The 56,114-nt window shown below is 63.2% G+C and carries 53 protein-coding genes, 1 other RNA gene and 1 pseudogene (1 of these 55 running past the window's edge); 17 read left to right on the top strand and 38 right to left on the bottom strand.

Annotated features, from left to right (window positions below):
• The 4 genes and pseudogenes from RT028_RS04765 to RT028_RS04780 all read left to right on the top strand — a co-directional run.
• A pseudogene (locus RT028_RS04765) lies at positions 1–410 on the top strand (glycine dehydrogenase (aminomethyl-transferring)); the annotation flags it as partial.
• An 89-nt stretch (positions 411–499) separates the two neighbouring features.
• Positions 500–1,618, top strand: a complete 1,119-nt coding sequence (gcvT, locus tag RT028_RS04770) for a glycine cleavage system aminomethyltransferase GcvT (RefSeq protein WP_312933003.1) — start codon at positions 500–502, stop codon at positions 1,616–1,618.
• Between the two features lie 351 nt (positions 1,619–1,969).
• A complete protein-coding gene (locus RT028_RS04775; RefSeq protein ID WP_312933005.1) occupies positions 1,970–2,182 on the top strand; it encodes a cold-shock protein in 213 nt (70 codons plus the stop codon).
• Positions 2,183–2,266: 84 nt separating this feature from the next.
• The gene (locus RT028_RS04780) at positions 2,267–2,773 is read left to right on the top strand and encodes an RDD family protein (RefSeq protein WP_312933007.1); all 507 of its coding nucleotides are present in this window, start codon (positions 2,267–2,269) and stop codon (positions 2,771–2,773) included.
• Positions 2,774–2,818: 45 nt separating this feature from the next.
• Here the strand turns inward: RT028_RS04780 and lptG are convergent, their stop codons facing one another.
• Both lptG and lptF read right to left on the bottom strand, forming a co-directional pair.
• Complete coding sequence (lptG, locus tag RT028_RS04785; RefSeq protein ID WP_312933009.1) at positions 2,819–3,880, bottom strand: LPS export ABC transporter permease LptG; 1,062 nt, start codon at positions 3,878–3,880, stop codon at positions 2,819–2,821.
• The gene (gene lptF / locus RT028_RS04790; RefSeq protein WP_312933011.1) at positions 3,873–4,988 is read right to left on the bottom strand and encodes an LPS export ABC transporter permease LptF; all 1,116 of its coding nucleotides are present in this window, start codon (positions 4,986–4,988) and stop codon (positions 3,873–3,875) included. The genes lptG and lptF overlap by 8 nt, the downstream gene beginning before the upstream one ends.
• Positions 4,989–5,276: 288 nt before the next feature.
• Between lptF and RT028_RS04795 the strand changes: the two genes are divergently transcribed.
• The 3 genes from RT028_RS04795 to RT028_RS04805 all read left to right on the top strand — a co-directional run bounded on the left by RT028_RS04795 (position 5,277) and on the right by RT028_RS04805 (position 7,779).
• Positions 5,277–6,770, top strand: a complete 1,494-nt coding sequence (locus RT028_RS04795; protein ID WP_312933013.1) for a leucyl aminopeptidase — start codon at positions 5,277–5,279, stop codon at positions 6,768–6,770.
• 212 nt (positions 6,771–6,982) lie between these two features.
• Complete coding sequence (locus RT028_RS04800; protein ID WP_312933015.1) at positions 6,983–7,411, top strand: DNA polymerase III subunit chi; 429 nt, start codon at positions 6,983–6,985, stop codon at positions 7,409–7,411.
• 5 nt (positions 7,412–7,416) lie between these two features.
• Positions 7,417–7,779 carry a DNA polymerase III subunit chi gene (locus tag RT028_RS04805; protein ID WP_312933017.1) on the top strand — a complete coding sequence of 121 codons (363 nt, stop codon included), beginning with the start codon at positions 7,417–7,419 and terminating at the stop codon, positions 7,777–7,779.
• A gap of 60 nt (positions 7,780–7,839) precedes the next feature.
• On the opposite strand, the gene RT028_RS04810 is transcribed toward RT028_RS04805, so the two are convergent.
• The 9 genes from RT028_RS04810 to RT028_RS04850 all read right to left on the bottom strand — a co-directional run bounded on the left by RT028_RS04810 (position 7,840) and on the right by RT028_RS04850 (position 16,242).
• A complete protein-coding gene (locus RT028_RS04810; protein WP_312933019.1) occupies positions 7,840–8,073 on the bottom strand; it encodes a hypothetical protein in 234 nt (77 codons plus the stop codon).
• Entirely contained in the window at positions 8,073–8,771 is a 699-nt protein-coding gene (locus tag RT028_RS04815) for a lipopolysaccharide kinase InaA family protein (protein WP_312933021.1), read from the bottom strand. The genes RT028_RS04810 and RT028_RS04815 overlap by 1 nt, the downstream gene beginning before the upstream one ends.
• A gap of 582 nt (positions 8,772–9,353) precedes the next feature.
• The gene (locus tag RT028_RS04820) at positions 9,354–10,691 is read right to left on the bottom strand and encodes a HAMP domain-containing sensor histidine kinase (protein ID WP_312933023.1); all 1,338 of its coding nucleotides are present in this window, start codon (positions 10,689–10,691) and stop codon (positions 9,354–9,356) included.
• Positions 10,681–11,364, bottom strand: coding sequence for a two-component system response regulator ColR (gene colR, locus RT028_RS04825; RefSeq protein ID WP_312933025.1), 684 nt, complete (start codon positions 11,362–11,364; stop codon positions 10,681–10,683). The genes RT028_RS04820 and colR overlap by 11 nt, the downstream gene beginning before the upstream one ends.
• A gap of 187 nt (positions 11,365–11,551) precedes the next feature.
• Positions 11,552–13,201 (bottom strand): chaperonin GroEL, encoded by a 1,650-nt coding sequence (gene groL / locus RT028_RS04830; RefSeq protein WP_312933027.1) that lies wholly within the window; start codon positions 13,199–13,201, stop codon positions 11,552–11,554.
• Between the two features lie 48 nt (positions 13,202–13,249).
• A complete protein-coding gene (locus tag RT028_RS04835) occupies positions 13,250–13,543 on the bottom strand; it encodes a co-chaperone GroES (protein WP_028696642.1) in 294 nt (97 codons plus the stop codon).
• Positions 13,544–13,800: 257 nt separating this feature from the next.
• Entirely contained in the window at positions 13,801–14,262 is a 462-nt protein-coding gene (locus RT028_RS04840; RefSeq protein ID WP_312933030.1) for an FxsA family protein, read from the bottom strand.
• Positions 14,263–14,328: 66 nt separating this feature from the next.
• Positions 14,329–15,060 (bottom strand): HugZ family protein, encoded by a 732-nt coding sequence (locus tag RT028_RS04845; RefSeq protein ID WP_312933032.1) that lies wholly within the window; start codon positions 15,058–15,060, stop codon positions 14,329–14,331.
• A 174-nt stretch (positions 15,061–15,234) separates the two neighbouring features.
• A complete protein-coding gene (locus RT028_RS04850) occupies positions 15,235–16,242 on the bottom strand; it encodes a DUF481 domain-containing protein (RefSeq protein ID WP_312933034.1) in 1,008 nt (335 codons plus the stop codon).
• 153 nt (positions 16,243–16,395) lie between these two features.
• Here RT028_RS04850 and RT028_RS04855 point away from each other — a divergent pair, with 153 nt between their 5' ends.
• Both RT028_RS04855 and RT028_RS04860 read left to right on the top strand, forming a co-directional pair.
• Positions 16,396–16,749, top strand: coding sequence for an MGMT family protein (locus tag RT028_RS04855; RefSeq protein ID WP_312933035.1), 354 nt, complete (start codon positions 16,396–16,398; stop codon positions 16,747–16,749).
• A gap of 43 nt (positions 16,750–16,792) precedes the next feature.
• A complete protein-coding gene (locus tag RT028_RS04860) occupies positions 16,793–18,340 on the top strand; it encodes an AmpG family muropeptide MFS transporter (RefSeq protein ID WP_312933036.1) in 1,548 nt (515 codons plus the stop codon).
• 39 nt (positions 18,341–18,379) lie between these two features.
• Here RT028_RS04860 and RT028_RS04865 read toward each other — a convergent pair whose 3' ends face one another.
• From RT028_RS04865 to RT028_RS04875, 3 genes are all read right to left on the bottom strand, one after another.
• Positions 18,380–19,624 carry an MFS transporter gene (locus RT028_RS04865; RefSeq protein WP_312933038.1) on the bottom strand — a complete coding sequence of 415 codons (1,245 nt, stop codon included), beginning with the start codon at positions 19,622–19,624 and terminating at the stop codon, positions 18,380–18,382.
• A 146-nt stretch (positions 19,625–19,770) separates the two neighbouring features.
• Complete coding sequence (locus tag RT028_RS04870; protein WP_312933039.1) at positions 19,771–20,610, bottom strand: mechanosensitive ion channel family protein; 840 nt, start codon at positions 20,608–20,610, stop codon at positions 19,771–19,773.
• Between the two features lie 111 nt (positions 20,611–20,721).
• Positions 20,722–21,207, bottom strand: a complete 486-nt coding sequence (locus RT028_RS04875; protein WP_312933041.1) for a YajQ family cyclic di-GMP-binding protein — start codon at positions 21,205–21,207, stop codon at positions 20,722–20,724.
• A gap of 124 nt (positions 21,208–21,331) precedes the next feature.
• Here RT028_RS04875 and RT028_RS04880 point away from each other — a divergent pair, with 124 nt between their 5' ends.
• The 3 genes from RT028_RS04880 (at position 21,332) to RT028_RS04890 (ending at position 24,928) form a co-directional block, all read left to right on the top strand.
• Positions 21,332–22,249: a putative 2-dehydropantoate 2-reductase gene (locus tag RT028_RS04880; RefSeq protein ID WP_312933043.1), complete on the top strand. Its 918-nt coding sequence runs from the start codon at positions 21,332–21,334 to the stop codon at positions 22,247–22,249.
• An 85-nt stretch (positions 22,250–22,334) separates the two neighbouring features.
• Positions 22,335–24,362: an ATP-binding protein gene (locus RT028_RS04885; protein WP_312933044.1), complete on the top strand. Its 2,028-nt coding sequence runs from the start codon at positions 22,335–22,337 to the stop codon at positions 24,360–24,362.
• A 2-nt stretch (positions 24,363–24,364) separates the two neighbouring features.
• Positions 24,365–24,928 (top strand): cob(I)yrinic acid a,c-diamide adenosyltransferase, encoded by a 564-nt coding sequence (locus RT028_RS04890; protein ID WP_312933046.1) that lies wholly within the window; start codon positions 24,365–24,367, stop codon positions 24,926–24,928.
• A gap of 303 nt (positions 24,929–25,231) precedes the next feature.
• Here RT028_RS04890 and RT028_RS04895 read toward each other — a convergent pair whose 3' ends face one another.
• The 4 genes from RT028_RS04895 to secA form a co-directional block, all read right to left on the bottom strand.
• A complete protein-coding gene (locus RT028_RS04895) occupies positions 25,232–26,179 on the bottom strand; it encodes a Nudix family hydrolase (RefSeq protein WP_312933048.1) in 948 nt (315 codons plus the stop codon).
• Entirely contained in the window at positions 26,176–26,808 is a 633-nt protein-coding gene (locus tag RT028_RS04900; RefSeq protein ID WP_312933049.1) for a glutathione S-transferase, read from the bottom strand. Before RT028_RS04900 ends, RT028_RS04895 begins: the two co-directional genes overlap by 4 nt.
• 109 nt (positions 26,809–26,917) lie before the next feature.
• Complete coding sequence (argJ, locus tag RT028_RS04905; RefSeq protein WP_312933050.1) at positions 26,918–28,135, bottom strand: bifunctional glutamate N-acetyltransferase/amino-acid acetyltransferase ArgJ; 1,218 nt, start codon at positions 28,133–28,135, stop codon at positions 26,918–26,920.
• Between the two features lie 148 nt (positions 28,136–28,283).
• A complete protein-coding gene (secA, locus tag RT028_RS04910; RefSeq protein ID WP_312933052.1) occupies positions 28,284–31,022 on the bottom strand; it encodes a preprotein translocase subunit SecA in 2,739 nt (912 codons plus the stop codon).
• Positions 31,023–31,356: 334 nt separating this feature from the next.
• Between secA and RT028_RS04915 the strand changes: the two genes are divergently transcribed.
• On the top strand, positions 31,357–31,812 hold the full coding sequence (locus RT028_RS04915) for a DUF721 domain-containing protein (protein ID WP_312933054.1): 456 nt from the start codon (positions 31,357–31,359) through the stop codon (positions 31,810–31,812).
• A 184-nt stretch (positions 31,813–31,996) separates the two neighbouring features.
• Here the strand turns inward: RT028_RS04915 and lpxC are convergent, their stop codons facing one another.
• The 18 genes from lpxC to rsmI all read right to left on the bottom strand — a co-directional run bounded on the left by lpxC (position 31,997) and on the right by rsmI (position 51,419).
• Complete coding sequence (lpxC, locus tag RT028_RS04920) at positions 31,997–32,908, bottom strand: UDP-3-O-acyl-N-acetylglucosamine deacetylase (protein ID WP_312933055.1); 912 nt, start codon at positions 32,906–32,908, stop codon at positions 31,997–31,999.
• A gap of 112 nt (positions 32,909–33,020) precedes the next feature.
• Entirely contained in the window at positions 33,021–34,223 is a 1,203-nt protein-coding gene (gene ftsZ, locus RT028_RS04925; RefSeq protein ID WP_312933057.1) for a cell division protein FtsZ, read from the bottom strand.
• Between the two features lie 55 nt (positions 34,224–34,278).
• Positions 34,279–35,535 carry a cell division protein FtsA gene (ftsA, locus tag RT028_RS04930; RefSeq protein WP_312933059.1) on the bottom strand — a complete coding sequence of 419 codons (1,257 nt, stop codon included), beginning with the start codon at positions 35,533–35,535 and terminating at the stop codon, positions 34,279–34,281.
• Between the two features lie 14 nt (positions 35,536–35,549).
• Positions 35,550–36,419 (bottom strand): cell division protein FtsQ/DivIB, encoded by an 870-nt coding sequence (locus tag RT028_RS04935; protein WP_312933061.1) that lies wholly within the window; start codon positions 36,417–36,419, stop codon positions 35,550–35,552.
• 6 nt (positions 36,420–36,425) lie between these two features.
• A complete protein-coding gene (locus RT028_RS04940; RefSeq protein WP_312933063.1) occupies positions 36,426–37,382 on the bottom strand; it encodes a D-alanine--D-alanine ligase in 957 nt (318 codons plus the stop codon).
• Positions 37,379–38,833, bottom strand: a complete 1,455-nt coding sequence (murC, locus tag RT028_RS04945) for a UDP-N-acetylmuramate--L-alanine ligase (protein WP_312933068.1) — start codon at positions 38,831–38,833, stop codon at positions 37,379–37,381. The genes RT028_RS04940 and murC overlap by 4 nt, the downstream gene beginning before the upstream one ends.
• Positions 38,826–39,905 carry an undecaprenyldiphospho-muramoylpentapeptide beta-N-acetylglucosaminyltransferase gene (gene murG, locus RT028_RS04950; protein WP_312933070.1) on the bottom strand — a complete coding sequence of 360 codons (1,080 nt, stop codon included), beginning with the start codon at positions 39,903–39,905 and terminating at the stop codon, positions 38,826–38,828. The genes murC and murG overlap by 8 nt, the downstream gene beginning before the upstream one ends.
• Entirely contained in the window at positions 39,895–41,109 is a 1,215-nt protein-coding gene (ftsW, locus tag RT028_RS04955) for a putative lipid II flippase FtsW (protein ID WP_409567166.1), read from the bottom strand. Before ftsW ends, murG begins: the two co-directional genes overlap by 11 nt.
• Positions 41,106–42,452 (bottom strand): UDP-N-acetylmuramoyl-L-alanine--D-glutamate ligase, encoded by a 1,347-nt coding sequence (gene murD / locus RT028_RS04960; RefSeq protein WP_312933072.1) that lies wholly within the window; start codon positions 42,450–42,452, stop codon positions 41,106–41,108. The genes ftsW and murD overlap by 4 nt, the downstream gene beginning before the upstream one ends.
• Before the next feature lie 7 nt (positions 42,453–42,459).
• Positions 42,460–43,542, bottom strand: coding sequence for a phospho-N-acetylmuramoyl-pentapeptide-transferase (gene mraY, locus RT028_RS04965; RefSeq protein WP_312933073.1), 1,083 nt, complete (start codon positions 43,540–43,542; stop codon positions 42,460–42,462).
• A complete protein-coding gene (gene murF / locus RT028_RS04970; protein WP_312933078.1) occupies positions 43,542–44,909 on the bottom strand; it encodes a UDP-N-acetylmuramoyl-tripeptide--D-alanyl-D-alanine ligase in 1,368 nt (455 codons plus the stop codon). The genes mraY and murF overlap by 1 nt, the downstream gene beginning before the upstream one ends.
• A complete protein-coding gene (locus RT028_RS04975; RefSeq protein WP_312933080.1) occupies positions 44,902–46,389 on the bottom strand; it encodes a UDP-N-acetylmuramoyl-L-alanyl-D-glutamate--2,6-diaminopimelate ligase in 1,488 nt (495 codons plus the stop codon). The genes murF and RT028_RS04975 overlap by 8 nt, the downstream gene beginning before the upstream one ends.
• The gene (locus RT028_RS04980; RefSeq protein WP_312933106.1) at positions 46,386–48,119 is read right to left on the bottom strand and encodes a penicillin-binding protein 2; all 1,734 of its coding nucleotides are present in this window, start codon (positions 48,117–48,119) and stop codon (positions 46,386–46,388) included. The genes RT028_RS04975 and RT028_RS04980 overlap by 4 nt, the downstream gene beginning before the upstream one ends.
• Positions 48,119–48,412 carry a cell division protein FtsL gene (gene ftsL / locus RT028_RS04985; RefSeq protein ID WP_312933082.1) on the bottom strand — a complete coding sequence of 98 codons (294 nt, stop codon included), beginning with the start codon at positions 48,410–48,412 and terminating at the stop codon, positions 48,119–48,121. The genes RT028_RS04980 and ftsL overlap by 1 nt, the downstream gene beginning before the upstream one ends.
• On the bottom strand, positions 48,409–49,356 hold the full coding sequence (gene rsmH, locus RT028_RS04990) for a 16S rRNA (cytosine(1402)-N(4))-methyltransferase RsmH (protein ID WP_409567167.1): 948 nt from the start codon (positions 49,354–49,356) through the stop codon (positions 48,409–48,411). The genes ftsL and rsmH overlap by 4 nt, the downstream gene beginning before the upstream one ends.
• Positions 49,353–49,808 (bottom strand): division/cell wall cluster transcriptional repressor MraZ, encoded by a 456-nt coding sequence (gene mraZ / locus RT028_RS04995; RefSeq protein WP_312933084.1) that lies wholly within the window; start codon positions 49,806–49,808, stop codon positions 49,353–49,355. The genes rsmH and mraZ overlap by 4 nt, the downstream gene beginning before the upstream one ends.
• Before the next feature lie 308 nt (positions 49,809–50,116).
• Positions 50,117–50,476: RNase P RNA component class A (gene rnpB, locus RT028_RS05000), an RNA gene on the bottom strand.
• A gap of 67 nt (positions 50,477–50,543) precedes the next feature.
• Positions 50,544–51,419, bottom strand: coding sequence for a 16S rRNA (cytidine(1402)-2'-O)-methyltransferase (gene rsmI / locus RT028_RS05005; RefSeq protein WP_312933086.1), 876 nt, complete (start codon positions 51,417–51,419; stop codon positions 50,544–50,546).
• Positions 51,420–51,608: 189 nt separating this feature from the next.
• Between rsmI and RT028_RS05010 the strand changes: the two genes are divergently transcribed.
• From RT028_RS05010 to RT028_RS05025, 4 genes are all read left to right on the top strand, one after another.
• Entirely contained in the window at positions 51,609–53,423 is a 1,815-nt protein-coding gene (locus tag RT028_RS05010; RefSeq protein ID WP_312933088.1) for a penicillin-binding protein activator, read from the top strand.
• Positions 53,423–53,794: a YraN family protein gene (locus RT028_RS05015; RefSeq protein ID WP_312933090.1), complete on the top strand. Its 372-nt coding sequence runs from the start codon at positions 53,423–53,425 to the stop codon at positions 53,792–53,794. The genes RT028_RS05010 and RT028_RS05015 overlap by 1 nt, the downstream gene beginning before the upstream one ends.
• A gap of 89 nt (positions 53,795–53,883) precedes the next feature.
• On the top strand, positions 53,884–54,477 hold the full coding sequence (locus tag RT028_RS05020) for a phosphoheptose isomerase (RefSeq protein WP_312933092.1): 594 nt from the start codon (positions 53,884–53,886) through the stop codon (positions 54,475–54,477).
• Positions 54,474–55,052, top strand: a complete 579-nt coding sequence (locus RT028_RS05025; protein WP_312933094.1) for a BON domain-containing protein — start codon at positions 54,474–54,476, stop codon at positions 55,050–55,052. The genes RT028_RS05020 and RT028_RS05025 overlap by 4 nt, the downstream gene beginning before the upstream one ends.
• Before the next feature lie 57 nt (positions 55,053–55,109).
• Here the strand turns inward: RT028_RS05025 and RT028_RS05030 are convergent, their stop codons facing one another.
• Both RT028_RS05030 and RT028_RS05035 read right to left on the bottom strand, forming a co-directional pair.
• Entirely contained in the window at positions 55,110–55,547 is a 438-nt protein-coding gene (locus tag RT028_RS05030; protein ID WP_312933096.1) for a ClpXP protease specificity-enhancing factor, read from the bottom strand.
• 10 nt (positions 55,548–55,557) lie between these two features.
• Positions 55,558–56,114 carry the 3' portion of a glutathione S-transferase N-terminal domain-containing protein gene (locus RT028_RS05035; RefSeq protein WP_312933098.1) on the bottom strand. The gene runs 67 nt beyond the window's last position, so only the last 557 of its 624 coding nucleotides appear in the window; its start codon lies off the right edge, out of view — the gene reads right to left on this strand; its stop codon occupies positions 55,558–55,560.

The raw sequence follows: 56,114 nt of genomic DNA on the forward strand, positions 1-56,114 counted from the left end.
GCGGCATCAGCGTCGACGACGTGGCCAAGCGCCTGATCGACTTCGGCTTCCACGCACCGACCATGTCGTTCCCAGTGGCCGGCACGCTGATGATCGAACCCACCGAGAGCGAGTCCAGGGAGGAGCTGGACCGCTTCTGCGACGCCATGGTGCAGATTCGCGAGGAAATCCGCGCGGTGGAAGACGGCCGCCTGGACAAGGACGACAACCCGCTGAAGAACGCCCCACACACCGCCGCCGAACTGGTGGGCGAGTGGCATCACCGGTATAGCCGCGAGCAGGCGGTGTACCCGCTGCCGAGCCTGGTCCAGAGCAAGTACTGGCCGCCGGTAGGGCGCGTCGACAACGTCTATGGCGACCGCAACCTGGTCTGCGCCTGTCCGCCGATCGAGCAGTACCAGGAAGGCTGATCCCGGCAGGTTAGTGGTGTGCCAGGCCGTTGCGCCTGGCACACGACTGTGGTGCTAGCCGACCTCTAGAAGATTTTCAGGAGCATTCGATGTCCGACGCACTGTTACACACCCCTCTGCATGCCCTGCACCTGGAACTGGGCGCACGCATGGTGCCCTTCGCCGGCTACGACATGCCGGTGCACTACCCGCTGGGCGTACTCAAGGAGCACTTGCACACCCGTGAACAGGCCGGGTTGTTCGACGTCTCGCACATGGGCCAGATCATCCTGCGCGGCGCGGGTGCTGCACAGGCACTGGAGCGTCTGGTGCCGGTCGACATCATCGACCTGCGGGTGGGCATGCAGCGCTACGCGATGTTTACCCATGAACAGGGCGGCATTCTCGATGACCTGATGGTTGCCCGAATGGCCGACGACGAATTGTTCCTGGTGGTCAATGCCGCCTGCAAGCACCAGGACCTTGACCACCTGCAGCAACACCTGGCCGGGCAGTGCGAAGTGCAAGCGCTGTTCGACGAACGCGCCCTGCTGGCCCTGCAAGGTCCAGCGGCAGCCCGCGTGCTCGCACGGCTGGCACCGGAAGTGGCGGCGATGACCTTCATGCAGGTACGGCAGCTGACCCTGCTTGGCACGCCTTGCGTGGTCAGCCGTTCGGGCTATACCGGCGAAGACGGTTTCGAGATTTCCGTGCCGGTCGCCGACGCCGAGGCCCTGGCGCGACGCCTTCTGAGCGAGCCGGAGGTCGAAGCCATTGGCCTGGGTGCACGCGACTCGCTGCGCCTGGAAGCCGGCTTGTGCCTGTACGGACATGACATGGACAGCGACAGCACACCGGTGCAAGCCAACCTGCTGTGGGCCATCTCCAAGGCACGGCGCAGCGAGGGTGCGCGCGCCGGAGGGTTCCCAGGCGCGGACACGATCTTCGCGCAGCAGCGCGAGGGCGTGGCGCGCAAGCGGGTCGGCTTGCTCGGGCAGACACGCACACCGGTTCGTGAAGGGGCGGAAATCGTCGATGCCGCTGGTCAGGTGGTGGGCACGGTGACCAGTGGCGGCTATGGCCCGACACTCGGTGCGCCCCTGGCAATGGGCTATGTCGATAACCAACACACGGCGATCGGTACTGAGCTGCATGCGATGGTACGTGGCAAGCCCGTGCCGTTGCTCGTCAGTAAAATGCCTTTTGTAGTACAGCGTTACCACCGCTAGTGCAGGTGGCGGCTCAGGTGTGCGCTGGGTTCTCTATCGAACGTCCCCAAACGCCATCTGGAGCGGCCGCCGAACCCGGCAGCGTGCTGTTTCCGACACCGATGTCGCTCTGGTGTATGGCCCTGGAAGGATGCGTTTGGGAGGGCTTGTTTTCACTCGGAGAGTTGGCGTAGATTCCTGTTCACTGTGTTTGCATGGGTCGCCCCAGTGGATCGTGACCCGGGCCAGTAGCCGCTGTTCGCTACAACCCGTTCGACGCCAGACTTCCTGCAACCAGCCCAGTTCGTATTCACTTCACCCCAATGTGAATACCACTGTCATCACACCTCAAGTTTCATAGGAAGCAAGACAATGGCTGAGCGTCAGAGCGGTACCGTCAAGTGGTTCAATGACGAGAAAGGTTACGGCTTCATCACCCCGGAATCCGGTGCTGACCTGTTTGTGCACTTCCGTGCCATTCAGGGCAACGGCTTCAAGACTCTGAAAGAAGGTCAGAAGGTTACCTTCGTGGCCGTTCAGGGTCAGAAAGGCCTGCAGGCGGATGAAGTACAGCCAGAAGCCTGATCCAGACTTCGCAAAAAGCCCCTGCCAAGTGCAGGGGCTTTTTTTTGCCCGTAGAATACGCGCTTCGCTGATCGGAGCCCGTGCATGTCCAAGCCCAAGCCCATGCCCATGCTGCAACCCCAGGGGGATTTTCCGCCCGTCGCCTTTGCCCGACGCCTGGCAGCCCTGTTCTACGACTTCCTGCTGTGCACTGCCCTGCTGATCGTGACCGCTGGCGTCTACAAGATGATTCAGATGGCGCTCATCGGCGAGGCGCGCATGCGCCAATTGACCGAAGCCGGCGCGCTGGACGGCGACCCGCTGCTGTCGACGATTCTGCTGTTTGCGCTGTTCGCATTCTTCGCCAAGTTCTGGACCCATGGCGGGCAGACACTGGGCATGCAGGTGTGGGGGATTAGGGTACAGAACGCAGACGGCAGCGCCATCAGCCTGTGGCAGGCGCTGCTGCGTTTCGTGGTGGCGATTGCGTCGTGGCTGTGCCTCGGGCTGGGGTTCTTCTGGGCCCTGGTCGACAAGCGCCGGCGCACCTGGCATGACCTGTACTCGGACACCCGGTTGGTCAGGGTGCCCAAGGCAAGCGCTAAGCGCTGAACTGCGCAACGCAGCGGGCTGCTGTCGGCAGCCCGCCGCGCAGCGCTATCCGGCTCGGCGCAACAGCCAGACCCCCGCGACCATGCACACCACCGCCGGCAGTGCCACAGCCAGCAAGGGTGGGAACCCGAACACCTGGCTCGATGGCCCCAACAGCTCCCCGGCAATCCGGAACACGAAGCCCACCAGCACGCCAGTGAACACACGCTGGCCCAGGGTGACCGAGCGCAACGGACCGAAGATGAAGGAAATCGCCATCACCACCAGCGCCGCAGTCACGGCCGGCTGCAGGATCTTGGTCCAGAACGCCAGCCAGTAGCGCGAGTTGTTCAGGCCCTGGTCGGCGAGGTAGTGGATGTAGTCCCACAGCCCGGTGATGGACAGTGACTCCGGTGCCACGACCACGGTATTGAGCAGTTGCGGCGTTACCGAAACATCCCAGCGCTCTTGCGGGGCAGTGACCACCTCGGTGTGGTCGCCGCGGAAGAACGTGGTGCTGACGTCGTTCAGCGTCCATTGCTCGTCGTTGTAGGTCGCACGACGGGCGAAGCTCGAGGTGACGATCTGGCGTTGCTCGTTGAACTGGTAGCGCGTGACGCCCAGCAGCAGGCCATTGGGCTGCACCGAGTTGATGTGCACGAACTCGTTGCCCTGGCGGTGCCACATGCCACGCTTGGAGCTGAGCGCCTCACCACCGCCCTGGGCCAGCGAGCGATCGGCCTGGGCCTTGTTCTCGGTCGCCGGTGCAACGTATTCGCCGATCAGCACCCCGGCCAGCATCAGCACCAGCATGGGTTTCATCACCGCCCAGACAATGCGCCCGATGGACACGCCAGCGGCACGCATGATGGTCAGCTCGCTGCTGCTGGCCAGGCTGCCCAGGCCGATCAGGCAACCGATCAGCGCCGCCATCGGCAACATGTCGTAGAGGCGGCGCGGTGCGGTCAGGAGCACGTACAACCCGGCATCGAGCACGCTGTAGGTGTCGCTCAGGTCGCCCATCTCGTCGATGAAGGCGAACAGCGAGGCCAGGCCGAGGATGATGCCCAGTACCGCGAGGATGGCCATCAGCACGCTGGTGCCGATGTAGCGATCGAGCTTACCCACGGGCCACCTCCGCACGACGAGCAGCACGTTTGAGGCGCAGCGGCTCCCAGTACATCAGGGCCAGGCCGATGAGCAGGAACACACCGTGCACCCACCACATGCCCAGGGCGATCGGCAGCTTGCCTTTTTCGAGGGCACCACGAACGGAAATCAGCATGGTGAGGTACGCCATGTACAGAAGGATGGCCGGCAGCAGCTTGAGGAAGCGTCCTTGGCGAGGGTTGACCCGAGACAGCGGCACCGCCATCAGGGTCACGATGAACACCAGCACGGGTAGCGACAGCCGCCATTGCAGCTCGGCGCGTTCGCGCAGGTCTTGCTTGCCGAACAGTTGCAGGGTCGGGATGGCCTCACGGTCGGTCACCTCCTCGCTCACCTCGGGCTTGGGCAACAGCACACCGTAGGTGTCGTACTTGATCGCGCGGTAGTTGGCTTCACCTGGGTTGCCGTCGTAGCGGTAGCCGTTTTCCAGCACCAGGTAGCGATTGCCATCGCCCTGCACTTCCTGGTGACCACGTTCGGCCACCAGCACCGTCGGGGCGCGGTCCTTGGTCTTGTCCTGGTTGAAGCGCTTCTCGGAAATGAACACGCCCTCCAGCTTGACCCGGTCATCGGACAGTTGCTCGGTGTAGGTCACCCGAGTGCCATCGCGCAGGGTCTGGAAGCGGCCCGGGACCAGCGTGTCGAACTCGGTCAGGGCGTCTTGCTGATTGATGATCTGCTGCACCTGGGCAACGCCTTGCGGCGCCAGGCTCAGGCTCAACCAGGCCACCAGCAATGCGACCAGCGCGGCGGGCGCCATGGTCATGGCCAGCAGACGCTGCTGGCTCATGCCGGTGGCCGAGAGCACGGTCATTTCGCTCTCAAGGTACAGCCGGCCATAGGCCAGCAAGATACCGAGGAACAATCCCAGCGGCAGGATCAGCTGCAGGAACCCTGGCAGGCGGAAGCCCATGATCAGGAACAGCACGCTGGGGTCGAGCACGCCCTGCGCAGCCTGAGCCAGGTACTTGATGAAGCGCCCACTCATGATGATCACCAGCAGCACGGCGCTGACGGCGCTCAAGGTCACCAGGACCTCGCGAGACAGATAACGGAAGACGATCAAACCAGAAACTCCTGGGTTGTCTGGGGCGAAGTGCCGGACAAGGAAATCGGACAATCAGGATCATAGCCGGTTCGCCCAAGGCCAACCGACTGCAAAAGTGCGCGCATTATCCTGTGATTGCCCTTCCCTGTCACTTGGCGCTGCGCCGTACAACAACCCGGGGTTGTCAGTAGGGTCGGCAGAGGCTCAAACTGGCCGCTTTTCCACTGGCATGCGAGCAGGCCGCCAGGCGTTGCACAGGCCCTGCACCCAACCGCGCCACTCAAACGACCCACTGGAGACCCTGACATGGATCTGGTTGTAAAAAGCGTTGCCGCTGTATCCGTCAAAACCGCCACGCTGGTGCTCGGCGTGGGCGAAGGTCGCCTGCTGGGCGCACAGGCCAAGGCCGTCGACGAGGCCGGTAACGGCGCGATCAGCGCCGTTCTGAAGCGTGGTGACCTGGCCGGCAAGCCGGGCCAGACCCTGCTGCTGCAAGCGTTGCCCGGCCTCAAGGCCGAACGTGTGCTGCTGGTCGGCACCGGCAAGGATGAAGCCCTCAACGACCGTAACTGGCGCAAGGTGGTCACCGCCGTGGCCGGTGTGCTGAAGGGCCTGGGCGGGGCAGACGCGACCCTGGTGCTGGATGACATCGCCGTCGAGGGTCGCGATGGCCACTACGGCAAGTACCGCCTGCTGGCCGAGACCCTGCTCTCGGGCGCCTATGTCTTCGATCGCTTCAAGAGTCAGAAGGCCGAACCCCGCGCCCTGAAGAAAATCACCCTGCTGACCAGCCAGGCCGGCCAGGCCGAGGTCGAGCGGGGCGTCAAGCACGCCACTGCGATCAGCGCTGGCATGGCCCTGACCCGCGATCTGGGCAACCTGCCACCTAACCTGTGCCACCCCAGCTTCCTCGCCGAGCAGGCCAAGGACATGGGTAAGGCGCACAAGAACCTCAAGGTCGAGGTGCTGGACGAGAAGAAGATCAGGGACCTGGGCATGGGCGCGTTCTACGCGGTCGGCCAGGGCAGCGACCAGCCGCCACGGTTGATCGTGCTGAACTACCAAGGTGCGAAGAAAAGCGAAAAGCCCTACGTACTGGTCGGCAAAGGCATCACTTTCGACACCGGCGGCATCAGTCTCAAGCCCGGTGCCGGCATGGATGAAATGAAATACGACATGTGCGGCGCAGCCAGCGTATTCGGCACCTTGCACGCCGTGCTGCAACTGCAACTGCCGATCAACCTGGTGTGCCTGCTCGCCTGCGCCGAGAACATGCCCAGCGGGGGCGCTACCCGTCCAGGCGACATCGTCACCACGATGAGCGGGCAGACGGTCGAGATCCTCAACACCGACGCCGAAGGCCGTCTGGTGCTCTGCGACACCCTGACCTACGCCGAGCGCTTCAAGCCGCAAGCCGTCATCGACATCGCCACACTGACCGGCGCCTGCATCGTTGCCCTGGGCAGCCACACGACCGGCCTGCTGGGCAACGACGACGCGCTGCTGAGCCAGTTGCTCGACGCCGGCAAGCGCGCCGACGACCGCGCCTGGCAGTTGCCGCTGTTCGACGAGTACCAGGAGCAGCTCGACAGCCCGTTCGCCGACATCGCCAACATCGGCGGGCCAAAGGCCGGCACCATCACCGCCGCATGCTTCCTGTCGCGCTTCGCCAAGCAGTACCACTGGGCGCACATGGACATCGCCGGCACCGCCTGGATCAGTGGCGGCAAGGAAAAAGGCGCGACGGGCCGGCCTGTGCCGCTGCTCACCCAATACCTGCTCGACCGCGCCGGCGCCTGAGGCCCATGGGTCAGTGGCGCCTGGCCCTGTCTGAACAGCCTTGAGCGGAGAGTAGGCAAGGCCGATCGCAGCCCCGTACGAACCGCCAAGGAACGGCCGGGGTCGCGTTCGACCTGCGTGAATAAGCACCCCAGGGTGCCTTGAACGCAGCATGGCCGAATCTCAACGCTGTTCGGGGAGAGCCAACGGCATCACTGGCCGGGATACCGCGCATGAATAAAGTCGACTTCTATATCCTGCCCACTGACTCGCTCCGCGCGCGTCTGGATTTCGCCTGCAAGCTGTGCGAGAAAGCCTGGCGCCTGGGGCATCGGGTTTACCTGCACTGTCAGGACGAGGCCCAGCGCAGCGAGTTGGACCTGTGCCTGTGGCAGTTCAAGGGCGAGGCGTTCGTGCCGCACGACCTGGCGCACATCGATCCTGCGGGCCAAGTGGTGCTGGGCATCGACGAGTCGGCGCACGATCATGCTGACCTGCTGATCAATCTGGCTGCTGATGTGCCAGCATTCGTCGGCCAGTTTCAGCGGGTCGCTGAAATCGTGGTCGAGGCACCTGCGATACGCCAAGCCGCACGCGAGCGGTTCCGTTTCTATCGGGAACGGGGCTATGCTCTTACCGATCACCGCTTACAGCGACTTTGATGACCATGGACAAGCCGATCAACACCCTCAACCACTCCACGCACCTGCTCGATGACCTCGAATCGATTCGTGAGTTGCTGGGCGATGCCAATCTGCAACCGCCACTGCTGACCGAAACCGTCGAGCACACGCCAGCTGCAGCCACGCCTGCGATGAGCGCCGCTGACCCGGCAGATGCAGCGGCGACCGAGCGCGGTGATGCACAAGCGCGTCGTCAGGACACCCTGCTGCACCTGGACAGTGAATTACGGGCTGCGGCGCAATCGATCATGCAAGACGTGATCAACGACTTCACACCGCACATCGAAACGGAAATCAAGCGTCGCCTGGCGGCGCGCATGGATCGGCTGCTGAACGCAGCCGACTGATCCATCCCACCCTGCCCGGCCTGCCCGCATCAGGCAGGCCAGCGGCATGATGCCTGCCTTTCAACCGAAGGGCTTGAGGCCCTGGCGCATGCCAAACAAGAACAGCAACAAATCCTGATCAGGCTTGGCCTGGGCTTGTGCAAGCGGCTTGCCCGCCCTGGGCAATGGGCACTGGCCTGCCAGCTCGGCTTTGCTGAACACCACCGGCCGAGGTTGCTCCCAGGCCGCGGCTGCCGCGGTGGTGACAGCCAGCGCAGCGACCAGGAACAAACCTCGTGCTATTTCTAGTTTCATTACCCTAACCCTTTGACTGCGCTGCCAAACGCTGTCTGGTAAAAGTAGAGCAAGGAGCGGAAGTGCGCGTCGTGAATGGACGAATGGCGCTGCAGTTGGCTGAGGTCCTTGCGCGCCGCATTCTGGCAGCTGAGGCGTCGGCGAGCTTTTTCAAGATCCAGCAACGCCACCTCGACCTCGGCGGCCTCGCCCTCGCCGGTCACCTTGACGAACACGTGCTTGCCGTACAGGCAGCTGTGCTGCCAATGGCCGCGGTGCATGCGCGCCATGTTTTCCGCCAGCTCCTTGAGCATGCGTTGATGCAGCGCCTCGGGATAGCGAGCCAGGGCACCTGCGGCGTACCAGCTTTCCAGGTCGACGAACCCCTCGAGCGCTTCACTGACCAGCAACGCCCGCCATTGGTGATCGGCGTCGCGCTGCGCGCCGCAGAAGACGATGCGCGGCACGCGCACACCCAGCCGTGCGCAGTTGGTCAGGGCATCCTGCTCTCGCAGCACCGTAGGCCGGCCAAAGGGGTGCAGCCAACCGCGATACAGATGGCCTACCTGACGCTTGGCGTACAACACGTGCCCACGACCATCGTCCAGGCGCTGCACGCCACTCTCGCCACCGCGCCGGCGGTTGGGTTCCTCGACCCATTCCCCTTGTTGCTGCCAGTAAAAGTCGAACTCCGACTCTTGATTCAAGGCGACTGCCATCGTTACCGACCTCTTGCGTCATTAGGGTGATTCGCCACATGGCGTAGCTCGGCAACACCCTCAGATGCTGTTGAATTCCGAAGCCGATTGAAACGAATGCTGCTATGGATGTAGCCGCAGGTAACACAAAACTACACGACTGCTGCCATTTTGCCATTCATCGGTGCAGCGGCACTTGGGTGAACGAGCAGACTCAAAGGCCCGCAACTGACCACAGAAAATCTGTGACGTGCCGCTAAGCCCCTGAATTAGGGAAATTTTCCTACATTTGCTGATCAACGGTCAGCCATCAGGTGCTCGTTGCGCAGCGGCCGGTATGTGCAAAAACCGTTGAAATCCGATGCCGCGACTTATCGTTTGCAAAGGACGTACCGACTAACGGCCAGCGCTCGAACACCTGTTTTCGCACGCACTCATGCCCTAGCGTGCTGCCCAGGCGATTATCGTCGGCGCCTCATGGGGCGCGGTCGCATCGCGCGAATGGCCTGCTCGGTAGCAGCCTCAGGCCGCACACTGTAGCGACGGGCATGTGTCCGCAACGTCACACCGCTGTGAAAATCCTGTCGAAAGACCCCTGTATGCCTACGGCTGCTCGCCTGGTGGCAAAGCGCTTTCCACCTGGATTTCCACCGTGGAACCGCCCCGCAAACCGCTCAGGTCCACCTGGAAGCAGCAGCCGTGAGGCAAGGTAGCCGTGAGCTTGACGTGCCAGCCCTGGTCATCGCAGATGCGCTGGACCAGAGACAGCCCCAGGCCCAGCCCCTCTCCGCGACGCTCATCGCCGCGCACGAAGGGACGGAACATCGCCTCGCGCTGCTCTTCGGGGATCCCCACGCCACTGTCTTCCACGCTGAAGCCCTCGGGATTCAGGCTCAGGCGAATGTAACCGCTGTCGGTATAATGCGCGGCGTTGCGCAGCAGGTTGCCCATCACCGATTGCAGGAAGGTGGCGTTGTACTGAACCGGGCTGGCGCTGACGCGGCCGTCGTAATAGAGCGTCAGGCCCTTCTGCTCGATGGTGTCGCGCCAGACGCCGATCAGGTCGTCTGCCACCTCGCGCACGGTCGCCCTGGACGCGATTGCGCTCTCATCGTGTTGCGCGCGAGCGAGCATGAGGAAGGTCTTGACCAGCTCGCGCATTTCCTCGGTCGCCCGCGCGATGCGTTCCACCTGGTTACGCGCACGGGTGTCGAGGCCAGGATTGACCATCAGCAGCTCGCACGAGGTCGCCAACACCATCAATGGCGTGCGCAGCTCGTGGCTGACGTCGCTGGTGAAGAGCCGCTCACGGTTCAGGGCGTCACGCAGGCGCCCGAGCGTATCGTCGAAGGCCACGGCCAGCTGACCTACCTCATCGGCGGCATAGTCCGGCGCCAGGGGCGGCGCCAGCCCGAGCAACTGATCGCGGTGGCGGACCTGGCGCGCCAGGCGAATCACCGGCGCCATCACTCGCCGGGCCAACAGCCAGCCGAGCACCACCGCCAGCGCCAGGCTGAGCACGAAGCCCACCAGCACCACGGCGAACAGCACCCGTTCACGCTCCTCGAAATCGCTCTGATCCTGCAGCAACACATAGTGCCGGCCGTCGACCACTTCGACCATCGCGTGGTACGACAGCTGATCGCGAAACACCTCGTGAAAGCCTGCTTCGAGGTGACGCAGGTCTTTGGGCAGTTCGAAATCGTCCCGACCGCCGCTGAAATAGAACAACTGGTCCGGGCGAGGCCTGTGGCTCCAGTCGCTGACGCTGTCCATACGCAGCAAGCGCTGCAGATCACCACCGAGCACCGAGGAAATCAGGCGCTCCTCGACCAGGTGGACGGTGGACACGATGCCGACGCCGAACGCGCCGGCAACCAGTGCGCTCATCACGGCGAAGGCAATGATGATGCGTTGCGCGAGGCTCTGCTTAAACTCCATCACGACCCTCGGCGAGGCGGTAGCCCACGCCATGCACGGTATGCAGCAAGGGTTTGTCGAAGGGTTTGTCGATCACCTGACGCAACTGGTGGACGTGGCTGCGCAAGCTGTCGCTGTCGGGGCAGTCATCGCCCCACAGCGCCTCTTCCAGCACCTCGCGGCGCAGCACGTGCGGGCTCTTCTGCATCAGCACGGCCAGCAGCTTGAGGCCAACCGGGTTCAGCTTGAGCAGGCGCCCTTGGCGGGTGACCTCCAGGGTGTCGAGGTCATAGTTGAGATCGGCCACTTGCAACGCACGGCGCCCGCCGCCCTGAGCGCGGCGCAGGATCGCTTCGATGCGTGCGGCCAGCTCTGACAACGCGAAGGGTTTGAGCAGGTAGTCATCGGCCCCGGAGCGGAAACCCTGCAAGCGGTCATCCAGCTGATCGCGAGCCGTGAGCATGATGACCGGTGTGTCGCGCCGGGCGTCTTCGCGCAAACGCTTGCACAGGGTATAGCCATCGATGCCGGGCAGCATGATGTCCAGCACGATCAGGTCGTAGTGTTCGGTCGCCGCCAGGTGCAGCCCGGACAGGCCATCCTGGGCACAGTCCACGGTATAGCCTTTCATCCCGAGGTAATCGGCAAGGTTGGCGAGAATATCGCGGTTGTCTTCCACCAAAAGAATGCGCATCAAGGTCTCCTGTGCGGGGCTGGGGGGCTGCGCGGCTGGCGCAGCTTAAGGCCTTCGGCCATGGTGGCGCCAGCGTTGCGGGTATTTAGCGCTGCGCCCGCAGCTAAACGGATGGCCACCCACAACGAAAAAGCCCCGCACAAGGCGGGGCTTTTCCTACAGCTTTCGACAGCAGGGTGAGGCTGGGTTACATCATGCCACCCATGCCACCCATGCCACCCATGCCGCCCATGTCAGGCATGCCGCCAGCGCCTTTCTCTTCCGGCAGCTCGGCAACCATGGCTTCGGTGGTGATCATCAGACCACCGATCGAAGCAGCAGCTTGCAGTGCCGAACGGGTGACCTTGGCTGGGTCCAGGATGCCCATCTCGATCATGTCGCCGTATTCGCCGGTAGCGGCGTTGTAGCCGTAGTTGCCCGAACCCTGCTTGACCTTGTCGGCCACAACGCTTGGCTCGTCGCCGGCGTTGGCAGTGATCTGACGCAGCGGCGCTTCAACGGCACGGCGCAGCAGTGCGATACCGACGTTCTGGTCTTCGTTGTCGCCTTTGAGGTCGGCCAGTGCAGCCAGTGCACGTACCAGGGCAACACCACCGCCAGGCACCACGCCTTCTTCAACGGCCGCACGGGTTGCGTGCAGGGCGTCTTCAACGCGGGCTTTCTTCTCTTTCATCTCGACTTCGGTGCCAGCACCGACCTTGATCAACGCAACACCGCCGGACAGCTTGGCCAGACGCTCTTGCAGCTTCTCACGGTCGTAGTCGGACGAGGTGTCGGCAACCTGGGCACGGATCTGGGTCACGCGCGCCTGGATGTCGCCTTCAACGCCAGCACCGTCGATGATGGTGGTGTTTTCCTTGGTCAGGACCACGCGCTTGGCGTTGCCCAGGTGCTCCAGGGTAGCGGTTTCCAGGGACAGACCGATTTCTTCGGAGATCACGGTAGCGCCGGTCAGGACAGCGATGTCCTGCAGCATGGCCTTGCGGCGGTCGCCGAAGCCAGGTGCCTTGACCGCTGCAACCTTGACGATGCCGCGCATGTTGTTGACGACCAGGGTCGCCAGCGCTTCGCCTTCGACATCTTCAGCCACGATCAGCAGCGGACGGCCGGCTTTGGCAACGGCTTCCAGAACTGGCAGCAGTTCACGGATGTTGGAGATCTTCTTGTCGACCAGCAGCAGCAGCGGGCCTTCCAGCTCGGCGACCATGGTGTCTGGCTTGTTGACGAAGTACGGGGACAGGTAGCCACGGTCGAACTGCATGCCTTCGACGACCGACAGTTCGTTTTCCAGGCCCGAACCTTCTTCGACGGTGATCACGCCTTCTTTACCGACCTTTTCCATCGCTTCAGCGATGATCTGGCCGATCGAGGAGTCGGAGTTGGCCGAAATGGTGCCGACCTGGGCGATAGCCTTGGAGTCGGAGCACGGCTTGGACAGGTTCTTCAGCTCGGCGACAACGGCGATGGTGGCCTTGTCGATGCCGCGCTTGAGGTCCATCGGGTTCATGCCGGCAGCGACAGCTTTCAGGCCTTCGTTGACGATGGCTTGAGCCAGAACGGTGGCAGTGGTAGTGCCGTCACCGGCCGCGTCGTTGGCCTTGGAAGCGACTTCCTTGACCAGCTGGGCGCCCATGTTCTCGAACGCGCACTTGAGCTCGATTTCCTTGGCGACGGAAACGCCGTCTTTGGTGATGGTCGGCGCGCCGAAGCTCTTGGCCAGGACCACGTTGCGGCCTTTCGGGCCGAGGGTCGCTTTGACGGCGTCAGCCAGAACGTTGACACCAACGAGCATTTTCTTACGGGCGGAGTCGCCGAATTTTACGTCTTTAGCAGCCATGTTCGTTTAATCCTTGGAAATGCTTTGGGGTAACTGAAACCGGGGATATCAGCCTTCGACGACGGCGAGGATTTCGTTCTCGCTCATCACCAGCAGATCTTCACCATCGACTTTCACGGTGTTGCTGCCCGAGTAAGGGCCAAACACCACTTTGTCACCCACTTTGACGGCCAGTGCACGCACTTCACCGCTGTCCAGGACGCGACCGGTGCCGACGGCAACAATTTCACCACGGTTAGGCTTTTCAGCCGCCGAGCCTGGCAGAACGATACCGCCAGCGGTTTTCGATTCTTCTTCGCTGCGACGGATGACTACGCGGTCATGCAGAGGACGAAGCTTCATTGTCGATCTCTCCCAAATTGTGGTTTTCATCGGCCGGTGTCGACACCGGCATGTTGAGGCATTCCGGCGTTGCCGGAGATGGCCCGCAGCGGGCGAGCCATCGTTGTCATGTCTGGCGTTACAAGCCAGAAACCTTGCGGTGACTCATAAATGAGGTCGCCAGGAACAATTACAAGGCTGTAGGAAAATATTTTTTCATCGCCGCGGAACATAAACGCGAACGGCCCCTTGAGGGGCCGTTGCAGATGAAGGGGTTTCTACTGGTCGCGGCGCTGGTATTCGCCTTCGATCACCGTGGGGCGCTGCAGCCCTTCGCGTGGCTGCGCACTGGATGGATCATCGCGGAATGCGCGCTGGCGAGCGGCCTGGGCTTCGGCACGGGCGCGCAGCTTGCGCGCAGCGAAATGACGGGTGACCGGCAGCAGGCAGATCAGGCCCAGCACGTCACTGATGAAGCCTGGAATCAGCAACAGACCGCCGCCGATGGCCAAGGTCAGGCCCTGGAACATCTCCTGGGCGGGCAGTTCGCCACGCTGCAGGCTTTCGCGAGCACGCAAGGCAGTGGCGAGCCCGGCCACGCGCATGACCAACAGGCCCAGGCCCGAGCCCGCCAGGATCAGCAACAGCGCCGGCAGGAATCCGATGGCCCCGGCCACCTTGACGAAGACGAACAACTCGAGCACCGGGAAAATCAGTAGAAGCAGCAGAAAAACACGCATTAAAGGAACCCTCGCGGAAGACAGCCTTCCTGTAGGACTCCAAGATGGTAACGACGACTCCGCATTTCAACCCATTGCTGTTTCAGGCGTAGGCCACTGTTGCGCGCGGGCCAGCAAAACCAGGGCTTCGCGAACTTGTGTCGGGTTATTGCAGGATTGCCCGAAGGGCAGCCAGTGGATCGCCTGACCGATACGCAGGTGCAGGCCTTCGCTGTCGATCCCGACCATCTGCGCCGGCGTCGCCGTGGGCAGGTCGTTAAGCGCCACGTAATGGGCGATGGCGGCGGCATGGTCGCTGTTCATGTGTTCGATCATGCGCCCTTCCACAATGCCGGCGAACGGGTTGCCCAGGGTCACCGCGTCGAGCCAGTGAATGGCGCCAAAGCCGCCGATGTAGCGGTGGCGCACCGGTTCCAATACCCAGAAATCGAAATCATGGGCCTTGTGGTAGCCCGCGGCCTCGGGAAAGTAACGGTAATAACGCTCGGCCGCCTCGCCGACCGCCGCCTCATCGACCAGCTTGCGTGCCTGGGCCATCACCGTCAGCCGCCCTACCGCCTGCACATCTTCAGCATCACGTTCGCCGACCAGGAGCGAGCACTTGGCTTCTTGCTGCAGATTATGGGTGTGCTGGGCGATGCGACTGATCAACAGCAGCGGATGGCCTTGCGCATCCAGGCAATACGGCACGACCGAGCCGAAGGGGTAGCCGGGCATGGATTTGGAGAGGGTGGACAGCACACCTCGGTATTCCTTGAGCAACAGCTCCCGGGCGGGGCGAAGGGCTTTGATACTCACGAGGGCAGCTCCTGACGATGTGAATGACGGGTGCACAGGATTGAGCCGGTCAGCCGAGCGAAAGCGCCCGCAAGCGTGCGCGCTGCACAGACATCCCCGGCTGATGGGGCATGCGCACACGATAGTCACTGGGCACTTGAGGTGCTACTGGCCTGCGCACAGGCCAGGGCGGGCTTACCAGTTGACGCCGAAGCCTGCGGTGTAACGGGTCTTGTCCAGATCGCTATCCCGCGTGCCGCTGATCACGTTCTTCTCGGCCTTGACGTTCAACGACGCCCATTCGGTGACCTTGTAGCGCAGGCCCACTTCGGCATCGAGCGAATAGTCCGCCACCGCGCTCAACGGCTTGCCCACTTCGCCATTGGTGAAGAACTCGAAGCGTTTGCCGATCAGGTAGCGGTTGTAGTCCCACTTCAGCGCGGCGGAATAGAAGTTGTCCTTGCCACCGTCGCGGTAGGTGTAGTCGGTGCGGTTGAGCAGGCTGCCGAGCGAGAACGCACCCAGCTCGTCGTCCCAGAACTGGTAGCCCGGGCCGGTACCGATGGTGCGCTGGCGCTCGAGGTCTTCGATGTGATCGCGGGTATAGTCCAGACGGCCTTGCCAGAACCACTTGTCGGTGATGAAGCGGTCAAGCGCGTACTCGGCACTCCAGTTGTCGTTGGTGGTGACGTCGTCCTGGGTGTCGCGGTTGTACTCGCCTTCGGCGGTGTGCCGCCAGCGGCCATGGCGCGCGGTGGTCTTGAAGCCGATGTCGTAGTTGTCGGTGTCTTTCTCGGCACGCTTGTAGTCCAGAGCGGCATCGACGCGACCTTTCCAGACCAGGTCTTCGACCACCGGCTTGGGCTTGAGGATCTGCTCGATACTGGCAAGCTCCACAGTCTTGGGCGCTTCGCCGTTGGCCAGGATCACCTTGCCGTCTTCGGCCGGCTGCAACGACTTGGCGTGCTCACCGTTGTAGGCGTCCTGCTTGACCAGCAGTTGCTGATCGCTTTCGAGGGTCTTGACCTGTTTCCAGTCCAGCGCGATGGAGCCGCCATACTTGGTGTCGAGCAGCAGCTTGCCGCCGTCGAAGACCTTGATGGTGCCGGTCAGGCGGTCACCGTTCTTCATCCAGACGGTATCGGCCAGGACAGGCGCGGACAGGGAGGCGATGACAAGAGACAGCAAGGCTCTGGAAGACATAAGCGGACTAAAGGGCTCGGAAAGTGGGAAAAACCGGGCATTATCCAGATGCCCACGCGCAGAGCAAGGAAAGACACCTGATTCACCAACGAGTTCAATTCTCATTTACACCCATTCAGATGAAGGGTTTCCCATGTTGCCTGGCCTGCACCCATGATCGACCCACACACCTGCACGCCCTCCCCCGCCGAAGCCCGACGAACGGCGTTGTTCTCGGTATTGGGCGCAGTTCCGCCTGGTAAGGTCGTGAGTTACGGGCAGCTTGCCGAACTGGCCGGCCTGGACCGCGCCGCGCGCTGGGTAGGGCGCACCCTCGGCCAACTGCCAGAGGGCAGCCGCCTGCCCTGGCACCGCGTGCTGGGCGCCAACGGTCGGCTGAGCCTGGCCGCTGGCACGCCGTCGGGTGATGAGCAACGCGCACGGCTGCGCGCCGAGGGCGTGCTGATCAGCACTGATCGTGTGGATATGGCCCGCCATGGCTGGCGTCCGGTGGAGCACAGCGGTTAGAGTGCGCGCTTTGTTCATGCAACCTTGAGGCAGATATTGGCCCATGTCCCGTAAAACCTGGCGCGCTGCGCTCGCTGCCTACGCCAGTCCCTCGACTTTGGTGCTTCTACTGCTTGGCTTCGCCGCTGGTCTGCCTTACATGCTGGTGTTTTCCACGCTGTCGGTATGGCTGCGTGAAGCGGGCGTTGCACGTGAAACCATCGGCTACGCCAGCCTGATCGGCCTGGCCTACGCCTTCAAATGGGTCTGGTCACCGCTGCTCGACCAATGGCGCCTGCCGCTGCTCGGCGGCATGGGCCGGCGGCGCTCCTGGCTGCTGCTGTCGCAAGTGCTGGTGGTCGTTGGCCTGATCGGCATGGGCCTGTGCGATCCACAGCAGCATCTCTCGTGGCTGATCGCCCTGGCGGTGCTGGTGGCCTTTGCCTCGGCCACCCAGGACATCGCGGTGGATGCCTACCGTCTGGAAATCGCCGACGACCAGCGTCAGGCTGCTTTGGCGGCGAGCTACATGGCCGGCTATCGCGTCGCTGCCCTGCTGGCCACCGCCGGCGCGCTGTTCTTTGCCGAATGGTTCGGTTCCACCGGCTTCAGCTACCTGCACAAAGCCTGGACCGGCACCTACGTTTTGTTCGGGGTGATCATGCTACCGGCAGTGTTCACCACGCTGATCATGCGCGAACCGCCGGTGCCGCTGCGCACGCAACTGTCGGCCGCACGCTATGGCCTGGGCCATCAGCTGGCCTCGGTGTTCGTGCTGATCATCCTGCTGGTTTCGGTGCCGGCGAGTTTCACCCAGATGTTCAACACCGACTGGGCCAGTGTGGTGTTCGGCACGGCCTCGCCGCTTGACCTGATCCGCGAAGACCGCGCCTTCCTGCGCCTGATCCTCTACGCACTGCTGAGCTGGGCCTGCCTGTCCTCCATGGGCCGCCGCGGCCTGGCGCCGGTGCTGACACCGGTCAACGACTTCATCCATCGCTACCGCTGGCAGGCACTGCTGCTGCTGGGGCTGATCGCCACGTACCGGATGTCAGACACGGTGATGGGGGTGATGGCCAACGTCTTCTACATCGACCAGGGTTTCACCAAGGACGAAATCGCCAGCGTCAGCAAGATCTTCGGCCTGATCATGACCCTGCTCGGCGCCGGCGCGGGTGGCCTGCTGATCGTGCGCTTCGGCATCCTGCCGATCCTGTTCGTCGGTGGCGTCACCTCGGCTGCCACCAATATCCTGTTCGTGATGCTGGCGGACATGGGCCCGAACCTGCAGATGCTGGTCCTGACCATATCCCTGGACAACCTCAGCTCAGGGTTGGCCACCTCGGCGTTCGTTGCCTACCTGTCGAGCCTGACCAACCTCAAGTTCTCGGCCACACAATACGCCCTGCTCAGCTCGATCATGCTGTTGCTGCCGCGGTTGATCGGCGGCTACTCAGGGGTGATGGTGGAGAAGTTCGGCTACCACAACTTCTTCTTGATCACCGCGCTGCTGGGCGTCCCGACCTTGATTCTGATCGCCCTGCAGTGGCGCCAGGAGTCCAGGCCGGGCAGCCTCACATCGACCACCAAGCCGCCTTCGGAACAGCCCTGACGGCAACCTGGCGCGGGCCTGCGATCGTCCTGCGCGGGGTTATGGCAGAACAACGCCTGGCGCTGAACGCCGGCCCACGATCGACCACAGCGGCCACAGCGCCAACGCCCCTGCCACACTGGCCGCCACGGCAAAGCTGAGCAGGCTGGCGCCCGCGCCGAGCAACGCCAGCAGTGCACCGCCGACACCTAATAGCGCAATGGTGATCATGCCCAGCATGGCCGACACCAGCCCTTTGCTCTGCTCGCTGGAGAACAGCGTCAGGCGGTACAGCACCGCATTGGCGATGCCCAGCCCTGCGGCATACAGCGCCAGGCCCAGCACCACACTCACTACCGATGGCCATGCCCAGGTCGCCAGCAGCAGCAGCGCCAGCCCAGCCAGATATGGCCCCAGGGCGATGCGCAGCAGGGTCGCCAGCGGGTAGCGGTCAGCGATGTGATTGATGACCAGGTTGCCGAAGATCAGCCCGGCAAATACCGGCAACTGCCACAGCGCGTAGGCCATCGCGCTCAGGCCTTCGTCGTGGATCAGCAGCACCGGCGACAGGCCGATCCAGCCAATCAGCGGCAAGCCCACCAGCCCCAGCGCCGCGCTGCCGGCCACGAAGCGCCGGTTGCGCAGTAACTGCCCATAACCTTGCAGCAGCGGGCCCAGCTGGATCGGCGTAAACGCCAGGCGCGACCCGTCACGGCGCTCGACCCCCAGCGTTTCGGGCATCAGGCGGTACAACAGGCCCCAGGTGATCACCGCGCCCACCGCGAACGCCACGAACAGCCAGCGCCAGTCGAGCCACTGCAACATCAGCGTACCCACCAACGGGCCCAGCAATGGCGAGAGCAAGGCGATGTTGGCCAGCAGCGCCATCATGCGCACTGCGTCGGCCTCACTGAACGCTTCGTTGAGCGCCGGGTAACTGACCGTCACTACAAAGCCCAGCCCGACCCCTTGCAGCAGGCGCAACAGGTTGAACAGCGTGATGTCATGCGCCCAGTAGGTGCCCAGGCAGGCGGCACCGAACAGCAGGCAACCGCTCAGCAGCAATGGCCGGCGCCCGTAGCGGTCGGCCAGCGGGCCGATCAGCCACTGCAGCAGCACGCCACCGAGCAGGTACAGGTTGAGCGCGTGCGGGATGTAGGCCGGGCTGGCCTTCAGGTCGGCGACGACATTGGGCATGGCGGGCATGACCGCGTCGCTGGCCAGGTAGGTGAGCAGCTCGAACAGCGCCAGCGTCAGCCCGAACAGCAGCGCGCGGGCCGGAGTGATGTACAGCAGTGGTTTCATGGTCGAAATCGGTAGAGGGGCCGAGGGGCAGGCTATATGCCATAAGCCCGCTTGAGGCGCTGTGAACAAATGTAAGTGTGACCAGGGAAAACGACTGTGGGAGCACCCTTCGATGCTCCCACAGTCGGTACCGCCCAGCGCTGGGGTTACGAAGTGGTTTCCTGCACCACGCGGATCACCCGTTGCGGGAACGGGATGTCGATGCCTTCGGCGCGCAGGCGATCGCGTGCCTGCTCATTGAACGTGAACATCAGGCCCCAGTAGTCCGAGGTTTTCACCCACACCCGCAGCGAGACGGTGATCGAGCTGTCACCCAGCTCCGACACCACTGCAGCAGGCGCAGGGTCTGGCAGCACACGCGGATCCCTGGCCAGGTCAAGCAGCACTTCGCGGGCCTTCTGCAGGTCGGCGTCGTAGTCCACGCCGACGTTGAACACCACTTGCCGGGTTGGCTGGCGGTTGTAGTTGGTGATGATGCCGTTGGACAAGCTGCCGTTGGGCACGATCACCGTCTTGTTGTCACCGGTGCGCAGCACGGTGTGGAAGATCTGGATGCCGTCGACCGTGCCGCTGACGCCTTGCGCCTCGATCCAGTCACCGATGCGAAACGGGCGGAACAGCAGGATCAGCACGCCGCCGGCGAAGTTCGCCAGGCTGCCCTGCAACGCCAGGCCGATGGCCAGGCCGGCGGCACCAATGGCGGCAACGAACGAAGTGGTCTCGATGCCGATCATCGAGGCCACGCTGACCATCAGCAGGATCTTCAGGATGATGTTGGCGAGCGTGGCGATGAAACCCTGCAGGGCCAGATCGGCGTGGCGTATACCCACCAGCTTGCCCAGGCGGGCGCTGACACGGTTGACCAGCCACCACCCGATGCCAAGGGTCAGCAGCGCCAGCAGCAGGCGACTGCCGTACTGCATGATCAAGGGAATCCAGGTCTGCGATTGGCGAACCAGCTGATCGACTTCAGCGTTCAAATCCATAGTTCTCTCCTGATGCCGAACGGCATGTACACGTTGAAACCGGCCGCTGGGTCGCAGCGAACGCGGAAGCGGTGGACCATGCCGGCCCCAGGGAGGTTCCTGACTGGCTGATCAGTCGCGGAAGTTGTTGAACTGCAAGGGCATGTCGAATTCCTTGGCACGCAGCAAGGCCATTGCCTCCTGCAGGTCGTCGCGCTTCTTGCCGGTGACACGCACCTGCTCACCCTGGATGGCGGCCTGGACCTTGAGCTTGGCGTCCTTGATCTCAGCCACGATCTTTTTCGCCAGGTCCTTGTCGATGCCTTCGCGGAACAGGGCTTCCTGCTTCATTTCCTTGCCCGAGGCATAAGCGTCCTTGACCTCCAGGCACTTGACGTCGAGCTTGCGCTTGACCAGCGACAGGCGAAGGATCTCGATCATCGCTTCGAGCTGGAACTCGGCCTCGGCGGTCAGCACGATGGTCTTGTCCTTCTCCTTGAACTCGAAACTGCCCTTGCCCTTCAGGTCATAGCGGCGGTCGAGCTCTTTGATGGCGTTCTCGACAGCGTTCTGCACTTCGTGCTTGTCCAGTTCCGATACCACGTCGAACGAAGGCATGGGTTACTCTCCATAAATGCAAGGCGCGCTCCGGATGCCTTTTGCCAGCAGTGGCCAGGCGATGGAGCGCGGGTGTCTTGGGGGGTTAAAATGCGGGTTCATTATAACGGGTTGCGAAACGCAGATGAGCAGCACCTGGCATATTCTAGGCGCCGGTAGCCTGGGCAGCCTCTGGGCCTGCCGCCTGGCACGGGCGGGCAAGGCCGTGCAGTTGATTCTTCGCGATCAACGCGCGCTCGACGCCTACCAGGCTGCGGGCCGCCTGACACTGATCGAGCCTGAGCAGCGCAGCCACTACGCCGTGCCCGCCCAGCTCGCTGCGCGCAACGCGCCCATCCATCGCCTGTTGCTGGCCTGCAAGGCCTACGACGCCGCCCCGGCCATTGCCGCGCTGGCGCCTCGGCTGGCTGCCAATGCCGAGCTGGTGTTGTTGCAGAATGGCCTGGGCAGCCAGGACGAGGTGGCCGAGCAGGCGCCCGCTGCCCGCTGCATTTTCGCCTCCAGCACCGAAGGCGCCTACCTCGAAGCGCCTTTCGTGGTGCGCTTCGCTGGCCAGGGTTTCAATTGGCTGGGCGATCCGCTGAACCCAAGCAGGCCCGAGTGGTTGGACGACCTGAGCGACGCCGGCATCCCCGCGCAGTGGACGGTCGACATTCTCACCCGTCTGTGGCGCAAGCTGGCACTGAACTGCGCGATCAACCCCCTGACGGTCTTGCATGACTGCAGCAACGGCGGCCTGCTGGGCCACCTTGCCGAAGTCGAGCGGCTGTGCGAAGAGCTGAGCCAGCTGCTGCAACGCTGCGGCCAACCCGATGCTGCGCAGGACCTGGCCGAAGAGGTACAGCGCGTGATCCTCGCGACTGCCGCCAATTACTCCTCGATGTACCAGGATGTGCGCGCCGCGCGCCGCACCGAGATTCATTACCTGCTCGGCCATGCCTGCCGCTGCGCGGCGCGCCACCAGTTGCCGGTGCCCCACCTTGAACACCTGCGCCGGCGACTGGTCGATAGCCTGCAGGCCCGAGGTCTGCCCTGCGACTAGGCTCAGCGTCGAAGACGGCCCAATGCACATCGACGCCTTTGCGACCCAGCCTTAGCCCTTTATCTGACACGGACTGCGCCCGCCCATGAACCTGCGCCATCGCCTGGACAATCTGCCGGTCGGGCAGAAACTGTTCGCTGCCCTGCTGGTGCTGCTGGTCACCATTCTGGTGGTCGCCAACCTCACCTTCATCAGCGCCGCCTACTGGATCACCCAGGAAAGCATGGCGCCGCAAGCCCTGCAGACCATCGGCCGCCTGATCGGCAATCCGGCCCTGGCCACTCGCGCTGGCGACAGCACGCCCCAGGCCGAGCAACTGCTCGAAGCGCTGGACAGCTACTCGCCGCTGCGCGCCGCCGCGGTCTATGGCAGCGACGGGCGCATGCTCGCACAACTGCAACATGGCGAGCCGCTGACCCTGCCGCGCCGCTATCGCAACATCGACGCCTGGCGGCTCATGGAATTTCGCAGCACCCAGCTGATCAGCCTGCCGCGCGCCGGCAGCCCGCCCGCGCACCTGCTACTGGTGGCCAGCAGCGAGCTGCCCAGCGCGTTCTATACCGGCACCCTCAGCGCCAGCCTGGTGATTCTGGTGCTGGGCATTCTGCTGTGGCTGCTGGTGGCGCGGCAGATCAAGCGGCTGATCACCCGGCCGATCAACCAGCTCGAAGAACTCAGCCGCCAGGTCACCCGCGAAGAGAGCTATGCCTTGCGCGCCCAGCGCGGCAACGATGACGAAATCGGCAGCCTGGCCGAGGCGTTCAACACCATGCTCTCGCGCATCGAGGCACGCGAGCAGCAGCTCAAGCGTGCGCGTGACGAATTTCAGTCGGCCTTCGACCAGGCCCAGGGCCTGGCCGAGGAAACCCGGCATACCAACCGCAAGCTGGAGCTTGAAGTGCAGGTGCGCGGCAAGATCGAGAAGAAGCTCACCGGCTTTCAGAATTACCTCAACAACATCATCGACTCGATGCCCTCGGCGCTGATCGCGCTGGACGAAGAGCTGTATGTCACGCAGTGGAACCAGGAAGCCACGACGCTCTCCGGTACGCCGTTGGGTGAAGCCCTCAACCAGCCGATCTTTCTCGCCTTCGAGCCGCTCAAGCCCTTCCTGTCGCAGCTCAGGGACAGTGTCGAACGGCATCGCGTGGCGAAGATCGAACGGGTCACCTGGGGCCGCAGCGACAGCCCCCGCCACTACGCCCTGACCTTCTACCCATTGACCGGCGGTGGCGGGCGCGGCGTGGTGATCCGCATCGACGACATCACCCAGCGCCTGTCGCTCGAAGAAATGATGGTGCAGTCCGAGAAGATGCTGTCGGTCGGCGGCCTGGCCGCCGGCATGGCCCACGAGATCAACAACCCCCTCGGCGCCATCCTGCATAACGTGCAGAACATTCGCCGGCGCCTGTCAGCCGAACTCCCACGCAATCAGGAGGCCGCCCAGGCCCTGGCCGTCGATCTGGCGTCGGTCAACCAGTACCTGCACGCGCGCGAGGTGCCGCAGTTGCTCGACGGCATTCAGCAGGCCGGAGGGCGCGCCGCCAGGATCGTCACCCACATGCTCAGTTTCAGCCGCTTGAGCAATCGCCAGCTGGTGCCCTGCGACCTCCCTGCGCTGATCGATCAAGCGGTGGACATCGCCGGCAACGACTTCGACCTGAGCGTGGGCTTCGACTTCAAAGGCCAGGCCATCGTGCGCGAATTCGACCCGCTACTGGGGCCCGTGCCGTGCACGGCGAACGAGTTGGAGCAGGTCTTGCTGAACCTGCTGAAAAACGCCGCGCAGTCGATCCACCAGCGCGAACGGCCGAAGGAACCCGGGCGTATCATCGTGCGTACCCGGCTCAGTCCGCCCTGGGCGGAAATTCAGCTGGAAGACAACGGCACGGGGATGGACGAGGCCGTGCGCAAGCGTATCTTCGAGCCGTTCTTCACCACCAAGGACATCGGCCAGGGCACGGGCCTCGGGCTGTCGGTCTCGTATTTCATCATCACCAACAACCACAAGGGCCAGATGGAGGTGCACTCCACGCCGGGCCAGGGCACGTGCTTTACCCTGCGCCTGCCCTTGAACCAGACGGCCACGCCGTCGCTGACCACGGAGTCATGACCATGGGCTATCGCCTGTCGAAGATCTACACGCGCACCGGAGACACGGGCGAAACCGGGCTCGGCGATGGCCGCCGCGTGCCCAAGGACCACCCTCGGGTCGAGGCCATCGGCGAGGTGGATACCCTCAACAGTCAGTTGGGGCTGCTGCTGGCAGGCCTGGCCGAGCAGGCGCTGAGCGAGGTCAGCGAGGTGCTGGCGCCGTGTCAGCACCGCTTGTTCGACCTGGGCGGCGAGCTGGCGATGCCGAGCTATCAGGCGCTGAATACGGTGGAAGTGGAACGCCTGGAAGCCGCCATCGATCACTGGAACGAGGAACTGGGGCCGCTGAAGAACTTCATCCTGCCCAGCGGTTCGGCGCTGATCGCCCAGGCCCATGTCTGCCGCAGCCAGGCGCGCACGGCCGAGCGACGCTGCCAGCAGTTGAATGCGCTGGAGCCGTTGGGCGCCGTGGGGTTGGCCTACCTGAATCGGTTGTCGGACTTGCTGTTCGTGGCATCGCGGATCATCGCGCGGCGCCAGGGGGTCGATGAAGTGCTATGGGAAGCGGCCAAGCGGCCGCAGTGAGACGCCACCCGATGCGCGGCCTGATGACGGTTCCACCGTTCGGTTATCGCGTGCTGGCAGGGTAATCGAGGTGACAGCCTTGGGTCGGCTCTGCCGCCCATCGCGACTAACCGGAGCGCCGGTCAGCCGCAATGGCCAGCGCAGCCGCCTTGTCCAGGCGACCACAATGACGGGTAAACATGAGGTCGCCGCCCAATGAGTCCTGCTGCGACAGTCCAGCGACCACGCCTCATGCGAGCAAGGCAGTGCTGCCCAATCGCGCAGGTCGCGCTTGGTTTCAGACCACCGCTCAGCGAGGGCGTCTTACTCCACTTCGGGCCAGAACGCCCGAATCCCTGCCACACCCTGTGCGCCGATCCGCCAGGCCTGTTCCCGCGCCTGCGGGCCTACACCACCGAGCACGAACACGGGGTGGTTGAAGCCTGCGATCAGGCGCTGCGTTTCATCCCACCCCAGCGGTGTGGCGTCTGGGTGCGTCTGGGTCGGCTGCACTGGCGATAGCGTCACGAAATCAACACCCATCTGCGCCGCCAGCGCCAATTCCTCGGCCGTGTGGCAGGACGCTGCCAGCCAGCGTGAGGCGGGGAACGGTCGGCCTTTGGCAGCGTACTTGCGCAACTGCGCGGCTGTCAGGTGCCAGCCTGCGGCGGGGAAGTCACCGAGCCACTCCAGCGGCCCTTTGAGCATCAACTGCGCCTTGCCTGCACACAGCCCCACGGCGTCCACGGCAATGTCGCGATATTTCGGGTCATAGCCGTCAGGTGCGCGCAGCTGAATCAGTCCGATGCCATTGGCAATCGCCTGGCGGATGCCGCGTAACAGTTGCCCCGACTCGACATCACCCGGCGTAATCAGGTACTGGTCCGGCAGGCGCGCAGCCGCGACGATGGGCTTGTTCGCTTCGGGAAAGTCGTACTGCGCCAGGTCGCGCGGGGCCACCCAGGCCAGCGGCTGGCCTTCGGCGCCGTGGGGCTCGCCGGTAAAGCGGCTGACTTCATGAACGTCCAGCAACACCTGCTTGTCGGGGTAGTCATGGCTGACCCTGATCAAGGGTCGCGAGGCCAGCACCTCGATGCCCAGCTCTTCGCGCAACTCACGTGCCAGCGCCGCCTCGACCGCCTCCCCCGCTTCCACCTTGCCCCCGGGAAACTCCCACAGGCCGCCCTGATGCTGGTGCGCCGTGCGCTGTGCCAACAGCACCTGACCGTCTGACCGACGAATCACCGCCGCCACCACATGGACCCGGCTCACCGCGCGCACTCCGCCAGCCCCGCCTGCTCCCAGGCCTGGAACGCCGGCCAGGCGTAGAGGGCATCGATGTAGGAGGTGATAGGGCGTGGCACCTCGACGCGGTAGGTGCGCAAACGCACGGCCACGGGCGCGAAATAGGCATCGGCCAGGCTCAACGGGCCGAACAGGTACGGCCCCGTTGCTTTTGCCGCCAACAGACACTCGGACCACAACGCGATGATACGGTCGATATCGGCCTGCACGTCCGAGGGCATGGGCGTCAGCGCCTCATCACGACTGACATCGAATGGCATCGCCCCGCGCAGCGCTGCAAAACCGCTGTGCATCTGCGCGCACACCGACCGCGCCTGGGCGCGGGCAGCAATGTCCTGGGGCCACAGATGCGCCTCTGGATGCTGTTCAGCGAGGTATTCGGCGATGGCCAGGGTGTCGGCAATGGTGCCGTGTTCGGTCTTGAGCAACGGCACCAGGCCGGTGGCCGACTGCTCGAGAAGGCGCGCGCGGGTGTCGGCCTGCTTGAGCTTGATCAGGGTTTCGTCGTAGCCGACGCCGGCCAGGTCAAGGGCCAGAGCCGCGCGCAGCGACCAGGAGGAATAACGCTTGTCGCCGATGATCAGGTGATAGCTCATGGTAGGGCTCCGTGCAGAGGCAATGTCAGCACCCGAAGGCGTCTGCGAGCCTCCCAGGGCGCCAGGTGCCGCGTGCGCGGACCACGCGCAAGCGGCAGGCAGGGTTGGATCAGGTGCGGTACTCGGCGTTGATCTTGACGTACTCGTGGGACAGGTCGGTGGTCCAGATCGTCTCGCTGCACGTGCCACGGCCCAGCTCGATGCGGATGCCGATTTCGGCCTCGGCCATCACTGCTGAACCCTGCTCTTCGGTGTAGCTGGCACTACGCCCGCCCTGGCTGGCGATGCACACCTCGCCCAGATAGACGTCGATCAGACTGACATCCAGCTCCGGCACGCCAGCACGGCCCACGGCCGCGAGGATGCGACCCCAGTTGGGATCCGAGGCAAACAGCGCTGTCTTGATCAGTGGCGAGTGTGCGACGGCATAGCCGACGTCCAGGCATTCCTGATGATTGCCACCGCCGTTGACCTGCACGGTCACGAACTTGGTCGCGCCCTCACCGTCACGCACGATGGCCTGGGCCACCTCCATGCACACCTCGAATACCGCTGCTTTCAGCGCGTCGAACAGCGCGCCCGACGCCTCGGTGATCTCCGGAACGTCGGCCTTGCCGGTGGCGATCAGCATGCAGCAGTCGTTGGTGGAGGTGTCGCCATCGATGGTGATGCGGTTGAACGACTTGTTGGCGCCGTCGAGGATCAGGTCCTTGAGCACCGCCGGGGCAACCTTGGCATCGGTGGCGATGTAGCCAAGCATGGTGGCCATGTTCGGCCGGATCATGCCGGCGCCCTTGCTGATACCGGTGACGGTGATGGTCTGGCCATTGAACTGGAACTGACGGCTGGCGCCCTTGGGCAGGGTGTCGGTGGTCATGATGCCGGTGGCGGCAGTGGCCCAGTTGTCTTCACTGAGGTCGTCCAGCGCCGCTTGCAGGGCGCCTTCGATCTTCTCGACGGGCAGGGGCTCGCCGATCACGCCGGTGGAGAATGGCAACACGGCAGTAGCGTCGACGCCGGTCAGCTCGGCCAGCTTGGCGCACGTGCGCTCGGCAGCGGCCAGGCCCGGTGCGCCGGTACCGGCGTTGGCATTGCCGGTGTTGGTCAGCAGGTAGCGGACGCTGCCCTGCACGCGCTGGCGGCAGAGGATCACGGGTGCGGCGCAGAAGGCGTTGAGGGTGAACACCCCCGCGACGCTGGAGCCTTCGGCGCAGCGCATCACCACCACGTCCTTGCGCCCTGGACGCTTGATGCCCGCCGAAGCGATGCCGAGTTCGAAACCGGGAACCGGGTGCAGGGTGGGCAAAGGACCGAGACCGACAGCCATGTGAGCGCTCCTAGACAAAATATGAGGGGTCGTGATGCGCCGTCGATGGCGCAACGGGGTAGAAAAGACCAGGGCCGCTGAGCGGCCCCGGTAAATCGGTGACCAGGTCAGATGCTGCACCTGACCTGGGGTGGGCACGTGGCCCGGGTTACTCGATCTGACCGTGGCAGTGCTTGAACTTCTTGCCCGAGCCACACCAGCACGGCTCGTTACGGCCCAACTTCTGGTCATTGCGCACAGGCGCGGCAGACACCTCCACCTCGGCCTGCTCTTCGATCAGTTCGGGATCCACATCGAGCCCTGGCGCTGGAGCATGTTCGAACTGCATGCGGCTGGCCAGTTCTTCGGCATCGCGACGCAGACGTGCTTCTTCCTCTTCCGGATCTTCGCGACGAACCTGTACGTGCGACAGTACACGGATGGCGTCGCGCTTGATCGAATCGAGCAGCTCGCGGAACAGGGTGAACGACTCGCGCTTGTATTCCTGCTTCGGGTTCTTCTGCGCGTAACCGCGCAAGTGGATACCGTGACGCAGGTGATCCATGGTCGACAGGTGGTCTTTCCACAGATCGTCCAGCACGCGCAGCAGAATCTGTTTCTCGAACGAGCGCAGTGCTTCTTCGCCTGCCTGGTCTTCTTTCTCGGTGTAGGCCGTGGTGATTTCGGCCAGCAGCTTCTCGCGCAGGGTTTCTTCGTAGAGGTGATCGTCCTCGTCGAGCCATTGCTGAATCGGCAGCTTCATGCCGAAGTCGCTGGACAACGACGCTTCCAGACCGGCCACGTCCCACTGCTCGGGCAACGACTGCGGCGGGATGTGCTGGGTGATGGTGGCGTCGAGTACTTCCTGGCGGAACGCGATGATGGTTTCGCCGATGTTCTCGGCCGCCAGCAAGCTGTTACGCATGTGGTAGATCACTTTGCGCTGCTCGTTGGCCACGTCATCGTATTCGAGCAACTGCTTGCGAATGTCGAAGTTGCGGCCCTCGACCTTGCGCTGAGCCTTCTCGATGGCATTGGTGACCATGCGGTGCTCGATGGCCTCGCCGGACTGCATGCCCAGGGCCTTCATGAAGTTCTTCACCCGGTCCGAGGCGAAGATGCGCATCAGGCTGTCTTCCAGCGACAGGTAGAAACGGCTGGAACCCGGGTCACCCTGACGACCGGAACGGCCGCGCAACTGGTTGTCGATCCGGCGCGACTCATGGCGCTCGGAGGCGATCACGTGCAGGCCGCCGGTCTCGATGACCTGCTGGTGACGCTTGTGCCAGTCGGCCTTGATATGGGCGATCTGCTCGGCAGACGGGTCGTCCAGGGCGGCCACTTCGGCTTCCCAGTTACCGCCCAGCAGAATGTCGGTACCGCGACCGGCCATGTTGGTGGCGATGGTCAGCGCGCCTGGGCGACCGGCCTGGGCGATGATCTCGGCTTCTTTTTCATGGTACTTGGCGTTCAGTACCTTGTGCTCGATGCCTTCCTCGGTCAGCAGGCGCGACATGTGCTCGGAGGTTTCGATGGTGGCGGTACCGACCAGCACCGGACGGCCTTGGGCCATGCTCTCGCGAATGTCAGCGATGATGGCCTTGTACTTCTCCTCGGCGGTCAGGTAGACGAGGTCGTTGAAGTCTTTACGTGCCAGCGGCTTGTTCGGCGGAATCACCATCACGTTGAGCTGGTAGATCTGGGCGAACTCGAACGCTTCGGTGTCAGCGGTACCGGTCATGCCGGACAGCTTGTTGTAGAGGCGGAAGTAGTTCTGGAAGGTGGTCGACGCCAGGGTCTGGCTTTCGGCCTGGATGTTCAGGTTTTCCTTCGCTTCGATGGCCTGGTGCAGGCCTTCGGACAGACGACGACCGGGCATGGTACGGCCGGTGTGTTCGTCGATCAGCAGTACCTGGCCGTCTTGCACGATGTACTCGACGTTGCGGTGGAACAGCTTGTGCGCGCGCAGACCGGCGTAGACGTGGGTCAACAGGCCCAGGTTGTGCGCCGAATACAGGCTCTCACCCTCGGCCAGCAGGCCGGCCTGAGTGAGCATTTCTTCGATGAACTGGTGACCGGATTCGTTGAGTTCGACCTGACGGGTCTTCTCATCGATGGTGTAGTGACCTTCCTGAGTGACCTGGCCTTCGACTTCTTCGATGTGCTGGGTCAGGGTCGGGATCAGGCGGTTGATTTCGATGTACAGCTTGGAGCTGTCTTCGGCCTGGCCCGAGATGATCAGCGGGGTGCGCGCTTCGTCGATGAGGATCGAGTCGACTTCGTCGATCACGGCGAAGTTGAGTTCGCGCTGGAATTTCTCTTCCTGGCTGAACGCCATGTTGTCGCGCAGGTAGTCGAAACCGAATTCGTTGTTGGTGCCGTAGGTGATGTCGGCGCTGTAGGCCTGGCGCTTGACTTCAGGTGGCTGGAACGCCGAAACGATCCCCACCGACAGGCCAAGGAACTCGTACAGCGGGCGCATCCAGTTGGCGTCGCGGGTGGCCAGGTAGTCGTTGACCGTGACCACGTGCACGCCTTTGCCGGACAGCGCATTCAGGTACACGGCCAGGGTGCCGACCAGGGTCTTGCCTTCACCGGTACGCATTTCTGCAATCATGCCTTCGTGCAAGGTCATGCCGCCGATCAGCTGGACGTCGAAGTGACGCATGCCCATCACGCGTTTACCGGCTTCACGGGCCACGGCAAAGGCTTCAGGCAGCAGTTGATCAAGCGTCTCGCCTTTGGCCAGGCGCTCTTTGAACTCTGCGGTCTTGGCGCGCAGCTGCTCGTCGGAGAGGGCGACCATTTTCTCTTCGAAGGCATTGACGGTAGTGACCGTCTTGAGCATGCGTTTGACTTCACGCTCGTTCTTGCTTCCAAAAAGTTTCTTTAACAAAGGCGCAAACATATAGGCAGGATCTTCCACACGTGGGAATGGAGGGCGGCCCCGTGAGTCGCCCGTGCAGCCAGAGGCCGCATGCGAACGAGCATTCTACCCGGAAACGATGGTGAGGAAAGTGGTGGATGTCCACGATGCTGGCACAGCGCTTTGGCAGGGGCGTTTGTAACATAAGGTCATTATTGCCAAGTTCAAGGCACTACAACATGAAAGCTGGCGGCCCTGATCCAGGTCAAGTTTCAACGATGGCTGAATCTGTTCAGCCACGCGTCGAACATTGACCACAACGGCACTGCATCGTGCGTCTGCTAGACTAGGCACCCCGCAACGCTTGGCATCCTCCATGGCCTACAAGCCCTCCTCCGCACTGCCGCCTGCCGCCCTGCTACGCCAGGCCCGTCCACTGCGCCGCCTGCTCAGCCAGGCCGAACGTATCGCGCACTTGCAGCGCCTGCTGGAGAGCCAGTTGCAGCCGGCTGCGCGCGCACATTGCCACATTGCATCGTGGCGCGACGGCGTATTGTTGCTGATCGTCACCGATGGCCACTGGGCCACGCGTTTGCGGTATCAGCAGAAGCGCCTGCAGCGACAACTGCAGACGCTTGAGGCGTTCGCCAACTTGAGCCGCATCCTGTTCAAGGTCCAGCCACCGCTGGTGGCCGCCAGGCCGCAAGGCCATGGACCCGCACTCTCGACCATCGCTGCCGAAAGCATTCGCGGATCAGCGCAAGGCATCACCGATCCGAACTTGCGCGCAGCCCTCGAACGACTGGCTGCGCATGGCAAGAACAGGGCATGACCCTGATGCCAGTGAGTCGATCCGCTTCGTCGTCACTGGGGCTGCTTTGCAGCCCAAATCGCTTAACTGACTGGCATTAAGCGATAACCCCGTCTCGCGCCCTTTATTTGCTGCAGACCTCTATTCAAGTGCCAATAAAAAGGCCACCCGAAGGTGGCCTCAATGAACTAGAGAGTGTTCGAACTTACACGGCTGCAACAGGGCGCATGTAGGAGATCGGTGCCGTACTGGCATCCTCGAAAACGACCACTTCCCAAGCGTCTGTTTCGGCAATCAGCTTGCGCAACAGCTGGTTGTTCAACGAGTGGCCGGACTTGTAGCCCTTGAACTCGCCGATCAGGCTGTTGCCCAGCAGGTAAAGATCACCAATGGCATCGAGGATCTTGTGTTTGACGAATTCGTCTTCATAGCGAAGGCCGTCTTCGTTCAACACGCCGTCCTCATCCACCACGATGGCGTTCTCGACACTGCCGCCGAGCGCGAGGTTATGTTTGCGCAGGTATTCGATGTCACGCATGAAACCGAATGTCCGTGCGCGGCTGACTTCCTTCACGAACGAAGTGCTCGAGAAGTCGACACTGGCGCTCTGGGTACGGTTACGCAGTACCGGGTGGTCGAAATCAATCTCGAAGCTCACCTTGAAGCCTTCGAAAGGCAGGAAAGTGGCGCGCTTGTCGCCCTCTTCCACAGTCACCTCGCGCAGGATGCGGATGAACTTCTTGGGTGCGTCCTGTTCTTCGAGACCGGCGGACTGAATCAGGAATACAAAGGGACCTGCGCTGCCATCCATGATCGGCACTTCCGAGGCGGAGAGCTCGACGTAGGCGTTATCGATGCCCAGACCCGCCATGGCGGACAACAGGTGCTCGACGGTATCGACCTTGACGTCACCGTTGACCAGCGTGGTGGACATGGTGGTCTCGCCAACGTTGGCCGCACGAGCCGCGATCTCGACCACAGGGTCAAGATCGGCACGACGAAAGACGATGCCGGAATCGATCGGTGCAGGCTTGAGGGTCAGGTAGACCTTCTCCCCGGAGTGCAGACCGATGCCGGTGGCGCGGATGGTGTTCTTCAGGGTGCGTTGTCTAATCATGGCATTGGCCGCTTCAGCGCTAATTGCGAACTGGTATCAACAAAGGCTGGAAATAATACCAGAGCCAACCTTTGATGAATACCAATCACCCCTATACCCCTGATAAATTCCATTAATCGGCCTGACGACGTAGGAAAGCAGGAATGTCCAGGTAGTCCAGGTCATCCTGAGGGTTCAGCTTGGCAGCTGCGGCGGCCCCGGCGTGCGCCTGGTTGCGCATGACGGTCGGACGCTCCAGGTCGCGGTAGTTGACCTCGGCTTTCTCGGCAGTACGGCTGGCCGGCGCAGGGTTGGACGATTCGTACACCGCCTGTGCAGTCTGCAGCGTGTTGTCGACCACCTTGACCGGCTTCTCGATGCGCGCACCCAGGCCAGTGGCCACAACGGTGACGTGCAGTTCGTCGCGCATGTCCGGATCGATCACGGTGCCGACCTTGACCATGGCGTGGTCAGAGGCAAACGCCTCGATGATGCTACCCACATCGGAGTATTCACCCAGCGACAGGTCGGGGCCTGCGGTGATGTTCACCAGGATGCCGCGGGCGCCCTGCAGGTTGACGTCTTCGAGCAACGGGTTGCGAATCGCCGCCTCGGTGGCTTCACGGGCACGGTTCGGACCGCTGGCGCAGCCGGTACCCATCATCGCCATGCCCATCTCGCCCATCACAGTGCGCACGTCGGCGAAGTCGACGTTGATCATGCCCGGACGCTTGATGATGTCGGAGATACCGCGAACGGCGCCGGCCAGTACGTCATCCGCCTTGGCGAAGGCCGACAGCAGGCTGGCGTCCTTACCGAGGATGGTCAGCAGTTTTTCGTTCGGGATGGTGATGAGCGAGTCGACGCTCTCAGCCAGCATGCGAATGCCTTCATCGGCGATCTGCATGCGCTTGCGGCCTTCGAACGGGAACGGACGGGTCACCACCGCAACGGTGAGGATGCCCATCTCCTTGGCCACTTCGGCAATGATCGGCGCCGCACCGGTACCGGTACCGCCACCCATGCCGGTGGTGATGAACACCATGTTGGTGCCCTGCAGCACCTCGGCGATACGCTCTCGGTCTTCCAGCGCGGCCTGGCGACCGACTTCCGGATTGGCACCCGCACCCAGGCCTTTGGTGACGCCAGTCCCCAATTGCAGGATGGTGCGCGCGCCAATGCTTTTGAGCGCCTGGGCATCGGTGTTGGCGCAGATGAACTCAACGCCTTCGATGCTGCTTTTGACCATGTGGTTGACGGCGTTGCCACCACCACCACCGACGCCGATCACTTTGATGACCGGGCTTTGCGGGACGTTGTCTACGAGCTCGAACATTTTCCCTCTCCTTACAGTTCTCTAGTTGTTGCGCCTACCACTACTGCTTTGAAACTTAGAAGTTGCCCTGCACCCAGCGCTTCAAGCGTTCGAGCACTGGGGCTTTAGGTTCATCGCCATAGCTGTTGTTGTTGCTGTTACCGGACAGCGGCATGTCATCGGTCTGCTTGTGCAGGCCGTAGGTGAGCAGGCCGACGCCGGTGGAATAGATCGGGTTGCGAATGACATCGCTCAGGCCCCGAACGCTGTGCGGTACGCCCAGGCGTACCGGCATGTGGAAGATTTCCTCGGCCAGTTCAACGGCGCCTTCCATTTTCGCGGTGCCGCCGGTCAGGACGATGCCTGCCGGGATCAGGTCTTCGTAGCCACTGCGACGCAGCTCGGCCTGGATCAGCGTGAACAGTTCGTCGTAACGCGGCTCGACCACCTCGGCCAGGGCCTGGCGAGACAGCTCGCGCGGCGGACGGTCGCCGACGCTCGGTACCTTGATGGTCTCGCCCGCACCGGCCAGCTTGGCCAGGGCACAGGCATAACGAATCTTGATTTCTTCGGCGTACTGGGTCGGGGTACGCAAGGCCATGGCGATGTCATTGGTGACCTGGTCGCCGGCGATCGGGATCACGGCGGTGTGGCGGATGGCGCCCTCGGTGAAGATCGCGATATCGGTCGTACCGCCGCCGATGTCGACAATGCACACGCCCAGCTCTTTCTCGTCGTCGGTCAGCACGGCGTAGGCCGAGGCCAACTGCTCGAGAATGATGTCGTCGATTTCCAGACCGCAGCGGCGCACGCATTTTTCGATGTTCTGCGCGGCATTGACGGCGCAGGTGACCACGTGGACCTTGGCTTCCAGACGTACGCCCGACATGCCCAGCGGCTCGCGAACGCCTTCCTGGTTATCGATCACGTAATCCTGCGGCAAGGTGTGCAACACACGCTGGTCGGCAGGGATCGCCACGGCCTGGGCCGCGTCGAGTACCCGCTCCAGGTCGGCGATGCTGACTTCGCGGTCGCGAATGGCGACGATGCCATGGGAGTTGAGGCTGCGGATATGATTGCCGGCCACCCCGACGAACGCCGAGTGAATCCGGCAGCCTGCCATCAGCTGCGCTTCTTCAACGGCACGCTGGATCGACTGCACCGTCGATTCGATGTTGACCACCACGCCTTTCTTCAGGCCGCGTGACGGGTGGGTGCCGATGCCCACGATCTCCAAGGTGCCGTCAGCCGCGACTTCACCCACCAGCGCCACCACCTTGGAGGTGCCAATGTCCAACCCAACGATCATCTTGCCGCTCTGCGCGTTTGCCATGGTCCTGCCTCTCTCTAATTCTTCGCGACGGCGGGTTGGGCCGTCGTCGGTGCAATCGGTTCCCGCCAGCCAACGGCCAGGCCGTTGGCGTAGCGCAGATCAATGCGGGCGATGTTGTTGATCTGCTCTTTGAGTGTCTTGTCGTATATGGCAATGAAACGGCGCATCTTTTCCAGCAGATGGTCACGCCCCAGCAACAGCTCGATCCCCGGCCCCGAGCCAACGGCTCCGGTGGTCAGGAACCAGCTGCCCCGCTCGCGCAGTTCGAGCCGCGCGATGGAGAAGCCGAGGGGGCGCAGCATCTGGCTCAGGACCTGGTACTGCTGCATCACTTGTTGCTGTGCCCGTTGCGGCCCGGCCAACTGCGGCAGATGCTCGTAGTTGGACAGCTCGCGCGGGGTGAACGCCTGGCCCTGGTTGTTGAGCAGGGCCGCATCGCCCCAGCGGGCGACAGGCAATTGCTCTTCCAGGCGCACCACTACCTCGTCAGGCCAGACCCGACGCACCTCGGCATGGGCGATCCAGGGCATGGTTTCGAGCTCCATGCGCATCGCCGTGAGGTCGACACTGAAGAAGCTCGCCGCCACGAACGGCGCAATGCGCTGCTGCACCGCCTGCTGGCTGATGTAGCTGAGGTCGCCCTGCACGGCGATCTTGCTGATCGGGCGGTCGGCATAGGGCATCAGGCGAATCGCGCCCTCGTAAGCGCCGTAGCCTGCCACGACCAGCAACACGGGCCAGAGCAGGCGCTTGAGGCCAGAGAAACTGGCCTTGGGCAGTCGCGCCGACATCGGCTCGGTGGCCTCCAGCCGGCTGGCACCACGCGGCACCGGCTTGCTGCGGCCGGGGGCGGGTTGCTGATGACGTACCATCGCGCCTTGCATGGCTCGTTAACCTCGCGTCTCGACGCTTGCGGCCAGGATCGCCAGCACCAACTGCTGGAAGTCCAGGCCAGCCGCGCGGGCCGCCATGGGTACCAGGCTATGATCGGTCATGCCTGGTGCGGTGTTGACTTCAAGCAGCCAGAACCGGCCCTGCTCGTCCTGCATCACGTCCAGCCGCGCCCAGCCTTCAATGCCGATGGCATCGCAGGCACGCGCAGTCAGGTCGATCAGTTCTTGCTCACGCGCGGCCTCGAGGCCACACGGGATGCGGTATTGGGTGTCATTGGCGACGTATTTGGCGTCGTAGTCGTAGAAGACATGAGGCGTACCGAGGGCGATCGGCGGCAGCACCTGGCCGCGCAAAACCGCGACAGTGAATTCGGGACCATGAATCCATTGTTCGACAAGGACCTGGGAATCGTAACGAGCGGCGTCTTGCCAGGCAGCGACCAGCTCTTGCGCGCTGTTCACCTTGGCCATACCGATACTTGAACCTTCATGGGCGGGTTTGACGATCAGCGGGAAGCCCAGTTCCGTGGCGGCGCGAATACAATCGTTTTCGCTGGCCAGTACCGCATGCAGCGGAGTCGGAATACCCAGGCTCTGCCACACCTGCTTGGTGCGCAGCTTGTCCATCGCCAGCGCCGACGCCAGGATGCCGCTGCCGGTGTAGGGAATGCCCAGGCACTCCAGCAGGCCCTGCATGCTGCCGTCTTCACCGCCACGGCCGTGCAGAATGATGAAGGCACGGTCGATCTTCTCGCTGAGCAGGCGCTGCAGCAGGTCGTCGCCGACGTCGATGCCCACCACGTCGACACCTGCTTCACGCAGCGCGCCCAGCACGGCATTGCCCGACTTCAGCGAAACCTCACGCTCGGCGCTCTTGCCGCCGTACAGCACAGCGACACGGCCAAAAGCCTTGGGATCGACGCTGGCGTGCAGCTTGTCGTAGGCGCTGCTCATTTCAACGTCTCCTGCTGGGGCTTGGCACCCGCGAACAGCGGGCTTTTCATCAGCTGTGGTGCCAGGCCGCCGACGTCGCCGGCCCCCTGGCAGATAAGGATGTCACCCGCGCGCAGCAGGGGCTTGACCAGCGGCGCCAGCTCGGCGCCGCGTTCGATGTAGATCGGGTCGAGCTTGCCGCGCTGACGAATGCTGTGGCACAGCTGGCGGCTGTCGGCACCCGGAATCGGCTCTTCGCCAGCGGGGTAGACCTCCATCAGCAGTAGCACGTTGGCATCGCCCAGCACCTGCACGAAATCGTCGTACAAGTCGCGGGTACGGCTGTAACGGTGCGGTTGGTAGACGATCACCAGGCGACGGCTCGGCCAGCCACCGCGCACCGCCTTGATCACTGCCGCCACCTCGGTCGGATGATGGCCATAGTCGTCGACCAGCATCACGCTGCCGCCGTCCACGGGCAGCTCGCCATAGACCTGGAAGCGTCGACCCACACCCTGGAAGCACGACAGGCCCTGAACGATGGCCTCGTCGCTGATGCCTTCATCGGTGGCAATGGCGATGGTGGCCAGTGCATTGAGCACGTTGTGATTGCCTGGCATGTTCACCGACACCTCGAGCGGCGCAAGGTCGCGGCGCAGCACGGTGAAGTGGGTCTGCATGCCCTGCTGGCGCACATTGATGGCGCGGATGTCCGCCTCGTCACTGAAGCCGTAGGTGACGGTTGGGCGCTTGACCTGCGGAAGGATTTCACGCACCACCGGATCGTCCAGGCACATGACGGCCAGGCCATAGAACGGCAGGTTGTGCAGAAACTCGACGAAGGTCTTCTTCAGCTTGTTGAAGTCGCCTTCGTAGGTGGCCATGTGGTCGGCGTCGATGTTGGTGACGACCGCGACCATCGGTTGCAGGTGCAGGAAGCTGGCGTCGCTCTCGTCGGCCTCGGCGATCAGGTAACGGCTGGTGCCGAGCTGGGCATTGGTGCCGGCAGCGGTCAGGCGGCCACCGATGACGAACGTCGGGTCGAGGCCACCGGCCGCGAACACCGAGGCCAGCAGGCTGGTGGTGGTCGTCTTGCCATGGGTGCCAGCCACTGCGATGCCATGGCGGTAGCGCATCAGCTCGGCGAGCATTTCAGCACGTGGCACCACCGGAATACGCCGCTCCAGCGCCGTCGCCACTTCGGGGTTGGCCGGATTGATGGCACTGGAGACCACCAGCACATCGGCAGCCACCGCGTTCTCGGCGCGATGGCCGACGAAGATTTCCGCGCCGAACGACTGCAGCCGCTCGGTCACTGGCGAAGACTTGAGGTCGGAGCCCGATACCTGGTACCCCAGGTTCAACAGCACCTCTGCGATCCCGCACATGCCCACACCGCCGATACCGACGAAGTGGATGCGCCGGATGCGGCCCATTTTCGGATGAGGCATGGCGCTCTGGCTATCAACCATGGGCCACCTCCAGACAGATATCGACCACGGTGCTGGTTGCTGCGGGTTTGGCCAGGCGACGGGCAGTGTCGGCCATGGCGTGGAGTTTCTCGGGTTGCATCAGCACCTCATTCAGGCGTTCAGCGAGCTGCGCTGCGCCAGTTGTCGCTTGTGGCAGCAGGAAGGCCGCGCCGTCCTGCGCCAAGTAGTGAGCGTTGTGGGTCTGGTGATCGTCGATCGCATGGGGCAAGGGCACCAGCAGCGACGGCAGGCCCGCTGCGGCCAGCTCGCTGACGGTCAACGCACCCGCCCGGCAGACCACCAGGTCTGCCCAGCCATAGGCATGGGCCATGTCTTTGATGAAGGGCTCGACCTGAGCCGTGACGCCAACCTCGTGATAGCGCTGGCTAGTGACCTCCGCGTGCTGCTTGCCGGCCTGGTGAAACACCTCCGGACGCAGGCCGGCAGGCACTTCAGACAGGGCCTTAGGCAACAATGTGTTCAAGGGTTCCGCGCCCAGGCTTCCGCCGAGCACCAGCAGCCGGGCGCGGCGCGCCGTCAGCGGTTCACGCGGGGCATGCAGGAACAGTTCAGGACGCACCGGATTACCCGTGGTGCGACGCTTCGCACTGGCTGGGAACGTCTCCGGGAAGGCTTCACAGACGCGTGCCGCCATCGGTACCAGCAAGCGGTTGGCAGTACCGGCCCGGGCGTTCTGTTCATGAATCACCAGTGGCACCCCGCACAGGCGTGCGGCGACGCCACCCGGGCCGGTCACGTAGCCGCCGAAGCCCAGCACGCAGACCGGCTGCAGTTCACGCATGATGCGCCGCGCCTGCAGCACGGCCTTGATCAACGTCAACGGGGCCTTGAGCAGCGACAGCTTGCCTTTGCCGCGCAGCCCGCTGACCTGAATCAAGTGCAGCGCGATGCCCGCCTGGGGCACCAGCTCGTTCTCGATGCCCCGTGGGGTGCCCAGCCAGTGCACCGTGTAGCCACGTGCCTGGAACTCGCGGGCGCAGGCCAGTGCAGGGAAGACATGGCCGCCAGTACCACCGGCCATGATCAGGACGTTCTTGCCGTCAGCGGCCATGGGCAGGCTCCTCGGCAAAATCGTTCTCGTTGAATTCATGTTCTTCGCTGCCCAGGTGGGTTCGGCTCTCCCACTCGATGCGCAGCAGCAAGCCCACGCAGGCGCAGCAGATCACCAGCGAGCTGCCCCCGTAGCTGAGGAACGGCAAGGTCAGGCCCTTGGTTGGCAACAGGCCGACGTTCACGCCAATGTTGATCAGGAACTGGCCGATCCACAGGAAAGCCAGGCCGAAGGCCATGTAGGCCGCAAAGAACTGCTTGGCTTTCTCGGCCCACAGGCCGATGTACAGCGCACGTACAGTGACGAACACGAACAGCGCGACGGTGCACAAGGTGCCGACCACGCCCAGCTCTTCGGCCAGTACCGAGAACACGAAGTCGGTGTGGGCCTCGGGCAGGTAGAACTGCTTCTGCACGCTGTTGCCCAGGCCTACGCCAAGCCATTCACCACGGCCGAAGGCAATCAGCGCCTGGGTCAGCTGGTAGCCGGAACCGAACTGGTCCGACCAGGGGTCGGTAAAGGTGATGAGTCGCGCCATCCGGTAAGGCTGCGCCTGCACCAGCACGAACACTGCAACCACCGCCAGCACCACCATCAGGCTGAAGCGGAACAGCCCCACCCCGCCCAGGAACAGCATGGCCGCTGCCGCGCCCATCATCACCACCGTAGCGCCGAAGTCAGGTTCCATCAGCAGCAGGCCGGCCATCGGCAACAACACGATGAAGGGCTTGAAGAAGCCCATCCAGCTCTCGCGCACTTCCTGTTGGCGACGCACCAGATAACCGGCGAGGTAGATCACCACGAACACCTTGGCGATCTCGGACGGCTGAACGTTGAAGAAGCTGAAACCGATCCAGCGCATCGAACCGTTCACTTCACGGCCGATGCCCGGCACCAGTACCAGCACCAGCAAGGCGAAGGCGCCGACCAGCATGGTGAAGCCCATGCGCTGCCAGGTGGCGATGGGCACCAGCATGGTCATGCCGCAGGCCACAAGGCCGAGCGCCACGTAAATGAGGTGGCGGAACATGTGGTAGAGCGGATTGCCCGACTGCACGGCGGCCACTTCGGACGAGGCTGAGGTAATCATTACCAGGCCCAGGCCCAGCAGGGCCATGCAGCCTGCCAGGAAGGCGAAGTCCAGATCGATGCCACGGCCGCTGATCAGCGGCGACGGGTAGGGCTTGATGATGCCGAAGATCATGCCAGCCTCCGAGCGGCGTGGGCGAACAGGCGCCCGCGCTCTTCAAAATTCTTGAACATGTCGAGGCTCGCGCAGGCAGGTGAGAGCAACACCGCATCGCCAGGCTCGGCATGCACCGCGCACTGCTCGACCGCCTCATCGAGGCTGCCGACATGAATCAGCGGGACGTCATTGCCCAGCGCCTGCGCCAGGCGCTCGGCATCACGGCCCAGCAGCACCACCGCACGGCAGTAGCGTGCAACCGGCCCACGCAGCGCCGCGAAATCCGCGCCTTTGCCATCGCCGCCCGCGATCAGCACCAGCTTGCCGTCGATATCGGCTCCGAGGCCTTCGATCGCGGCCAGCGCAGCCCCGACGTTGGTGGCCTTGGAATCGTCGTACCACTGCACACCGTTGCGTTCGCGCACCCATTGGCAGCGATGAACCAGACCGGTGAATTCGCGCAGCGCCTCGAGCATCGGTGCGAACGGCAACCCCACCGCATGGCCCAGGGCCAGCGCCGCCAGGGCATTGCTCTGGTTGTGGGCGCCACGGACTTTCAACTCGCGGACCGGCATCAGGCATTCGAACGCGTACGCGAGGTACTTCTCACCGTCGCGCTCACGCAGGCCAAAGGCTCTGAAATCGGGAGCATTCAGGCCGAAGCTCCACGAGGTCTGCCCCGCCACCGGCAGCGGTCGGCTCAGCGCGTCGTTGCGGTTGACCACCACCTGCTCGGCACCCCGGAAGATCCGGTGCTTGGCCAGGTGATACGCCGGCAGCCCGCTGTAGCGATCCATGTGGTCTTCGCTGATGTTCAATACCGTTGCGACCTTGGCGTTGAGCTGATCGGTGGTTTCCAGCTGGAAACTCGACAGCTCCAGCACGTACAGCTCGACGGCATCGTCCAGCAGGTCCAGCGCGGGAGTGCCCAGGTTGCCACCGACGGCCACGCGCTTGCCGGCCTTGACCGCCATTTCGCCCACCAGCGTGGTCACGGTGCTCTTCGCATTGGAGCCGGTGATGGCGACCAGGGGCGCCTTGGCGTAGCGGGCGAACAGCTCGATATCTCCAGACAGGCGCACACCGCGCGCTGCGGCCTGTTGCAGTGCAGGCGTGGCCAGGGCCAGCCCCGGGCTGACATACAGCTCATCGGCGCGGCAGAGGAAGTCGACGTCCAGCTCGCCACAGCGCACTTCCACCTGCGGGTAATCGCGGCGCAGCGTCTCCAGCTCTGGCGGCTGCGCACGGGTGTCGGCCACGGCAAAGGCGATGCCCCGGCTCGCCAGGAAGCGAACCAGGGACATGCCGCTCTTGCCGAGGCCGACAACGATGCGGAATTGGTCGGAAGCGATCAGGCTCATGCTGTCCTCAACGCAGTTTCAAAGTAGCGAGGCCGATCAACACCAGAATGACGGTGATGATCCAGAAACGAACGATGACCCGTGGTTCGGGCCAACCCTTCAACTCGAAATGGTGGTGAATCGGGGCCATGCGGAACACCCGCTTGCCGGTCAGCTTGAAGCTGGCGACCTGGATGATCACCGACAGGGTTTCCATCACGAACACGCCGCCCATGATGAACAGCACGATTTCCTGACGCACGATCACGGCGATGGTGCCCAGGGCTGCGCCCAGCGCCAGTGCGCCGACATCGCCCATGAAGACCTGGGCCGGATACGTGTTGAACCAGAGAAAGCCCAGCCCTGCACCGATCAACGCCCCACAGAACACGATCAGCTCGCCCGACCCCGGCACATAGGGAATGAGCAGGTATTCAGCGAACTTCACGTTGCCCGACAGGTAGCAGAAGATCCCCAGTGCACCACCGACCATGACAGTTGGCATGATCGCCAGGCCATCGAGCCCATCGGTCAGGTTGACAGCGTTGCTGGAGCCGACGATGACGAAGTAGGTCAGGACCACGAAGCCGATCCCCAGGGGAATGGTCACGTCCTTGAGAAACGGCACGATCAGCGTGGTTTCAACGCTGGTGGGCGCGGTTTTATAGAGAAATATCGCCGCGCACAGACCGAACACCGACTGCCAGAAATACTTCCAGCGGCTCGGCAAGCCGCGGGAATTCTTCTCGATCACCTTGCGGTAGTCATCGACCCAGCCGATGGCGCCAAACAGCAGGGTGACGATCAGCACGACCCAGACATAGCGGTTGCTCAGATCAGCCCAGAGCAAGGTGCTGATGCCGATGGCCGAGAGAATGAGCGCACCGCCCATGGTCGGCGTGCCGGACTTGGACAGGTGCGATTGCGGGCCGTCATTACGCACGGCCTGACCGATCTGGCGGATCTGCAGAGTACGAATCATCCAGGGCCCGAGGCACAGGGACAGCGACAGCGCGGTCAGTACCCCGAGAATCCCACGCAGGGACAGGTACTGAAAGACCGCAAAGCCTTTGTGGAACTGTTGCAGATACTCAGCCAACAGCAGCAGCATTAATGTTTCTCCCCGCTGGAACCACACAGTGCCGCTACGACGTTTTCCATCGCAGCGCTGCGCGAACCCTTGATCAAGATAGTGGTGTTGCCGGTGGCCTGACCGCGTACGGCCTCGATCAACTCGGCTTGAGAAGCGAAGTGGTGGCCATTGTGGCCATAAGCGTCTACGGCATGCGCCATCTGGGTGCCCACCGCGTACAAGGCGTCGACCTTGCCGCAGGCGTATTCACCGACCTGTCGGTGACCTTCCTCGGCCCATTGCCCCAATTCGCCGATATCCCCGAGCACCAGGACGGTGCGGCCGGAAAAGCCGGCGAGTATATCAATGGCCGCGCACATGGAGGTGGGATTTGCGTTGTACGTGTCATCGATTACACGGGCACCGGTCGGCGCGAGTTGCGCAACCGTCCGACCCTTGACCGGCTGTACGGCATTCAAGCCGATGACGGTGTGCGCCAGGTCCATGCCCATGGCGAACGCCGCCGCCGCCGCCGCCAGCGCATTGCTGACGTTGTGCGTGCCCAGCAGGTTCAGCTGTACCGCAGCGTGGCCTTGCGCGCTGTGCAGCACGAACGAAGGACAGCCCCGCGCATCGAGGCCGATGTCACTGGCATGGACGTCGGCGTGCGGGTTGCTCAGGGCAAAGCTGATGACCCGATGCGAACCTGCGCGGGCGTGCCAGATGGGATAGGCCTTGTCGTCCAGGTTGAGGATGGCAGTACCGCCCTCGCCCAGGCCTTCGAGAATTTCGCCCTTGGCTTCGACGATCTTTTCCGGGCCGCCGAATTCGCCCACATGCGCGGTGCCAGCGTTGTTCAGGATCACCACCTGAGGCCGCGTGAGCCCTACGGTGTAGCGAATCTCGCCGAGCCGGGACGCGCCCAGCTCGATGACCGCGGCGCTGTGTTGCGGTGCGATTTCGAGCAGCGTCAGGGGCGCACCGAGATCGTTGTTGAGATTGCCACGGGTAGCCAGTACGTCACCGCGTGTGCGCAGGATGCTGGCCAGCATCTCCTTCACCGTGGTCTTGCCACTGGAGCCCGTGATGGCGGCCACCGGCTGGGTAAATGCAGCCCGGTTCAGCGCGCCCAGCTGACCCAGGGCCTGACGGCAGTCGGCAACGAGCAGTTGCGGCAGATCGATGCCTGGCACCTCGCGCTCCACGAGTGCTGCAACAGCGCCTTTGGCCTGCACATCGGCCAGGTAATCGTGGCCATCGAAGCGCGGTCCGCTGAGGGCGATGAACAGCTGACCCGGAACGACCGAACGGCTGTCGATGCTGACGCCGTCAAAGCGCGCATCGGCGCCCAGCAGGGACGCCTGCAGCGGTTCGATCAACTGGCTGAGGCTCATGGCTTCAAGCATGCGGCGCCTCCCATCCGGCCAAGGCCTTCTCGGCTTCGATCAAGTCGGAGAAATCATGGCGCTCGCCCGCGATTTCCTGGTAATCCTCATGGCCCTTGCCCGCCAGCACCACTACATCATCGATACCGGCCGAGGCGATCAGATGTGCGATGGCGGCGCCGCGACCGGCAATGAACTCGACACCCTCACGGGTAAAGCCCGCACGGATGTCATCGAAAATACGCAAAGGTGGTTCGCTACGCGGGTTGTCATCGGTGACCACCACGCGGTCGGCCAGATGCTCGGCCACCTGGGCCATGAGCGGGCGCTTGCCACTGTCTCGGTCGCCGCCGCAGCCGAACAGGCACAGCAGCTTGCCATGGGCGTGCGGGCGCAGCGCAGCCAGCACTTTGTCCAGCGCATCCGGGGTGTGCGCGTAGTCGACCACCACCAGCGGTTTGTCGCCGCCGCCCAGACGCTGCATGCGACCGACCGGGCCATGCAGGTGCGGGATCACTTTGAGAATCTCGTCCAGCGCATAGTCCATGGCCAGCAGACTGGCCACCGCAGCCAGCATGTTGCTGAGGTTGAAACGGCCCAGCAGCTGGCTACGCAGCGTGCGCTCGCCCTGCGCCGTCACCAGTGTTGCACGCACGCCCTCGTCGCCGAAGGTCGCTTCGCGGCAGTACAGCGAAGCGTCGGCATTTTCCAGGCTGTAGCTGATCAGGCGTGTTTCGCTGAAGTCGCTGCCGGGACGGTGGACGAAATCGGCGGCCAGGCGGCGGCCGAATGCGTCGTCCAGGTTCACCACCTGGCAACGCAGGCCAGGCCACGCGAACAGCTTGGCCTTGGCGGCCTCATAGGCCTGCATGTTGCCGTGGTAGTCGAGGTGGTCACGGGACAGGTTGGTCATGACGGCGATGTCGAACGCCAGTGCAGCCACACGCCCCTGATCGAGTGCGTGCGACGACACTTCCATGGCCACCGCTCGGGCGCCGGCCTTTTTCAGGTCGTAGAGCGTGGCCTGCACGGCAATCGGATCCGGCGTGGTCAGGCGTCCGCTCTGCAGGTCTGCGTAGAAGCCGGTGCCCAGGGTGCCGATCAGGCCACAACGCTGGCCGAGCAGATCAAGGGCCTGGGCGAGCAGCTGGGTCACGCTGGTCTTGCCATTGGTGCCGGTCACACCGACCAGTGTCAGTTGACGGCTGGGCTCGCCATAGAAGCGCCCCGCGATGTCGGACAACTGGCCGATCAGCCCCTTGACCGGAATCAGCGGCACATCGGTGAGCGGCAGCACCACAGTGCCCTGGTCTTCGTAAGCGACGGCAGCGGCGCCCTGCTTCAGCGCGTCGGCGATGTGCGCACGCCCATCGAGCTTGGCGCCAGGTACCGCAAGGAACAGGTCGCCTGGGCGCACCTGCCGGCTGTCGAGTGTCAGCTCGCGGATCAGCGGATCGCGGCTGGCGTGGGCGAAAAGCTTGGTCAATGGCATCGTCATCATCCACGCCCTCCTTTAGCGGGTACTGAACTGGCCTGTTGCGGGTCGCTTGGCGGGGGCAGGTTGTCAGGTGGCACGTTCATCAGGCGCAACGTACCGGACATGACCTTGCTGAACACCGGCGCCGATACCAGGCCGCCGAAATAGCCCGCTTTGCTCGGCTCGTCGATGACCACCACGATGGCGTAGCGCGGGTCGCTCATCGGCCCGAAACCGGCGAACAGCGAGCGGTAGGCGTTCTCGGTGTAGCCCTTGGAGCCTACGGTCGCCTTGCGCGCAGTGCCTGACTTGCCTGCCACGTGGTAGAACGGCACCTGCGCGCGGTACACGCCGCGTGGCGCTTCGATGACCTGCTGGAGCATGCCCTGGACCGTTTCGGCGATGTCTTTGGGCAAGACCTGGGCAGACTCCGGTTCCTTGTCCAGTTTCAGAATCGACAGCGGTACCAGTTTGCCGTCGTTGGCCAGCGCCGCGTAGGCATGCACCAGTTGCAGGGCCGTGACCGACACGCCATAGCCGTAGGACAGCGTGGCGGTCTCGGCCTTGCGCCACTCGCGGTGGTTGGGCAGGTTGCCGACCCGCTCACCTGGGAAACCCAGGCCGGTGTACTGGCCCAGGCCGAGCTGGGCCATGACGCGGTAGATCGCTTCGCCACCAATGTCGAAGGCGATCTTGCTCATGCCGACGTTACTGGAGTTGATCAGGATGCCGGTCAGGTCGAGGATCGGCCCTTCGCTTTTGGACACGTCCTTGATGGTGTAACGACCGATCTGCAGGCTGCCGGGATACACCTCGACCTTGTCGGTCGGCTTCCAGCGCCCGCTTTGCAGCGCCGCGCTCATCGACAGCGGCTTGACCGTCGAGCCTGGCTCGAACACGTCGATGATCGCCCGGTTGCGCATGGCGGCGGGGAACATGCTGCGGCGGTTGTTCGGGTTGTAGGTAGGCTGGTTGACCATGGCCAGCACTTCGCCGGTCTTGACGTCCATGATCACCAGGCTGCCGGCCTTGGCTTCCTGTTCGGCGATGGCGTTGCGCAATTCCCGGGTTGCCAGGTACTGCAGGCGCAGGTCGATCGACAAGGCCAGGGTTTTCCCGGCCTTGGCATTCTTGGTGACCTGAACGTCCTTGATCAGCCGGCCACGCCGGTCCTTGATCACCTGGCGCTTGCCCGGCACCCCGGCCAGCCATTCGTCATAGGCCAGCTCGACGCCTTCGCGACCGTGGTCGTCGAGGTCCGTGAAGCCGACCATGTGTGCGGTGACATCACCTGCGGGGTAGAAGCGGCGGAACTCTTCCAGGCCGTAGACGCCCGGCACCTTCAGGTCGAGTACCTGCTGGCCCTGCTCGGGCGTGAGGCCACGTACCAGATAGATGAATTCCTTGCTGGCCTGCTGAGTCAGGCGTTCGGTCAGTTGCTGCGGGTTCTGCCCCAGCACTGCCGCCAGTTGCGGCCAGCGGTCCTTGTAGGCCTGCAGTTCCTTGGGGTTTGCCCACAGGGTAGTGACAGGGGTACTGACGGCCAGCGGCTCACCGTTGCGGTCGGTGATCAGACCTCGGTGAGCCGGAATCGGAATGTGCCGCAGGCTACGGGCATCGCCCTGACCTTTGAGGAAGTCGCGATCGACCACCTGCAGGTCGATGATGCGCCAGCAGATGGCACCCACCATCAGGGCCAGCAAGGCGATGACCACGCGGAACCGCCAGGGATAGAGCGCACCTTCGAGTTTCATCATGGCGCGATCATCCGGACTTCGTCGGCGGCGGGCACACGCATTTTCAGCTGCTCGCTGGCCAGGTTCTCGATACGGCTGTGGGCGGTCCAGGTGCTCTGCTCGAGGATCAGACGGCCCCACTCGGCTTGCGCCTTGTCACGGTCGCTCAGCTCCCCGTACAGGGTATTGAGCAACTGACGGTTCCAGTGCGCGCTGTAGGCCACGGCAATGGCCGAGACGAGCACACCGATGAACAACAGGAGCATCAGAAAGCTTCCGCCGGGCAGCGGTTTGGCAAAGAGCTTGCTCACCGCAACTTCTCCGCAACGCGCATCACGGCGCTGCGCGAACGCGGGTTGGCCTTGAGCTCGGCCTCGGAGGCGAATTGCGCTTTACCAATCAGGCGCACACGCGGATCGAAGGCTGTGTACTGCACGGGCAGATTGCGCGGCAAGTGGTCGGCCTCGCCCTTGGCGAGCTTGCGCATGAACAGCTTGACGATGCGGTCCTCCAGCGAGTGGAAGCTGATGACCACGAGGCGCCCGCCGATCTCCAGCGAATCGAAGGCGGCTTGCAGGCCTGCTTCGAGATCGCCCAGCTCGTTGTTGACGTGGATGCGCAAACCCTGGAATGCCCGCGTGGCCGGGTTCTTGCCTTTTTCCCAGGCAGGGTTGGCGACCTTCAGCACTTCGGCAAGGTCTGCGGTGCGCGTGAACGGCTGCTCTTCGCGGCGCTGCACCACGGCCCTGGCCATGCGGCGGGCGAAGCGCTCTTCACCGTATTCCTTGAAAACGCGGGCGATTTCTTCTTCGCTGGCACTGGCGATGAACTCGGCGGCACTGAAGCCCTGCCCGGGATTCATGCGCATGTCCAGGGGGCCATCATTGAGGAAACTGAATCCGCGCTCGGGGTCGTCGAGCTGTGGCGACGAGACACCCAGGTCGAGCAACACCCCGGCCACCTTGCCTGCGAGGCCCTGGCTGGCGATCTCGTCGGCCATTTCGGCGAAGCTGCGCTGCACAATGACGAAGCGGCCATCTTCGGCCGCCAGCGTTTGTCCCGTGGCAATGGCCAACGGGTCTTTGTCGAAGCCCAGCAGCCGCCCCTGCGGCCCCAGCCTGCTCAGCACCAGACGGCTGTGCCCACCCCGACCGAACGTGCCATCGACGTAGCAACCCTCGTCGCGCAGGCCCAGTGCCTCGACGGCTTCGTCGAGTAGCACGGTGATGTGGTTGAAGCCGCTTTCTATAGTCACAGGATCAGGTCACGCAAATCGTCGGGCATGGCGCCCGGTTGTTGAATAGCTGCAAGATCGGCTGCCGAAACGTCGTTCCAGGCTTGCTCATCCCACAACTGGAATTTGTTCAGTTGCCCTACCAGCATCGTTTTCTTGTCGAGCCGGGCGTACTCACGCAGGCGGGGTGGCACCAGAAAGCGCCCGCTTCCATCCAGCTCCAGATCGACCGCATTGCCGATCAGCAAACGTTGCAGGCGACGGTTTTCTTCACGCAACGATGGCAATGCCCGCAACTTGGCTTCTATCTGCTCCCACTCATCGAGCGGGTAGACACACAGGCAAGGGTCTGCAGCGTCGATGGTGATGATCAATTGCCCGTTACAACGCGAATCCAACTCGTCACGGTACCGACTCGGCATGGCGAGCCTGCCCTTGGCATCGAGGCTGACGGCATTGGCTCCGCGAAACACGGTGGCGATCCCTCTGGTTTTTGGCTAGATGATGGCAAAAAACCCACTTTCTCCCACTTTTCGCCACTTGCGCACACTATAGGAATCCGTCCGCTGCACCGTCAAGGCACGTTCATACGGAAAACCCTTAGAGCAAGGCGATTTAGCGCACAAAAAGAAGAGGGAAGAACAACCTGGGGAACTCTAGAATCGTAAAAGCGCGGCAAACTCAACGACCTACGGCCCCGAGTTAAAGTGATTTATGAGGAGTAAGATCTTTTCGGCATTACCAGATGGGATCTGCTATCGATTGAGAGCAGGAAAAGAAGGTGGAGAGTCGGTCTGTAAGCCGGGTTCTGTCGAGGACAGTCATTCCTCTACGATGGCCATCACTGGACACCTTTAGCAACCTACCCGGTTCCAACGCGGGCCGCGCCATATGGAACCCTATTTGGTCTTGCTCCGAGTGGGGTTTACCTAGCCACGAACTGTTGCCAGACGTGCGGTGCGCTCTTACCGCACCTTTTCACCCTTACCGGTACCGAAGTACGTAGGCGGTTATTTTCTGTGGCACTTTCCGTAGGCTCACGCCTCCCAGGGGTTACCTGGCACTCTGCCCTATGGAGCCCGGACTTTCCTCCCCCCTCTTTTGCGGAACAAAAGAAGGCAGCGACTGTCCAACCGACTCTCCGCCGACAAGGTTACCGGCAGCGTGCACTCATAACAAGTAACATCTTCACCGATGGTACTGTGCCACTACTTGTCTTTTTGCAATTCCAATGCGAATTGATACAACACGTTCTTGCGCACGCCGGTGATTTCGGCAGCCAGCGCTGCGGCTCTTTTCAATGGCATTTCTGCCAGCAACAGGCCAAGCACCCGCTGCGCCTCGCCATTGACCTGTTCTCCGTCCTCCGGCGCCGTCCACCCACCGATCAGCACCACACACTCACCGCGCTGCTGATTGCTGTCCGCTGCCACGAACTCGCGCAACGCGCCGAGCGGCAGGCTCTGAATGGTTTCGAAGGTCTTGCTGATCTCGCGCGCCAATACCGCTGGCCGGTCGTCGCCGAATATCGCCTGCATGTCTTCGAGGCACTCGAGAATACGGTGCGGCGCTTCATAGAAGATCAGCGTGCGCGGCTCTTCCTTGACCTGCTCGAGCCGTGCGCGTCGCCCAACGGCCTTGGCAGGCAGAAAGCCTTCGAAAATGAAGCGATCCGATGGCAGACCAGCAGCCGACAAGCCCGCAATCAGCGCACAGGCTCCCGGCACCGGCACCACTGCGATGCCTGCCGCGCGCACCTGGCGCACCAGGTGATAACCCGGATCGGAGATCAGTGGCGTCCCAGCATCGGAAACCAGCGCAACGTCATCGCCCGCCAGCAGTTTTTCGAGAAACCGCCCACCCTCGCTGCGCTCGTTGTGCTCGTGGCACGCAGCCAGCGGCGTGCTGATGCCGAAGTGCTGCATCAGACGAATGGAGTGGCGGGTATCTTCGGCCGCAATCAGTGCCACATCGGCCAGCACCTTCAAGGCGCGCGCACTGATGTCGTCGAGATTGCCGATAGGCGTGGCGACCACATAGAGCGTGCCCGTCCTCGATTTCGTAGCCCCTGCCGCGTCTGTCACTGAATCCACCTGCTGATCTGAAACAAAGCGGCCATTGTAACGCGAGCCCGCGCAACGTCACGCAACGAAGTTGGAACCCATCGGGCTGCACACGACCTATATTGCAGCGTGTACGTCAGCGACATCGCACCCCGGCCTGCGCTTGGGTACAATTGCCACTCACCTCGACCAAGAAAACAGGACCCTTCCATGATCGCTTGCCTGCGGCTGTTCTCAGCCCTCTGCCTTGCTGCCTTGCTAGCAGCTTGCGCCAGCTCGCCCTCATCCAGCCTGGGCGAACTGCCGCGCACGCCGGATGCCAGCATCGAGCAGTTGCTCGAAAAGGCTGCCGCCAGCAAGTCTGCCGAGGATGCTGCACTGCTGCGCCTGAGCGCCGCAGACCTCGCCTATCAGCAGAAGGACTACCCTCGCGCCGCATCCATCCTCGAGCAAGTGCCCGTGGAGTCGCTCAAGCCGGCGCAACAGATCTTCGCCAGCACCCTGGCGGCGGAGCTGGCCATGAGCCGCAACCAGCCCAAGGCGGCGATCAAGGCCCTCAAGCACCCGAGCCTGCAACACCTGGGTGAATTGCCTGAAGCGCAACAGGTGCGCACCTACACGGTATACGCCACAGCCCTCGAGGCTGATGGCCAGACCCTCGCCGCCGTCGAGCAACGGGTCCTGCTCGCACCGCTGCTGAGCGGCCAGGCCGCAGACGCCAACCGCGACGCGATCTGGAATCTGGTAGCGTCCTTGCCGGTGGAGCAGCTGCAGCCCACGGCCAATGCGACCGTATCGGGCTGGACCAGCCTTGCCCTGGCAGTCAAGACGGCCGGCACGCTGGAACAGCAGCAGACCGCGATCGACACCTGGCGCAAGCAGCATGCTGATCATCCCGCTGCCGTCCAGCTGCCTGGCCCCCTGCTCAAGCTCAAGGCGCTGGCCAGCCAGCCGCTGACCAAGATCGCCCTTCTGCTGCCCCAGGAAGGCCCGCTGGGGGGGGTGGCCAAAGCCCTGCGCGATGGTTTCATGGCCGCCCACTTCCAGGCCCAGCAGTCAGGCAAGCAAGCGCCTGAGGTGCAGGTGTTCGACAGCTCCCGCATGACCTCGCTCGACGACTTCTACCGCCAGGCTCAGGCCGCTGGTGCGCAACTGGTCGTCGGCCCGCTGGAAAAAGCGCTGGTCAAGCAGATGGCAGGCTATCCACAGCTGCCCATCACCACCTTGGCCCTGAACTATGCCGACGCCGGCCAGAAAGCCCCTGCGCAACTGTTCCAGTTCGGCCTGGCCGCCGAGGACGAAGCCCGCGAGGTGTCGCGCCGCGCACATGCCGACGGCCTGACCCGCGCCGTCGCCCTGGTACCCAGTGGCGAGTGGGGCGACCGTGTACTGGCAGCTTTCCGCCAGGACTGGGAAGGCAGCGGCGGCACCTTGATGGCTGCCCAGCGCATCGCACAGCCTGTCGAGCTGGCCAAGCAGATCGCAGACCTCCTGCAATTGCGCCAGAGCGAAGGTCGTGCGCAGAGCCTGCAGAAGGCCGTTGGTGGTGATGTCGCCGCACAGCCCTCGCGCCGCCAGGACATCGACTTCATCTTCCTTGCCGCCACGCCGCAACAGGCGCAGCAGATCAAGCCGACCCTGAACTTCCAGTACGCAGGCGACATTCCGGTCTACGCCACCTCCAACCTCTACAGCGCCAGCGGTGACGTGAACCAGTACAACGACCTCACCGGCGTTCGTTTCTGCGAAACGCCGTGGCTGCTCGACACCAGCAACCCGCTGCGTCAGCAAGTGGTGCAGCAGTGGCCGCAAGCCGGCGGCAGCCTGGGCCGGCTGTACGCCATGGGTGTGGATGCCTACACCCTGGCGCCGCGCCTTGGTCAACTGAAGGCCCTGCCTGACAACCGCATCGACGGCTTGTCCGGTAGCCTCAGCGTCAACAGCAACCAGCGCATCGAGCGTCAATTGCCGTGGGCCGAGTTCGCCGGTGGTCAGGTCAAGCGCCTGCCAGACACGCCTCGCTAATGCCTACGGCATCGCCAGCCCGCGCTGGCCAGGCTGCTGAAAACCAAGCCCTCCGGCACCTTCAAGGGCAAGGTCTGCAACTGGTCACGCGTAACTGGCGATGCCGAGGTGGTGAGCTTGATCTGGTCATGCTCGACGCCGATACAGTAGTATTCGTCGAAGTCCGCTACAGACTGCACGCCGGTTACGGCGGTGCTCTGGCCAGCATCGATGCACGCAAGCAACGCAAGCTGACACTCGCCGCCAGTCTGTTTCTGCAATCCGAACCCCGCTGGGCTGATCGACCCTGCCGCTTCGACGTCGTCGCGCTGCAGGGCAGTGGTCATGCCGGTCAGCCACTTCAGTGGCTGAAAAACGCCTTCGACTGCTGAACCTGATCCGATTATCTAGGCTCTATGTTTCGCGGGCTGGTCCTGGTTGCGCCCCGCACTGGCTACCGCCCCTTTTAAGGTCTCACCCGATGGACATGCAATCCCGTATCTGCCGCCTCTTTCAGGCCAGCATCGACACCAAGCAACAGGCCATGGATGTCCTGGCGCCGCACATCGAACATGCCAGCCTGGTCATGGTCAATGCGCTGCTCAATGAGGGCAAGATGCTTGCCTGTGGCAATGGCGGTTCGGCAGGCGACGCCCAGCACTTCTCGTCCGAGCTGCTCAACCGCTTCGAGCGCGAGCGCCCGAGCCTGCCTGCCATTGCTCTGACCACTGACAGCTCCACCATCACGTCGATTGCCAACGACTACAGCTACAACGAAATCTTTTCCAAGCAGATCCGCGCCCTGGGGCAACCCGGTGACGTACTGCTGGCCATCTCCACCAGCGGCAACTCGGCCAACGTGATCCAGGCCATCCAGGCCGCACATGACCGGGAAATGATTGTCGTAGCCTTGACCGGTCGCGATGGCGGCGGCATGGCGTCATTGCTGCTGCCGGAGGATGTGGAAATTCGCGTGCCCTCCACCGTCACCGCACGCATCCAGGAAGTTCACCTGCTGGCGATCCACTGCCTGTGCGACCTGATCGACAGCCAACTGTTCGGGAGTGAAGAATGATGTCCAAGCGTTTAGGCCTGATGGCCCTCACCCTGTGCCTGGGCCTCTCAGGTTGCAGCTCCATCGTGTCATCGTCACGCAATTCGCCGATCGACGACGATCGCGGCACACGCACCATTGGCAGCAAGATCGACGACTCGCTGATCGAAACCAAGGCTTCGGTCAATATTGGCAAGGCCAGCCCCGATCTCGACAAGGGCTCGCACATCGTCGTCAGCAGCTACAACGGCATTGTGCTGCTGGCCGGGCAAACGCCACGCGCCGAGCTCAAGGCGCTGGCCGAGCAAACCGCCAGCCAGGTGCAGCGGGTCAAGCGTGTGCATAACGAACTGCAGGTCATGTCGCCGTCCTCGATCCTGGCGCGCAACAACGACGCCTGGCTTACCACCAAGATCAAGACGCAGATGCTGGCTGATGTAAACGTACCCAGCTCGCGCATCAAGGTGATTACCGAAAACGGCATCGTCTACCTCTTGGGCCTGGTGACCAACGGCGAGGCCGCATCGGCGACCAACGTCGTGCAGAGCGTTTCCGGCGTACAGAAGATCGTCAAGCTGTTCGAGTACATCGACTGACCCCGTGCGTTGCACCACATGCAAAAAAAAGGCGATCCCTGCGGATCGCCTTTTTGCTTACTTGACCACCTTCAGACTGGGTCGCCCAGTCGGCCGTGGCGGTTGCCCACCACCACCGGGCGAGTCATCGTCATCCGACCCGAAGCCTTCGTCATCCAGCAACGGATCATCGCCTTCTTCCATGGACGGTTCCAGCTCGAAGACCATGCCCTGGCCGTTTTCACGGGCATAGATTCCCAGAATGGCGCCCGTTGGCACATGCAGGCTGTGCGGGACGCCACCGAAGCGTCCGTCGAAGCTGACCGCCTGGTTGTCCATGTGCAGGTTGCGCACGGCACTGGGCGAAACATTGAGGACGATCTGGCCATCACTGGCGAAACCCTCCGGGACCTGAACCGCCGGGTATTCGGCGTTGACCAGCATGTGGGGCGTGCAATCGTTGTCGACGATCCACTCGTACAGTGCTCTAACCAGATAGGGGCGACTGGAGTTCATCACCGGCTCCTTAGACTTTGCGCATTTCGCGTTCGACGGGTGACAGGCTCGCCTGAAAGGACGGACGAGCAAACTGCCGCTCCATGTAATCCAGCAGCGGCTTGGCTTGCCGCGGTAATTCGATGCCCATCATCGGCAAACGCCAGAGGATAGGCAGTAGACAACAATCAACCAGGCTTTGCTCCTCGCTCATGAAGCAAGAGAACTCACCGAACAGCGCGGAGACGCCTGTGAGGCTCTCGCGCAGCGCCTTTCGCGCTTCGGCGCTGGTGGCCGGCGTGCTGCGCGGATCCAGCACGGTATCGGCCAGCGTGCACCAGTCACGCTGGATGCGATGCATCAATAACCGACTGTTACCGCGCGCCACCGGATACACCGGCATCAACGGCGGATGCGGGTAGCGCTCATCGAGGTACTCAATTACCACGCTCGGCTCGTACAGCGCCAGATCACGATCTACCAGGGTCGGGACCGTGCCGTAGGGATTCACCTCGACCAGCTTGGCCGGTGGATGCGCAGCATCGACATCGATGACCTGTACGGTGACACCCTTCTCGGCAAGCACCA

This window comes from Pseudomonas sp. (genome assembly GCF_032058845.1).
Classification (GTDB): Bacteria; Pseudomonadota; Gammaproteobacteria; order Pseudomonadales; family Pseudomonadaceae; genus Aquipseudomonas.

What these genes read in the sequence shown, in the direction of transcription:
- colR (WP_312933025.1), bottom strand. Translation starts at nt 11,364, where the DNA reads ATGCGCATTCTTTTGGTGGAAGACAACCGCGATATTCTCGCCAACCTT.
- RT028_RS04890 (WP_312933046.1), top strand. Translation starts at nt 24,365, where the DNA reads ATGGGCTATCGCCTGTCGAAGATCTACACGCGCACCGGAGACACGGGC.
- RT028_RS04855 (WP_312933035.1), top strand. Translation starts at nt 16,396, where the DNA reads ATGATCGACCCACACACCTGCACGCCCTCCCCCGCCGAAGCCCGACGA.
- RT028_RS04835 (WP_028696642.1), bottom strand. Translation starts at nt 13,543, where the DNA reads ATGAAGCTTCGTCCTCTGCATGACCGCGTAGTCATCCGTCGCAGCGAA.
- secA (WP_312933052.1), bottom strand. Translation starts at nt 31,022, where the DNA reads ATGTTTGCGCCTTTGTTAAAGAAACTTTTTGGAAGCAAGAACGAGCGT.
- ftsZ (WP_312933057.1), bottom strand. Translation starts at nt 34,223, where the DNA reads ATGTTCGAGCTCGTAGACAACGTCCCGCAAAGCCCGGTCATCAAAGTG.
- RT028_RS04980 (WP_312933106.1), bottom strand. Translation starts at nt 48,119, where the DNA reads ATGAAACTCGAAGGTGCGCTCTATCCCTGGCGGTTCCGCGTGGTCATC.
- RT028_RS04795 (WP_312933013.1), top strand. Translation starts at nt 5,277, where the DNA reads ATGGATCTGGTTGTAAAAAGCGTTGCCGCTGTATCCGTCAAAACCGCC.
- RT028_RS04775 (WP_312933005.1), top strand. Translation starts at nt 1,970, where the DNA reads ATGGCTGAGCGTCAGAGCGGTACCGTCAAGTGGTTCAATGACGAGAAA.
- RT028_RS04815 (WP_312933021.1), bottom strand. Translation starts at nt 8,771, where the DNA reads ATGGCAGTCGCCTTGAATCAAGAGTCGGAGTTCGACTTTTACTGGCAG.
- argJ (WP_312933050.1), bottom strand. Translation starts at nt 28,135, where the DNA reads ATGGCTGTCGGTCTCGGTCCTTTGCCCACCCTGCACCCGGTTCCCGGT.
- RT028_RS04975 (WP_312933080.1), bottom strand. Translation starts at nt 46,389, where the DNA reads ATGATGACGATGCCATTGACCAAGCTTTTCGCCCACGCCAGCCGCGAT.
- RT028_RS05025 (WP_312933094.1), top strand. Translation starts at nt 54,474, where the DNA reads ATGATGTCCAAGCGTTTAGGCCTGATGGCCCTCACCCTGTGCCTGGGC.
- RT028_RS04840 (WP_312933030.1), bottom strand. Translation starts at nt 14,262, where the DNA reads ATGCGTGTTTTTCTGCTGCTTCTACTGATTTTCCCGGTGCTCGAGTTG.
- RT028_RS04810 (WP_312933019.1), bottom strand. Translation starts at nt 8,073, where the DNA reads ATGAAACTAGAAATAGCACGAGGTTTGTTCCTGGTCGCTGCGCTGGCT.
- RT028_RS04915 (WP_312933054.1), top strand. Translation starts at nt 31,357, where the DNA reads ATGGCCTACAAGCCCTCCTCCGCACTGCCGCCTGCCGCCCTGCTACGC.
- groL (WP_312933027.1), bottom strand. Translation starts at nt 13,201, where the DNA reads ATGGCTGCTAAAGACGTAAAATTCGGCGACTCCGCCCGTAAGAAAATG.
- mraY (WP_312933073.1), bottom strand. Translation starts at nt 43,542, where the DNA reads ATGCTGCTGCTGTTGGCTGAGTATCTGCAACAGTTCCACAAAGGCTTT.
- RT028_RS04780 (WP_312933007.1), top strand. Translation starts at nt 2,267, where the DNA reads ATGTCCAAGCCCAAGCCCATGCCCATGCTGCAACCCCAGGGGGATTTT.
- murF (WP_312933078.1), bottom strand. Translation starts at nt 44,909, where the DNA reads ATGCTTGAAGCCATGAGCCTCAGCCAGTTGATCGAACCGCTGCAGGCG.
- RT028_RS04865 (WP_312933038.1), bottom strand. Translation starts at nt 19,624, where the DNA reads ATGAAACCACTGCTGTACATCACTCCGGCCCGCGCGCTGCTGTTCGGG.
- RT028_RS04885 (WP_312933044.1), top strand. Translation starts at nt 22,335, where the DNA reads ATGAACCTGCGCCATCGCCTGGACAATCTGCCGGTCGGGCAGAAACTG.
- RT028_RS04800 (WP_312933015.1), top strand. Translation starts at nt 6,983, where the DNA reads ATGAATAAAGTCGACTTCTATATCCTGCCCACTGACTCGCTCCGCGCG.
- RT028_RS05020 (WP_312933092.1), top strand. Translation starts at nt 53,884, where the DNA reads ATGGACATGCAATCCCGTATCTGCCGCCTCTTTCAGGCCAGCATCGAC.
- RT028_RS04805 (WP_312933017.1), top strand. Translation starts at nt 7,417, where the DNA reads ATGGACAAGCCGATCAACACCCTCAACCACTCCACGCACCTGCTCGAT.
- RT028_RS04860 (WP_312933036.1), top strand. Translation starts at nt 16,793, where the DNA reads ATGTCCCGTAAAACCTGGCGCGCTGCGCTCGCTGCCTACGCCAGTCCC.
- RT028_RS04935 (WP_312933061.1), bottom strand. Translation starts at nt 36,419, where the DNA reads ATGCAAGGCGCGATGGTACGTCATCAGCAACCCGCCCCCGGCCGCAGC.
- lpxC (WP_312933055.1), bottom strand. Translation starts at nt 32,908, where the DNA reads ATGATTAGACAACGCACCCTGAAGAACACCATCCGCGCCACCGGCATC.
- RT028_RS04900 (WP_312933049.1), bottom strand. Translation starts at nt 26,808, where the DNA reads ATGAGCTATCACCTGATCATCGGCGACAAGCGTTATTCCTCCTGGTCG.
- murD (WP_312933072.1), bottom strand. Translation starts at nt 42,452, where the DNA reads ATGAGCCTGATCGCTTCCGACCAATTCCGCATCGTTGTCGGCCTCGGC.
- ftsA (WP_312933059.1), bottom strand. Translation starts at nt 35,535, where the DNA reads ATGGCAAACGCGCAGAGCGGCAAGATGATCGTTGGGTTGGACATTGGC.
- RT028_RS05015 (WP_312933090.1), top strand. Translation starts at nt 53,423, where the DNA reads ATGCCTACGGCATCGCCAGCCCGCGCTGGCCAGGCTGCTGAAAACCAA.
- ftsW (WP_409567166.1), bottom strand. Translation starts at nt 41,109, where the DNA reads ATGATCTTCGGCATCATCAAGCCCTACCCGTCGCCGCTGATCAGCGGC.
- RT028_RS04880 (WP_312933043.1), top strand. Translation starts at nt 21,332, where the DNA reads ATGAGCAGCACCTGGCATATTCTAGGCGCCGGTAGCCTGGGCAGCCTC.
- murC (WP_312933068.1), bottom strand. Translation starts at nt 38,833, where the DNA reads ATGGTTGATAGCCAGAGCGCCATGCCTCATCCGAAAATGGGCCGCATC.
- RT028_RS04940 (WP_312933063.1), bottom strand. Translation starts at nt 37,382, where the DNA reads ATGAGCAGCGCCTACGACAAGCTGCACGCCAGCGTCGATCCCAAGGCT.
- gcvT (WP_312933003.1), top strand. Translation starts at nt 500, where the DNA reads ATGTCCGACGCACTGTTACACACCCCTCTGCATGCCCTGCACCTGGAA.
- murG (WP_312933070.1), bottom strand. Translation starts at nt 39,905, where the DNA reads ATGGCCGCTGACGGCAAGAACGTCCTGATCATGGCCGGTGGTACTGGC.
- RT028_RS04875 (WP_312933041.1), bottom strand. Translation starts at nt 21,207, where the DNA reads ATGCCTTCGTTCGACGTGGTATCGGAACTGGACAAGCACGAAGTGCAG.
- RT028_RS04870 (WP_312933039.1), bottom strand. Translation starts at nt 20,610, where the DNA reads ATGGATTTGAACGCTGAAGTCGATCAGCTGGTTCGCCAATCGCAGACC.
- RT028_RS05030 (WP_312933096.1), bottom strand. Translation starts at nt 55,547, where the DNA reads ATGAACTCCAGTCGCCCCTATCTGGTTAGAGCACTGTACGAGTGGATC.
- RT028_RS04820 (WP_312933023.1), bottom strand. Translation starts at nt 10,691, where the DNA reads ATGGAGTTTAAGCAGAGCCTCGCGCAACGCATCATCATTGCCTTCGCC.
- RT028_RS05010 (WP_312933088.1), top strand. Translation starts at nt 51,609, where the DNA reads ATGATCGCTTGCCTGCGGCTGTTCTCAGCCCTCTGCCTTGCTGCCTTG.
- RT028_RS04850 (WP_312933034.1), bottom strand. Translation starts at nt 16,242, where the DNA reads ATGTCTTCCAGAGCCTTGCTGTCTCTTGTCATCGCCTCCCTGTCCGCG.